This window comes from Aeromonas sp. Y289-2 (genome assembly GCF_027705925.1).
GTDB classification, from domain to species: Bacteria; Pseudomonadota; Gammaproteobacteria; order Enterobacterales; family Aeromonadaceae; genus Aeromonas; species Aeromonas veronii.
In genome coordinates this window covers 171,760-229,430 of sequence record NZ_JAPDCH010000004.1, presented here as the reverse complement: position 1 = coordinate 229,430, position 57,671 = coordinate 171,760, and the positions used below count along the sequence as shown (strand labels likewise).

The window sequence follows — 57,671 nt, the reverse complement described above, 5'->3', positions numbered from 1 at the left end:
CGGCTCTGGCTGCGCAGCCATCCCGAACTGGTGGCCATCAAATCGGGCACCTATGAAATCAAGGAAGGGGCCCCTCTCAAGGAGACCCTCTCTCTGTTCGCATCGGGCAAGGAGTTTCACTTCAGTCTCACCTTCGTCGAAGGTTCCCGTTTCGAGGATTGGCAGAAGCAACTCTCCAGCGCCCCATATCTTGAGCGATTGACCGTCGAGCAATCCGAAGCTGACCTGGCGCAGGAGCTCGGCATCGAGAATGGCAAGCTGGAGGGGTGGTTCCTGCCGGAAACCTACGCCTATACCACCCATGCCAGCGATCTCTCGATCTTGCGTCGCGCTCATCAGGATATGGAGACTTTCCTGCAGCAGAGCTGGGAGAAACGTCAGGCCAACCTGCCTTACAAAACGCCCTATGAGGCGTTGATCATGGCCTCCATCATCGAGAAGGAGACCGGCCAGCCGGACGAGCGGGCGCAGATCGCCTCGGTGTTTGTCAATCGTCTGCGTCTGGGCATGAAGTTGCAAACCGATCCCACCGTTATTTACGGGGTGAAAGATCGCTACGATGGCAACATTCGCCGCAGCGATCTGACCGACAAGAATCCCTACAACACCTATGTGATCGACGGCCTGCCGCCCACGCCTATTGCCATGCCGGGCAAGGCCTCCATCGAAGCAGCGCTCAACCCCAAGTCGACCGACTATCTCTACTTTGTCGCTAAGGGGGGCGGTGCCCACTATTTCTCCAAGACCCTCGATGAACACAATCGGGCGGTTCGTGAATACATATTGAAGAAACCCTAATGTCTAAATTTATTGTGATCGAAGGATTGGAAGGGGCAGGGAAGAGCTCGGCCGTTCGTTATGTGACCGACTATCTGCAGCGCCACGGCATCAACCGGATCGAGTGCACCCGCGAGCCAGGTGGTACGCCGCTGGCCGAGCGGATGCGGGCCATCGTCAAAGAGGTGCACGACGAGCGCCTCACCATCGAGGCGGAATTGCTGCTGATGTATGCCTCCCGGGTACAACTGGTGGAGACCCGCATCAAACCCGCACTGGCCGACGGTGTCTGGGTGGTGGGGGATCGCCACGATCTCTCCTCCCAGGCCTATCAAGGCGGTGGCCGTGGCATCGATGCTGCTCTTATCGGTGCCATCAAGCAGGCGGTGCTCGGCAACTTCAAACCGGATCTCACCCTCTATCTCGATATCGATCCTGCCCTTGGCTTGCAGCGCGCGCGCCATCGCGGCGAGCTGGATCGCATCGAACTGGAGCAACTGAGCTTCTTCGAGCGTACCCGAACTCGTTATCTCGAACTGGCCGCCAAGGATGACTCCATTGTGGTGATCGATGCGGCGCAAACCCCGGAACAGGTCAAAGCTGCCATCGAGTGTGCATTGGATCACTATCTGTCGAACGAGTCGCTATGTATCCCTGGCTGATCTCAGACTGGCATGCCCTGAGCCAGACGGCCCAGTCCGGTCGTCTCGGCCACGCCTGGTTGTTGCTGGGCGATCCCGGTCTTGGCAAGGAGCAACTGGCCGAGCGGCTGGCACGTTTGCACCTTTGCCAGCAACCGGATCGCGGAGAGCCGTGCGGCCACTGCCACTCTTGCCAGCTGTTTGACAAGGGCAACCACCCGGATCTCGGCACCATAACTCGCGACAGCAAGACCATCGGGGTCGAGGCCATTCGCGAGCTCTGCACCCGGCTGCAGAGCTCTGCCCAGCTCGGCCGTGGCAAGGTGGTGATCATTCCAGATGCGGAGCGGATGACCGAATCGGCGGCCAACGCCCTGCTGAAAACCCTGGAAGAGCCGGCCGGCGACAGCTTGCTGTTGCTTATTGCCTCCCAGGTTTCCCGGTTGCTTCCCACCATTCTCAGTCGCTGTCACAAACATGTCTGTCATTTGCCTGCGGAAGGGGAAACTGTACGCTGGTTGGCCGAGCAGGGTCATCAGGCCACTCTGGCTCAGGTGCGGATCTGTCAGGGGGCACCGCTGCGGGTACTCGACTATATCGAGCAGCAACAGGACAGTACTCGCCGTGAACTTCTGGAACAGTTTGTCGCCCTGAGTCAAAGTCCGGTCAAGGCGGCGGCTTTGTGCAGCCAGCTTGGTCAGGAGACGCAGGTCAGGTTGCACTGGTTGCAGCTCTTCTTGTGCGATGCCCTGAAAACCCAGGCAGGATGCGGTCACCATCAGCTGGCCATGCCTGATCTGGCCATCTTGAGTCAACGGTTGGCGGAGCAGCACTCCAGCGAAAAACTGCTGGAGGCAGAACAAGATCTGGTAGCCCTGAAAGCGGCATGCCAGCCGGGCCAGCTCTCCAATCCCACCATCCATCTGATGAACTGGCTCAGTCGCTGGTTATAAGTACCGACAAGCAGAAAGGTTTTATATGTTACTCGTTGATTCCCACTGTCATCTCGATCGCCTCAGCTATGGCAGCAAGCAGACCAGCATGGCTGATGTACTGGCCAAGGCCGCGAAACTGGACGTGGGATATTTTCTCTGTGTCAGTGTGACTCAGGCACAGTTCCCGACCATGCTCGAGGCGATCGCCCCCTATCCCCAAGTGTTTGCCTCTTGCGGGGTACACCCGCTCAATCAGGAACCCGGTGTCGATGCCGAGTTGCTGCTCAAGCAAGCTGCCGATCCACGTGTGGTGGCCATCGGTGAGACCGGTCTCGATTACTTTTACTCGCCCGAAAACAAGGACGTTCAGCAAGCCTCTTTCCGCGAACATATCCGGGTTGCTCGCGCGCTGAACAAGCCGCTGATCATCCATACCCGCGATGCCCAGCAAGATACCTTGCAGATCATGCGTGAAGAGGGCGCTGATCAGGTTGGCGGTGTGCTGCACTGCTTCACCGAATCCCTCGAAATGGCAGAAGCAGCAATGGCGATGGGGTTCTATATCTCCATCTCGGGGATCGCTACCTTCAAAAATGCGTCTGCCCTGCAAGAGGTGGTCAAGACTCTGCCCCTCGACAGATTGCTGGTCGAGACCGACTCGCCCTATCTTGCCCCCGTGCCGCATCGGGGGAGGGAGAACGAACCCGCCTTTGTGCGAGACGTTGCCCAGTTTATTGCCGACCTGCGCCATATTCCGCTTAACGAATTGGCAGAAGCCACTAGCCGAAATTTCTTTGAACTCTTCAAGCTGGCGAAAAAATAACACATAAGCCCCGTTGCTCGGGGCTTTTATATTTCAAATACCAATCTGATTACCCACCTGAATATCAACACCGAACCGTGTTATCTCTCACATTTACCCAGTCTATGTAACCTGTTCATCCATACAAACTGAGACGAATCATATTCCGATGTTTCGTTTATCTAATGTGGCCAAGAGGTATAAAAATATCAGGCTATAAGTATCGATAATATTCATTATCGATACTTGATGTGTGTGAAGGATCCTGTAAGATCCTCTCAAACATCATATGAATCATAGTGTTCCGTGGCATATCCATCCTTGTCCAATCCGACTTATCAGTCACTGCAGACTGTTTTCGATGCACAGCTAAATAGTCGGGCACGCCGCTTTTTGCGCAGTGCAAAAGCGGATTCCACCCTCAATGCCTATCAGGCAGATACCCGTATTTTTGTCTTCTGGTGCCAATTGCACGGACTGGATCCGCTACAAACAACCCATCACGACATCATGAACTTTCTTGCTGATCAGGCTGACGGCGTATTGGCAGACTGGGTATGGCTGGATAAAGAAGAGGGAAAAGGGGAGCTACGCAACGGTGAACCTCGTAAACCGGCAACCCTGGTGAGACGGCTTGCCGGGATCCGTTATGCCTTCAAGCAGAAAGGCATTCATCCCATGCCCACCGAACATCCCGAAATCAAGGAGATGATGCGCGGTATTGTCAGATTGGGGGATAATCGCAAACGCAAAACCGGCGCCCTGACGCTGCAGCCATTGACCCAGGTGCTCGATGGCATCGACACCGGTGATCTGGCTGGCTTGCGTGATCACACCCTGTTGCTGTTGATGTTCAGTGGCGCTTTGCGCCGCTCGGAAGCGGCCCGAATTGAGGTGAGCGATCTCGATTTTGTGGGGCAGGGGATCCGCCTTCGTCTCAAACCGAGCAAGCATCAGCTTCATGAAACCGAGATAGCCCTGATCCCGGGCAAGCACTATTGCCCCGTATCGGCACTGCAAAAGTGGCTACACAAAAGCCGGATCAGCGAGGGGCCGCTATTTCGGCGCATGAACCGCTGGGGTCAACTGATGGCCGAACCACTCGGCCCACAAGGCATCAATCTGATGATCAAGCGGCGAACCGGTCAAGCCATCGACGATCTTTACGTCAGTGGCCACAGCCTGCGGCGCGGATTTATCACCTCTGCCGTGACTGCCGGCAAACCGATGAACAAGATCATCGAGGTGACGCGCCACAAGGATATGCGAACCCTGCAGGAGTACTTCGATGACGCCCACAAATTCTCCGATCATGCCCTTGATGGCTTGCTTTGACAGAACTGCGTCACTTCATTTTTTATGTTAAATGATATCTTGTTGATCTAATGATATATTTGCCGTGCAGCCAGCAGCCCAAGGTGGAAGGGGCATCTTCCAATGGATAATGGCATGTGATGAGAGATAACAAACTCGGAAATGTAATATCGCAAGGACATATGACCCAAGAAATGACAGTGCGTGAAGAGCAAGAGGCGGGGCCCCAAAACAATGCCGAGCGGCAGCGCCAACATGTAAAACGCAAGCAGGAGACCCATACCCGGCTGCAATGCTGGATCAGCAATCGCCACGCCGAACGATTGGCCGCACTGGGTCTTCATCTCGAAGACAGTCAGGCATCACTCATCGAGCAGGCGATCGATCTGCTCTACCAACATGAGCTGGGTAGAGAACCTCCGTTTGAAAACAGAGTCGCCACACAGGTCGAAGAGACCGTTGAATAGACACAAAAGTGAAGTAACAGCGATACGTGAAGAGATAAAAAAAGCCAGGTACGAATTCCTTGTACCTGGCATAGGGGAATTGGCTCCTTGCAGAGCCGTGCGCTAACTGGTGTTCGGATTGCCTTAAGCTTAGACAAGGCTCAAGGCTTTTCAAGATCCGAAGAAAAGTTCAACCAGAGTGTGGGTATTTCAGACTCGTTCAAGTGCTTATGCACCGAGCGGCCCACTACGCATTGAACAGATTGTTGTCACGCACCAGCTCGCGGGGGAGGGCATTCTTGACCCGACTCCCCACCCATTTCCCCATGCCCAGGGTATGCCCCTGATAGCGGACGATAACCTCGCCAGTGCCAGCATCCTGTTCTGGCCAGACATCCCGCCCCATCATGAATTCCCGCGCATTGGCGCTATCCAGCTCGACCACGCCCTTGCTTGCTTTATCGCCATAGGCCAGTGCCCACTCATGAGTGAGGCGATAACCTTTCTTGAAGGTTTCGGCCAACTTGATGCCGATGCGATCGAAACGAAGCTTGCCCTGCACCTGATCAAACCGCTGGGGGAAGAGCCAGATCTCGTCATTGCGGCCAAACAGCTGACCCTGCGGTGCCACCCCAAAGTTGGCTTCGATCTCGCGCAATATGGGTTCCGCCTCTTTGGCAGGAAGTGGCGCAAAAGGGAATTTACCCAGCTTGTCCGGCTTGAACATGGTGTTGGGCACCGAGTGAAGCTTGCGTAGTCTGGCGACGAAAAAGCCTTCACTGTCGAAGATCTGGGGCCAAACGTGCAGATATCCTTCGGATGTACAGGCCTGCTCTGCATGGGGGAACAGGTCAGCCAGCGAGTCAAAACTCAAGGCATCGCCAAACTTATCCAGCAGGGATTGGCAGACTGCCTGATTCTCCTGCTCACTCAAGGTACAAGTGGAGTAGACCAGCACACCGCCCGGTTTCAAGGCATGGAAGGCGCTCTCAAGTAACCCTTGTTGCACCGCTGCAATCTCGTCGATGCTCTCGATACTCCAGTTGCGCAGCGCATCTTCATCTTTTCGCACCGTCCCTTCACCGGAGCAGGGGGCATCGAGCAGGATGGCATCGAAGGTCTCCGGCAACCACTGGCCAAATACCTTGGCATCAAAATGGGTCATGCCCACATTGGTCACGCCGCAGCGCTGGATATTGGCGCTAAGCACTTTCAACCGGCTGCTGGAAAACTCGTTGGCAACCAGCATCCCCTGATTGTTCATCAAGGCGGCTATCTGGGTGGTCTTGGAGCCGGGGGCCGCCGCCGCATCCAGCAACATGCCATCCGCTTTGATCTTGTCGCTGGCAAAGAGTGCCGTCACCGGCAGCATGGAGCTCGCTTCCTGAATGTAGAAGAGCCCGCTCAAGTGCTCGGCGGTGTTGCCAAGTGGGACGGTTTCATCGCTGCGGGTCAGCCAGAAGCCGGTATCACACCAGGGCACAGGGTCGAGCTGCCAACCCAGTGGCTCCATCAGGGCGACGAAATCCGAGACGGCGATCTTCAAGGTATTGACCCGAATGCTGCGGCGCAGCGGACGTCGACAACTGGCCACAAACTCATCCATCGAGAGATGGGCCGGCATGATGGCCGCAATGTGGCGTAAAAAGTAATCGGGAAGGAAGGTGTTGTCGTGCACTGTGCCGTCTCGTTGACCGAAAAAGAGGGGCGATATCCTAACACAAGGCTAAGAATATTCTGAATCTGAACCCTATCAATAGGCACCGGAATATAAAAAAGCCCGGCACCGTGCCGGGCTTGGATGAGATACAAAGGGAAGAGATCAGGGCTGGATACGCGGACTCCACTCCAGCCACTCTTTCTCGGCCTTGCCGTAGAGCGCATAGCTGTGGCCCGCTTTGACGGTTGGACCCATCTCTTTCTCCGGCGTATTGAAGGCGATGCCGCCGGCCAGCAAGCTCTGTACTGTCTCGACCTCTATGGTACCGCCGGTCAGCCCGATATCCGCCTTGACCCCGGAGACATTCCAGAAACGGGAGTTGGCCCGCACCAAATGGGCATACTCCTGATCCACGTTGACATCGATCACCACCTCGCTGCCATCCCGAGCCAGCGCTACCTTGGTGACACTGCCCACAACCATCTTGCGAAACAGTAGCGGACTGCCGACGCTCAGGCCATTGACGGAGGGGCTCTTGAGGGTCAGGGCCAGACCCACCGGGCCGACCTGACTCAAGGGGAAGCGATCTTTGCCAGCGCCTTTACCGGGTTGTGCTTCTACAAACGCCCCCTTGATCAGGGTATCGAGGTGAGCGACACCGCCCAGCCCCAGCTTGGCTTGCACCAGAGTAAAGCGGGCGCCGGACTGCAGGAAACGCTCGGCGTAGTGGCCATCGAGTTCCGCCTTGAAGATCACCTGACCCAGTGACGGCTCCAGCTCGATCTCTTCAATTTTGCCGATATCGACCCCACGATAGCGGATCGGGCTGCCAATCCCGAGCCCCGGATTGCTGTCTGCCACTAGTGACAGCTGGCGCATCTTGGCCTTGGCTTGCTCCCTGGAATCGAACAGTTGATGACTGCTACGGCCATTGGCCAACCGATCGAACTCGATGGCACCGCGCAGCAAGGTACCGAGGTTGCCCACCTTGACCTGCACCCCATCGACCCGCACCTTGGTGTCGATGGCCGGTTTTTTCCAGAACTGGGGTTGTTGGGTGAGGAGGGGAGCATAGACTCCATCAATCTCGAGTTCGATCTCGACCCCCTCTTTGGCGGCGCGCAGCTGTTTGACCTTGCCCGCTTCCAACCCCAGATAGAGCACAGGTGAGCCAATGCCGATGCCATCGGCCTGATCTGCCTTGAGCAACCAGCGCTGGGGCTTGGCATCACGGGTGCCGAGCAGTGCCAGCTCCTGACTCGGGTAGAGACGGTTAATCCGTTCGCCACTGCTGGCTTGTACCAGCTTGATCCCGCCCCCCAACCAGGCACTGGCCGGACTGGTTTCTACTTTGATGCCGCTCAGATCGGCATCGATCTGCAACGGGGCGGCGCGATAGAAACGGGCACGGTTGAGCAGATGGCCATAGTTCGGCGCCATCACCAGCTCGACGCTGGCATTGCCGCGCGCATCCAGGGTGAGCTGGCTGATGCGGCCCACCTGCAATCCCTTGTACCAGACAGGGGCATCCTGATTGAGCCCCGCCAGATCGTCAGCCTGCAGCACCACCTTGGTGCCGCTCTGGGGCGCGCGATCGGTCAGAACCATCTTCTGTGCCGGTTTGCCCGCTACATAGTCGAGGCGAATGGCCGGGCCGGAGAGCAGGCGATCTGCATGCTGCACGCCGGTCGCGGAGAGGGAGACGCTCTCCCACACCAGTTGACTCTTGTCGGTAATGCGATAAGCCTGCTCCGGGTTGATCAGCGCTGTGACCATCCGGCCTTTATCGGTAAGCCGAATGGGGTCGATACGACCGATCTCGATCCCCTCATAGAGGATGGGCATCCCCTCTTTGACCGGGAGATCGCCAGCCGCAATGTCGATACGCGAGCCGCGTGCCGCTTCCGCCAGCCCTTTATAGAGGACGAAGGTCTGTCCTTTCTCCGGCTCTGGTGAATCTTTGGGCGAGTCAAAGGCAATGCCGCCGCTCAGAATGGAGGTGAGGCTGCCGGCCTCCACGCTCACCCCAGCCAGACTGAAGGAGCCCTTGATGCCGCTGATGTTCCAGAAGCGGGTATCGGCTTTGACCAGATGTTCAAAACGCGGCTCGATCACCAGATCCAGAATGACGTTCTGGTTGTCTTGACCCAGGCGGGTATTGATGACGCTGCCCACCTCGATACCGCGGAAATAGAGCTTGGCGCCAATCCCCACAGAACCCAGCGAATCGGCGGTCAGGTGCAGCATGCGCCCCTGAGCCTGATAACCGGGAGGAGGGCCCTCCAGTGCATCGAAGGTCTCCTCCAGCGGATTGCTTTCACGCCCCGGTTGCAGGTTGATGTAGTTGCCGGAGACCAGGGTATCGAGGCCGGATATCTCGGTGAGCGACGCCTTGGGGCTCACCAGCCAGAAGTCGGATCCCTTGCGGATCAGCGGTCTGGCACGGCTGTCAATCTTGGCCATCACCGCAATCTTGCGGCCATCTTCAGCCAGCTCCAGCTCTTGCACCACGCCGATAGCCACCCCCTGATAACGCACCTGGGTTTTACCCGGCAAGATGCCGTTGCCCTGGGCGAAGTTGATCTGGATAAGCTGGCCACGGCTTAATACCTGCTGATAGAGAAAACCACCTGCCAGCAGCAGGGCTATCAGGGGTAACAGCCAGACCGGCGATAACCAGCGGCGCTTTTCGATGACGGGTTCAGCCCCGATCATAGTGACTCCTTATTGGCTGGATTAAACAGCACATCAGACAAAAACAGAGAAATCATCAACGGGCCGCCTTGTCCCACAGTAAACGGGTATCGAGCATGCGGGCCGACATCATGGTCAGCACCACCACACCGGCAAAGGCGGTGGCCCCCGGGCCAGCGCGGACACTCAGCAGTACACCCCGATCGACCAGTGCCACCATCAGCGAAATCACGAACAAGTCCAGCATCGACCAGCGACCGATAAAATCGATCACCCGATACATTACCAGTTGGCGCTTGCGCCGCACCGGTTTGGCCCGCTGCAACTGCCAGCAGATCCAGCCCAGTCCCAATATTTTGCCCACTGGCACCAGTATGCTGGCGGTAAGGACTATGGTGGCAATCCCGCTCATTTTGCTGCGATAGAGCATCATGATACCGCTGAAGATGGTATCTGACTGCAGCAACCCCTTGTTGTAGAAATGGGTTATGGGCAACAGATTGGCAGGCAACAACATGAAGGTGGCGAGTGCCAGCAAGCCCCACGACCAGGCGAGGGAGCGGGGGATGCGCACCTGCAATTTGCTGCTGCAACGGGGGCAGACTGCCCCGGCTTGATAACGCACCAGCAGACCGCAGGTATGGCAGCGGCAGAGCCCCATCTCACGGGCGCTGGTCATGTTCCGGCTCCTTTAACGGGATCCGCGCCCAGTAGGGGGTGGGGTCAAACAGGATCAACAGGGTCATGTTGAGCAGCATCAGAATACCGAGGCTGAGCAAGCCGCCACCAAGGCGCACATCGGCGATGTCAATCAGTTTGAACAGGGCAACCAGCAGGCTGACGATATAGACCTCCAGCATGGCCCAGTGGCGAAACACCTCGACCAGCTTCAAGGTGACGGGAAGAATGTGCCAACGTTTGGCCAGACCCGAAGCCAGCGCAAAGATCCCCGCCAATAATCCCACTGGCGCCAACACGGCGCACCAGAGCACCAGGCTGGCCACCCACCATTCGCCCTCGCCAAACAGCACCAGAATACCGCGCAGCAGGTCGGCGTCGGTATTGACCCCAGCCAGGCGCAGATAGATCAGCGGTTCAAAAAAGGCGGAGGGGAGCAGCAGAAATCCGGTGATGGTCAGGGCCATCAACTGGGAGGGACGAAAGGCATAACGGCCATAGAGATGTTGGTGACAACGCGGGCAGTGGGCATGGCGACGCAGCGGCAGTGCTTTGCGCTGGATCAGCAAGTCGCACGCCGGACAGACAATTACGGAACCGGGCTCCATCATACAATTCAACCTGTTGAAGGAATTGGTGAAATTTACCCTAAAACCGGTTTCCTGTCTTGCCTGCAGCCGGAATGTTACGAAAGTATAATTGACGTTAACGTAAACGTGATATTAGATAGCCAGACTAGACAGGTGAAAGGAGTCATGATGTCCAGTTTGTCCCCCTCGGCAGGCCTGCGCTTTCGCACCGCTCTTGCCAATGAACATCCCCTGCAGATCGTCGGCACCATCAATGCCTACATGGCGCTGATGGCCGAGCGCAGCGGCTTTCAAGCTCTTTATCTCTCCGGTGCCGGAGTAGCCAATGCCTCCTACGGCTTGCCGGATCTCGGCATGACCTCCCTCAACGACGTGCTGATCGATGCCGAACGGATCACCGCCGCAACCCGTGTGCCGCTACTGGTCGATATCGACACCGGCTGGGGCGGGGCATTCAACATCGCCCGCACTATTCGCGCGTTCGAGCGGGCCGGAGTCGCCGCCGTCCATATGGAAGATCAGATGGCCCAGAAGCGCTGCGGTCATCGCCCCAACAAGGCGGTGGTGTCGCTGGAGGAGATGTGTGATCGGATCAAGGCGGCAGTGGATGCTCGCGAGAATGGCGAGTTCGTCATCATGGCCCGCACCGATGCGCTGGCAGTGGAAGGGATTGAGTCGGCTCTTGAGCGCACCGCCGCCTATGTGGCCGCTGGCGCCGACATGATCTTCGCCGAGGCAGTGACCGAGCTTGCCCAGTACGACCAGTTCAAGCTGGCGGCCAAAGTGCCGATCCTCGCCAACATGACCGAGTTCGGCAAAACCGAGCTGTTTGACAAAGAGCAACTGGCCGCCCACGGGGTTGACATGGTGCTCTATCCATTGAGTGCCAATCGGGCCTCCAATCAGGCCGCCCTCAACGTCTATCAACATATTCGCCAGGATGGCCATCAAAGGGCCGTCGTGGAGACCATGCAGACCCGGGAGTCGCTCTACGACTTCCTCGGATATCACCACTACGAGCAGACCCTGGATCGTCTGTTTACAGCCAAGGAATAGGAGGCAGCTTATGGGACAGCAAAAACCGTTGGGCGGGGCCGGTCTGCGCGGCCAAAGCGCAGGGGAGACCAGTATCTGCACCGTGGGCAAGAGTGGCACCGGTCTTACCTATCGCGGCTATGACATCAAGGAGCTGGCCGACAGCGCCCAGTTCGAGGAGGTCGCCTATCTGCTGCTCAAGGGTGAGTTGCCCGGTGAACAGCAGCTTGACGCCTACAAGCGCGAGCTGCGTCGCCTGCGCACCTTGCCCCAGCCGCTGTTGGAGGTACTGGAGCGCATTCCCGCCGATGCTCACCCCATGGATGTGCTGCGCACCGGTTGCTCCATGCTCGGCGATCTGGAGCCGGAAGATGGTTTCGAACATGAGCATGAAGTGGCGGATCGGCTGCTGGCCGCCTTTCCGGGCATTCTGATCTACTGGTACAAGTTCAGTCACGAGGGCGTTCGCATCGCCCTCGACAGCGACGAGGAGTGTATCGGTGGCCACTTTCTGGCGCTGCTGCACCAGAAGGCACCGAGCGAGCTGGAGCGGCGGGTGATGCATGTCTCTCTCATCCTCTACGCCGAGCATGAGTTCAACGCCTCCACCTTTGCGGCGCGGGTCTGCGCCTCAACCCTTTCCGACATGTTTTCCTGCATCACCGCCGCCATCGGTACCCTGCGCGGCCCGCTCCACGGCGGAGCCAACGAGGCGGCCATGGCGATGATTGAAGATTGGCAGGATGAAGCGCAGGCAAGGCGCGAACTGCTGGCCAAGCTGGCGGCCAAGGAGAAAATCATGGGCTTTGGCCACGCCATCTACCGCACCTCGGATCCGCGAAACGTCATCATCAAGGAGTGGTCGGCCAAGCTCGCCGAGGCGGTGGGGGATGATCGTCTCTATCGCGTCTCCTGCGAGGCGGAGAAGGTGATGTGGGAGGAGAAAGAGCTCTTTCCCAACGCCGACTTCTTCCACGCCAGCGCCTATCACTACATGGGGATCCCGACCAAGCTGTTCACCCCCATCTTCGTCTGCTCGCGGGTCACCGGCTGGTGCGCCCACGTGATGGAGCAGCGCGTGCACAACCGGATCATCCGCCCGAGCGCCGATTATGTCGGCCCGGCCCCCCGTCACTTTGTCTCCCTACAACAACGATAAGGAAATCACGATGTCCGCCAACGTCGACGTCAACCACAGACCCGAGCCCGATCAGGTACTGGTCGATATTGCCGATTATGTCTGCAACCACCCCATTACCAGCGAGTCGGCGCTCGACACCGCCCGCTACTGCCTGATGGACACCCTTGGCTGTGGCCTGCTTGCCCTGCGCTTCCCCGAATGTACCAAGCACCTTGGCCCCATAGTCCCCGGTACACTGGTACCCCACGGTGCCCGGGTGCCCGGTACCCAGCTTTGCCTCGATCCGGTCAAGGCGGCCTGGGATATCGGCGCCATCATCCGCTGGCTCGATTACAACGACACCTGGCTGGCCGCCGAGTGGGGTCACCCATCCGACAATCTGGGCGGTATTCTGGCCACCGCCGACTGGCTCTCCCGTACTCGCGTGGCCGAGGGCAAGGCGCCGCTCACCATGGCAGATGTGCTGGTGGCCATGGTCAAAGCCCACGAAATTCAGGGTGTGCTGGCGCTGGAGAACTCCTTCAACCGGGTGGGTCTCGATCACGTGGTGTTGGTCAAGGTCGCCAGCACCGCCGTGGTGACTCATATGCTGGGTGGCACCCGCGATCAGGTGATCGATGCGGTATCCCAGGCCTGGGTCGATGGCCAGAGCCTGCGTACCTACCGTCATGCCCCCAATGCGGGGTCGCGCAAGAGCTGGGCGGCGGGGGATGCCACCTCGCGCGCCGTGCGCCTCGCCCTTATCACCATGAGCGGCGAGATGGGCTATCCCGGCGTACTAAGCGCCCCCAAGTGGGGCTTCTACGACGTGCTGTTCAAGGGCCATCAGTTCTCTCTGCATCAGGGGTACGGCAGCTATGTGATGGAGAACGTGCTGTTCAAGATCTCCTATCCCGCCGAGTTCCACGCCCAGACCGCGGTGGAGTGCGCCATGAAGCTGCATGGGCAGGTGAAGGGACGGCTGGAGGAGATCGACCATATCGAACTCACCACCCATGAGTCGGCCATTCGCATCATCAGCAAGGTCGGCGCCCTCAACAACCCGGCCGATCGGGATCACTGCCTGCAGTACATGGTGGCGGTGCCGCTCATTTTCGGTCGCCTGATCGCCGAGGATTACGAGGACGATGTTGCCGCCGATCCCCGCATCGACGCGCTACGCGGCAAGATGGTGGTGCAGGAGGACAAGCGTTACAGCCGCGAGTATCTGGAGGCAGACAAGCGTTCCATCGCAAACGCCATCCAGATCTTCTTCAAGGACGGCACTCACACCGCCAAGGTGGAAGTGGAGTATCCGGTCGGCCATCGTCGCCGTCGGGAGGAGGGGATCCCGCTGCTGGTGGATAAATTCCAGCACAATCTGGCCACCCGCTTCCCGGCCAAACGGGTCAGCGACATTCTGGCCCTCTGTCAGGATGGGCCGCGCCTTGCCGCCACCCCGGTGCACGCCTTTATGGATCTGCTGGTGATCTGATCGCTCTTGCATTGGCCAACATATCGGCAAACAGTGATAAACGAAAAGCGGGCTCATCGGCCCGCTTTGTTATTCTGGCGGCTTATCCCTCGATAAGCCTTACCCCAGCGCACTGCTATCGCCGTTAAAGAGCGCCGTCATGATGGCCGTCTCACGACTGGCGATGGTTTCGAGAAACTCGTTGGCACGCCGCATCTGATGACACACCTGATAACCACGCTCGACAAAGGAGAAGAGCTCGCCAAGCCCCGCCAGATGGGCGGGCCCTGACACCAGCTTGAGGGTCGCCCCCAGCAGCGGCTTTCTCGCCAGTCTGTCCAGCGTCATCCCAAGCTCGCTCACCAACGCAATCTGATGTTCCCGGCGCGCCTGTTCACCCACGGCACGATAGGCGATGGTGTAATGGTCCGGCGTGATGGGATCAATGCCATCAATGCGCCGCAGCGCCACCACCATCAGGTAGTCCAGCTCTTCGGAGAGGGCATCAAGCTCGATCGCCTGCGCCAGCACCTTGAGGCCGGACTCCGGCAACAGCCGCTCGGCGGTCGGCATCACCCGCATCACGTCCGCATCGCGGCGGGCGCAATCCCCCGGGCCATAGAGATCGGTCAGGAAAAACTCGGCGGCGGGACCGTAGCGGTCACTCTCCAGCAGATCTCGATGGGTCCGCCCCAACCGGTCGGCCTGCCACTGGCGTAGCCGATCCCGATCCTGCTGATCTTCCGGGTGGGCACGCATCTGCTCGCGCAAGGCTGCAACCCGCTTGAGCAGGCGGTATAGCCGACCCAGGGTGCTATCGTCGTCGTGGGCATGTTCTTGATGCGTCATCTACAGCTCTCTGGCCTTGGGCCCATTGATGGGGATTGGGTGATACGAAGATACAAGTGAATGAAAAATAAGCAGCTTTTGCTGACCGTTCCGTAACAAGTGTAGCGCGCACGGGGGAGGGAATAAATGCCATGCCTCGCTGATGGCCTTCATCCCTCTCGACTCTGTTAAGTGAGTCCCATTTATGTGAAGCATCCTTTCATTTGTTGTGAACATGTGTTTAATATCAATAACTAACTTATGACCCAGAGTAACGACCATGTTCTTCAACTCGCTCGCTGGCAGCAGCGCACTCTCTACCATCCAGATCAGCCGTCAGCATCCGCTGGGATTGGCCGCCGCCCGGATCGCGGCCGAAGCCATCGCTGCGGACATGAGCGAGAGCTATCAACTCGATTGCGAATGGGCGGATGAAGAGGAGACCGAGCTACGCTTTCGCGGCTCAGGGGTACATGGCACTCTCACCCTGGACGAAGATACCCTGAAACTGGAAGTGCATCTTGGTTTGATGCTGTTGCCAGTACGCAGCGTGCTGGAGCAAGAGATCCTCGATTATGTCGACAATCGCTTACCTTGCCCCAAACGTGTTTGAAACTCTTCGTTGCACTGGTTTTAAATAAACCAGCTGTAAACGATGGCTGTTTGAAATAAGTTTGCAAGCCATGTGGTTTTTCAGATTTATTATCCAGCGAGGTCTCGATTCTATTTTGTAAGTAATCTTTCATCTTTATTTCATATTTCGAGTCGGCACTCATTAATGTCATTCTGATTGCATCAAGTCTTCATCCGGATATGAGGGAAGGAGCAATTTGCCGCCTCGGTAAATTCGTTTTGTAGGGAAACAACCATGCCACTGAGTGAATTTATCTCCTGCGTCGATACCGCCTGGTTACGCATGGACAGACCCAACAACCTGATGCAGATCATCGGTGTCCTGATGTTTGAAGGAGAGCTTGATGAAGCGCGTCTGCGGGCCGGATTGCGCCACACCATTTCGGTGCAACCCCGCTTCCACCAGCGGGCCGTGCTGGAGGGGGGCTCCTACTACTGGCGCCATGATCCCGATTTCGATCTCGATCAGCACCTCAAGCGAGTGATCCTGCCGGGTGAAGCGGGCAAGCTGGAGCTGGAGAAGCTGGTGGCCGATCTCGCCTCGACGCCGCTCAACCACCAGCGCCCCCTGTGGGATATGCACCTCACCGACACGTCGCTGGGTGGGCAAGCGCTGGTGGTGCGCATTCACCACGCCATGGGCGATGGCTTCTCGCTGGTGCGAGCCATGCTGACCATGATGGATAACACACCGGAAGGGGCGCCGCGACCACCGTCACCGGAGCCACTGGATGACAGCGATGACGAGGATGATGAGGATTGCCACCAGGGCAGCCGTCTGGTGCGAGCCGGTCTCAAGCTGACCGGTAGCCTCTGGTCCAAATATGTCGAAGTGGTCACCCATCCCACCAAGGCGGTGGATTACCTCAAGACCGGGCGGGATGTGGCGAGCGAGCTGTGCAATATCGCCACTCTCGGTGATGACTCTCCCTGCCGCCTGCGGGGCAAGACCACCAGCACCAAGCGGGTAGCCTGGTCGGAGCAAATTGATCTGCCGGATATCAAGGCAGTGGGCAAGGTACTGGGCTGCTCGGTCAACGATCTGCTGATCGCTGCCACCGCAGGGGCGTTTCGCCACTACCTGCAGGAGAAGGGGGATGATGCCAACAAGGTCAAGATCCGCGCCCTGGTGCCGGTCAATATGCGAGCACCGGATGATGAGGGGGCACTTGGCAACCGCTTCGGGCTGGTGGCCCTGGACTTGCCACTGGATGTTGAACACCCGTTGCAGCGGCTCTATACCGTGCGTGACCGGATGCAGGCGCTGCGCACCTCGCTGCAACCCGTGGTGGTGCTCAACCTGTTACATGCCCTTGGCATGGCCCCCAATGCGGTGCAACAGCAGGCCGTCGAGCTGCTCACGGCCAAGGCCAGTGCAGTGATCACCAACGTGCCCGGCCCGCAGCAGACCCTCTATCTGGCTGGAGCAAAATTGCGTCAGCCGCTGTTCTGGGTGCCGCAATCTGGGGATATCGGCGTCGGCGTCTCCATCCTCTCTTACGATCACAAGGTGCAGCTGGGCCTTATCACCGACAAGAAGCTGGTACCGGATCCGGATCGGGTGGTCGAGCGGTTTGCGGTGGAGTTCGAGCAACTGCTGTTACTGGTGCTGATGGAGCCGGAGTTGCTGTTTGACCCCAACGGGCTGGATGCGCTGCTCGGTTGAGCGTGCACTTGAGCGACCGGTGACGGCGTAGCCAACCGGTCAGCTCCCATCATAAAAGAGGCCAACCCGCGGGTTGGCCTTTTGTTTTGTTGTCTATCCGTGGCAAGAGTGGTGGTTAATCCTCCAACTCTTCCCGCGCTGCCTCCACATCGAGGCGCTCCATGGCATCCATGGGTTCGCACTCGGCCGCTTCGGCATAGAGGGCTTCGGCGGCTTTCAGGCGGCTCTTGCCGTGCAGCATCACCTGTGCGTTGGCGTACTCCATGCGGGCGATAGCCGAGTCGGGGATCAGCGCCAGCGCCTTCTTGAAGTGACGCTCGGACTCCTCCTTCTTGGCGCCATAGGTGAGGCCGCCGATCATGGCCCCCAACTTGTCGACGATCTCCGCATGCCAGGCACCAAAGGCGATATGGGCCTCGGCGTGATCTGGCGCCAGCTCCAGCGCCTTCTCAAGGCTTGCCTTGATCTTGTCGCCAATTCCTTGCGAGAGGGCCTTGGAGATGGAAATCACCTGACTGTAGCGACCGAGTGCCAGCGCGTGGAAATACCAAGCGTTGGCGTTCTTGGACTGGCGTTTTTGCAGCTTCTCGGCATGACTGGCCGCCCGCTCGAAGGCGGCGCGCTTGGCATACTTGTCCTCCAGCAGATAGCTGGCGTGGATCACCAGCGCCTTGTTTGCCACATTGAGTCCTGCCTCACCGGCCGCTTCGCCAAGGGCGACGGCCCGGGCAAAATCCCCGGCATGATAGGCCCGCCAGGCATCCTGTACCTGTTCGTCCTCCGGCCAGGGTTCGGCATCCCCCTGATGGAGGCGATCCCAGTTGTCCGCCAGCTTCTGGCCGGCATAGTCATAGGCCGCATCCGCGTAGGGGAAGGTGACAAATTCGAGTTGTGAAGTGGTCATGCTTGTTCTCCCTGTAGCATGTGAATCAAACCTTGTCGGTGTAGTGGTGGGCGAGGGCGCCCAGATGAGCGCGGGCATCGGCCCGCAAATAGGGTGCGACCAGCTGCATCACCTGAAAGACGCCGAGGGCAATATCGGCGTCCGCCTTGGGGTGCAGTGCCCGCTGGTAAGAGATCCAGAATGTGCCAACAAGCGCCACATTGGCCGCCAGCGTGCGCATCTGTTGCGCCGTGCCCTCCATCAGCCCGGCCGTTTGCAGATGGTTGCAAATGGCGATGGCGGTCTGCTCCTTGCGGCGCAGCAGGGCGGAAAAGCGCTGCTCCACCTGATGATAACCACTCATCAGGGTCGCGATATCGTAGTAGAGGAAACGGTACTGCCAGATGGCTTCAAACATCAGGTGGAGAAAGAGCCAGATATCTTCTGGCTCATCGGACGGGGTGCTGACCGCTTCCAGCAGGCGATCCATCTGCTGTTCAAATTCGCAGAACAGGGCGTTGACGATCTCCTCCTTGTTGTGGAAGTGGTAGTAGAGATTGCCCTGGCTGATCTCCATCTCGGCCGCAATGGCCGAGGTGGTGACGCCGGGTTCCCCTTGTCGATTGAAGCAGGCGAGGGCAGTGGTCAGGATCCGCTCCCGGGTACGACGTTTGGGTTTGCGATCCATGCTACTCCTTTGGTGATGAACGGCGCACGCCGTGGCGATAGCGTTTGGCAAGCCAGTGCTGCAACTGCTCCAGCGACTTGTCGAGGGCGGCGACCGAGCCAATGCCGGGGGCCAGCAGGGTGCGATCTTCATCGGCCAGCGCGGCCAGATTGAGCTCGAGGCCATGCTTGGCCAGCACCGGCGCCAGCTCGTCACGACGCAGCCAGAGATCGCGGCGAGTATGCTGGTAAGCGTGCTCGCAGAGGCGACGACGATCCCGGTAACTGAACACATTGGTGAAGAACATCTCGCCATCGGCAGAAGAGGGCTCAAACAGCAGGGCGTCGGCGTCGGGATATTGGTGTTTGTAGCGATCCATCCCCACATGCATGCGGGAGTGGATGATGGCGCGAAAGGTCTGGGCCAGTACCACCGGCAGACCGCTGTCCACCAGATTGGTCGGCGCGCCGGCGGCCATGTCCGCATCATAGGGCACCAGCGGATTGATGCAGAACACCAGATCCGCCCCCTCTTCCAGCGCTACCGAAGCGTGCAGAGTCTTGATCAGCGCCCCGTCCACATAGTAACGACCATTAATCAATGAAGGGGGGAAGAGACCGGGCAGAGCGGCCGACGCCTGTACCGCCGCCGAGATGGGCACGTCATCGAGCCCCGGGCTGCCGAAGGCGACCGGATGGCCGGTATCGAGTTCGGTAGCGACCACAAACAGTCGGCTGCGCAGCTGGCGAAAATCGTTGCTGCGGCCGGGGCGAGAAAAAAACTGGGTCAGGGTGCGGTCCACCCCGCGGTTGTCAAACAGTCCGGTCGGAATGGCCTTGGAGAGCCCCTGCAGCGATTCAAACAGGCTGCGCTTCCAGGGCGCAGCCAGATAGTAGGTCAGGCTCTGCCACGCCAGTGGCGGGATCGAGGTCAGGCGGTCGGCATATTCACGAAAGGCGGGGCGCAGCAAGGTAGCCGGGTCAAACATCTCCCCCGAGTCATCGCTGAGCAGGATCCGCACCAGCTTAGCCGGCGAGATGCCGTTGGCCAGCGCCGATGCCACTACGGCCCCCGAACTGACGCCAACATAGATATCGGCATGGTCAAGGCGCAAGCCGTTGATGCTGTCAGAGAGGGCAGCACAGGCACCGATCTCGTAGATGCCGCCGAGCGGCCCGCCGCCAGCAAGGGCAATTGCGATGGTACTCATAGCGTCGCCTCTCTATCCATGACATTCACCATGACAAGACCGGCCCAGCGCAGGGCATGGGCCGGTATCAATCACCTTCCGTCACCGCGAGGGATCAGGGCAGGACGCTCTCTGCTTTGGCCTTCACCTCTTTCACCGCATCTTCCGCAGCGGAGAGGAGATCGGCGGCCTGCTCAACCACGGCCTCTTTGGCCTTGGCTACTACTGGTGCCTTCTTTACCGGAGGCTTGCGGGCAGCGGGCTTTTTGGCGGCAGCCGGTTTGGCTTCAGCGGCAGGAGCCTCCTCTTCCTGCGCATCCAGCAGTTGCTGGACCACGTCGGTCAGCTCGGCCATGCGCTTGGAGAGCTTGTCGATATCCTTGCGGGTCGGAATGCCGAGGCTGGCCACAGCGCGGGCCACGCGATCTTCAAACACCTGCTCCAGACGGCCCCAGGTATTGGCGGTCTTGTCGGTCACTGCGGCAATCTTCTCATCTGCGCTCTGACGGGTTTTGGCCTGCAATGCTTCCCCTTCCTGCACCAGGGCTTCAAAGATCTTGCCACCCTCTTCCTGCGCCTTGGCATAGGCCCCCAGACCCGCCAACCAGATCTGCTGGGTGGACTCCTTGATGGTGGAGGTGAGTTGGTTGTCGGTCACTGACCCTGCCAGCGCTTTCAATTTCTTAGCCATGATCTTCTCCTTGAATAACGACAGTTAAATGTAATGGCGACAACGAAACTGCAATCGGGTTGTGGCATTACTGATTTTTCAACTTCAGTCTAGGGACAAAAAATAGAGGGTTCTACCTAATAACGGAACAGGCACACCACCGAAATTAGGGTTTGCTCACGAACCGACAATCAAATTGCGGATTCCCATATGAATCGTGATATATCTAACAACCTAGTAACACCCTAATCAGTAGCAGGATTCTCTTTATGAACTATTTCATTACTGGCGGTAGTGGTTTTATCGGGCGTAGATTGATCAAAAAGTTATTCGAACAGCATCCCGACTGTATCGTCTATTTTCTGATGCGCGCCTCTCATCAGGATAAATTGCCGGAGTTATTTGCATTCTGGAATGTGCATGAATCGCGCGCAGTCCCGGTTTTTGGCGACATGACGCAACCGCTGCTGGGGGTATCGGTCGAGATACAGGAGCAGTTGATCGGCAAGATCGACCACTTCTTCCATCTGGCGGCCATCTATGATCTGAACGCCAAGGCCGGGATCCAGCAGCAGGTCAACACCGAAGGGACCCGTCAAGCCGTTCAACTTGCCGAGCGGCTGGGGACGAGGCAGTTCCATCACTGCAGCTCCATCGCTGCAGCGGGCCTGTTCGACGGTCTGTTTCGCGAGGACATGTTCGATGAGGCCGAACACCTCGACATGCCTTACTTCCAGACCAAGCACGAAGCGGAAGGGATTGTGCGCAATGAGTGCACCATTCCGTGGCGAGTCTACCGCCCGGGGATCGTTGTCGGTGATTCCAATACCGGCGAGATGGACAAGATCGACGGCCCTTATTACTTCTTCAAGACCATTCAGAAGCTGCGTCGTCTGCTGCCGCCCTGGATGCCCGCCATCGGGGTTGAGGGCGGGCGCATCAATATCGTGCCGGTCAACTTTGTGGTCGATGCCATGGTGCATATCGCCCATCAAGAGGGAGAGGAGAACAAGACCTTCCACCTGACCGACCCCAACCCGATGCGGGTTGGCGACATGCTGAGCACCTTCTCCCGCGCCGCCCATGCGCCAGAGCCTGCGATCCGCATCAATGCCTCTCTCTTTAATTTCATTCCCCGCCACCTGACCGCCATGCTGATGACCATGGCGCCGGTGCGCCGCATCCGCGATGCCGCCATCGCCGATCTGGGTCTGCCCAAGGATGTGTTCCGCCTTATCAGTTATCCCACCCGTTTCGACAGTCGCGAAACCCAGCGAGTACTGAAAGGGACCGGTATCGAAGTGCCACCACTGCACAGCTACGCCTGGCGGCTGTGGGATTACTGGGAGCGTCACCTCGACCCGGAGCTCTTCATCGATCGCTCCCTGCGTGGTCGGGTAGAAGGCAAGGTGGTGCTGGTGACCGGGGCCACCTCAGGCATTGGCCGTGCAACCGCGCGCAAGCTGGCGGGGGCGGGGGCCAACGTCGTTACCATCGCCCGCGACGAGCAGAAGATTGCCGAGACTAAAGCTGAGTTTGCCGAGCTGGGGCTGACCATCGAGATCTATCAGGGGGATCTCTCCAATCTGGCGCAAGCCGAGGAGGTCACCGCTCGCATCGTGGCCGATCACGGTGGCGTCGATATTCTGGTCAACAATGCCGGCCGCTCCATCCGCCGCTCCATCGAGGATTCCTTCGATCGCTTCCACGATCTGGAGCGCACCATGCAACTCAACTACTTTGGTGCGCTCAAGGTGATCATGGGGGTACTGCCTACCATGATTGAGAAGAAAAAAGGCCACATCATCAACATCTCCTCCATCGGGGTGTTGACCAATGCGCCGCGCTTCTCCGCCTATGTTGCCTCCAAGTCGGCCCTCGATGCCTGGGTGCGTACCGCCGCCTCCGAGTTTGCCGATAAAGGGGTCAGCTTCTCCATCATCAATATGCCGCTGGTGAAAACGCCGATGGTCGCGCCGACCAAGGTCTATGAGCAGGTGCCGATGATGACGCCGGAAGAGGCTGCCGATCTGGTATGCGATACCATCATCAACAAGCACGTTCGTCTGGCCACTCGCCTCGGGGTATTTGGCCAGGTGGTGCATGCCCTGGCGCCGCGCGTCGCCCAGGTGATCATGAACACCAGCTTCCGCACCTTTGCCGATCCCAAGGATGGCGACAAGTCCAAGGCGACCGCCGATCAGGTTGCCGTCTCGACCCTGATCAAGGGGATACACTTCTAACCGAATGATGGGATAAAGAGATCAACAGGGGCCTGAGCAATCAGGCCCCTGTTTTATTTGGAATAACAGTTGAAGGACGAATAAGGAGGGTCAGACTCGGGACAGCAGATCAAGCAACAGACCTGTCGTGCGACGGGAGTAGAGCAGAGAGAGATGGCCAATGGCAGGCAACTCAATATCTTCCATTCCCGCCAATCGTTGCCGCTCCTGCGGCATCACCACATTGTCGTGACTGGTGCGCACCGAGATGCCGGGTACGCAGAGAGGAACCGAGGCGAAACGCTGCAACCAGCCGGAACCGGGCTCCATCTCGCGGGCATTGGCTCCAAGCCCAAGGGCGGCAAGCTGACTGCCCTGATGGGGGGTGGCTAGGGTGATCAGGCGATCTACCTTGTCACCGCCATGGATAGCCAGATAGTCGCGGCAGACCAGCCCCCCCATGCTGTGACCGACCAGCACCAGCTTGTCAGCCCCGGTCTGCGCCAGCACATCGTCAATCCGGATGGCCAGCAGCGGCACCATCTCATCGATATGACCAAATGGTGGCATCAGGGTAATGGTGGCAACCACATGGCCTGCGGCCTCCAGTCGGGTGCGCTGGGTGCGCCAGATACCGCGGCTGCAACCGTAACCATGTACCAGCAATACTGGACGCTGGCATGGACGCAGCCGATCGGGTGCCATCAGCAAAGGCTCGAACGGTAACAACAAGGTGAAGGTGTAGAGGTAGGCCAACATCTCCTGCGCCATCATCTTCACCCTGCGCCAGGGGCCGATAGCCGGGGAGGGGTAGAAGCGGGTAAACAGCCAGCTACCGAGCACCACCAGACAGCGCAACCCAAACAGGGCAAATACCACAAAAAGCAGGGTCAGCAGCCAGGGGAGTCCCACGACCAAGTGGGCGATACTCCCGAGGAGCAGCACCTCTACCATCAGCAGGATAAACAGGTGTCGTACGATCGTCATAAGGCCATGATCCGACCAGTCAGGCGTGGAAGTCAAATGGCACTTTGAGACAGCTTGATCCAGCGCGGCTTTTGTCGCTAAACCCCGGCGAACTCTTTTCCGGTTAGGTTATTTGCAATACTGTATATCCATACATATACTCTATCCATCATCACCAAGAGGAGGCCATCATGGCTGTCGAGATCAAATATGTGGTTGTTCGTGGGGGAGTGGAAAAAATGACCTTTGCCAGCAAAAAAGAGGCCGATGCCTATGACAAGCTGCTGGATACGGCAGACGAGTTGATGACCCTGTTGGCTGGCGCCCCGATCGAGTTGGCGCCAGAGCAGCAAGAGAGTCTGGCATTCTACCTGGCAGAGCAGCGCGATGTGCTGCAAACCCTGCTGCGCGGCGGCAAGGTTCAGGCAGGCACGAAAGAGGAAGAGGCCCCAGCAGCCAAGCGCAAGGAGAAGCCACTAAAGCAGGTGGCCTGATTGCACAGACCTGCTATTTCTCGGGATAAACAGCTCTGCGCATTCACTTTATTTGCATTTAAAACCATTTTTACGGCTATTTACCCCGAGAATTTTTTAACCATGCTGCATATCCCATGCATAACTGAATAGCGTGCACCACTGAGCGACACCAACCAGAACTATGAGGAAATAATGAGCAAACAGTGGAGAGAACGTTATCCAGATCGCTCCCGGTTACCTTAATCAGTAACAACAAGAGGCAGTACCAATCCCAATAGAAGCCGCATTCATCTATCACGAGCCCTTTTCTATCAACTCGGCTCACAGGCTCATATCGATTCATCTCAGCATCAACAAGCAACACCATGACTCAACAACTATTATCCTTGCCGCCAGCTATGCCGCTGTTTGACAGCCTTATCTATCTGGAGGCCGGTAACCCGCAGGTCAATCAGTACCTTGCCAACCTCAGCCTCAACGATGTGCCCGATGCAGGGCTGGTTTACGAGCTGGCGGTCGATTGGCTGCTGGAGCAGCGCAACAGCGAAAACAACTACAAAACTTATCGCAGCGAACTGACCACTTTTTTGCACTGGTGCTTTCGCGAGGCGGCCATCAGCCCGAAAGATCTCACTCGCCGCATCATGATCCGCTATCTCGACTACTGTCAGTCCCCTCCTGACGAGTTGATCGCCTATCGCAACGTGGCGCAGTTTGTCCTCGACAAGGAGTGGGGGGAGCGGTTGCCCAATCCACAATGGCGACCGTTTCTCGGTAAGCGGGAGCTGGGCCGCACCTTGCCCTATCGTCTTAGCGAGCAGGCGATGAAGACCAAACTGGCCATCCTGTCGGCCTTCTTCCAGTTCCTGATCCAGGAGGAGTACATGGACAGGAATCCCGCTCTGCTACTGCAGCGGGTCAAACGGCCGCAACAGCAGGAGGCCGATGATCAGGTGCAGGCCTTCAGCGAGTTGCAGTGGTCATACGTGATGCAAGCTGCCGATACCCTTGCCAACGACCATCCGGAGCAGCATGAGCGCAGCCGTTTTCTCACCATTCTGATGTACGCCTGCTATCTGCGGATCTCTGAGGTTGCTGCCCGGCCGGGCTTTACACCTGTGATGGGGCAGTTCAGGCGGGATCGCAAAACCGGCGTCTGGGGCTACTTTATTCCGCAAAGCAAAGGGGGTAAACGGCGTACCGTGGCGGTATCCCAAGCGCTGTTGGCGGCACTCGAACGCTACCGCCGTTTCCTCGGTCTCTCTCCCTTGCCGACACCGGATGAACAGACGCCACTGTTCGTTCGCCATAAAGCGGCAGCACATGGTCGCGATCAGGGGGAACTCAACGCCAACCTTGGAATTCGCCAGTTACGGGATTTGATCATGGTGATCATCGGTAAAGGCGCAGAATTGGCAGAGCAGGATGGATTTGTCCAGGATGCGGCCGAAATGCGGCAACTCTCTCCCCATGCGATCCGCCATACCGGGATCACCCATGACATCAACCTGCATGGGAGACCGCTTTCCCACGTACAGGCCGATGCAGGACATGACAGCATCGACACCACTTCGAAATACCTGCACACCAGCAACAGTGAACGACATGAGAGCGCCCAGCAAAAGCCGCTGGACCGATTGAACCAACATGTGAGAGATAACATTCATAAGAACTAACGAACAACGTGACATGACCCTGATTTGTATTGACTGCTCTTAGAACACAGAATGGCTTGTTTGGGATGTCATAGAAGTTGGTGCGGCGATTTTGTACTTCTCTGGATCGCAATCGGTTCAGGAAATATTTTTGGCTCACATGGATGATTCAGAACAGGCTCCTTGCCATCTGCGGCATACATATTTATCCCGTAGCAGAGAAGCAAAAAACAAAATTGCTTGTTGAAACACCGAGACCACCCGATGCCGAAAGCTAAGTAACATGCCGGAAGCAATCATATTCGGATTGAACAGCGCCTTGTTATCACACTTGCATATCCAGTCATCATTGGTGATATTGATATCAATATTGACGAGATACCAAGGAGCGGGTATGCAAGTGGCAGTGGTGGAAAAGACCTTTAGGATCGTTGGCAAAGGGTCGCTCATGGCCCAGTTCACCTTTATCTCTTCAGGCACGCTGCATATCTGGTTTCCGGATGTGGGCCTGCAGATGGAGGCCCACTGCAAAGAGTTGCGTATTGAAGATTGCACCATTATCTATACCAATGGCCTCCATCACGGCCAGCCCAGAGCACTCTGGTCCTTAACCCTCCATCTCGATGATATGAACGAGCTCAAACGTATATTGCAGCAGTTTAACAGCAACCTCTACTTGACCTGCCAGCCACCCACATTGGCCATCGCCAAACGTGCCTTGAATATCAATTGACCCGACTTCCAAAAAAGTCGCAATCATGCCAGCCACAACAATAAGCCGTGAGGATTAAGGGGAGGGGAATCTATCGCGATAGTCGGCATTTTTATTGCTGTTTTACAAGAAGGAGTATCAATATTTCCAGAGAGAGACCTCTCAAGTAAGGGACAGATATTTCTAAGAATATTCATTGTAATAACGAAGGTTATAACTGTGAAAATCAAACATAGCGTTCAATAAGTGAGGGGAATTCCGCACAACATATTGATTTAATAGTGGACTCATGTCTCAAAATGGGACATTTGTGGTTTCAGAATATCGACTAAGGGGAGGGGGTATGTCTGATCATTGGGATGACCACTTCAACCAGGAAAAAGAACCGCCTGACTTCCTGGTTGAGCGAGTAGATGTTTTGGGCGAGGGGGCTTTGGCGGATCAGTTGGCCAAGTTGGCCGACCTCTACATTGCCAAACAGCAGGGGAACCGGATAGCAGGTCTTGCTGACTTGGGTGAGGATCTTCTTAAGCTGGCCGAGACTGGCATTTGTGACGGTTCATCGTCATGCGCTGGATAATTGTGCCGCAGAACCGGCTGAATAAAGCCTTGTTATCTCTCACGTGATGCCGATAACCCCATTTATCGGCATAATTTGTAAAGATTATGTGGCTTTTGACCTTCAACATCTGCTTTTTGACCTTCAAAACCTCTTTTTGACCTTCAACATTTCTCACACCAGAGGAGCGAATAATGGGCGAAAAATCACCGTTTCGGGTCGCAACCCGCGACGAACTGCTGGCCAAAGGGTATGTCCTCAGTCTGGCCGAGCTGAACCTGCCAGCATCGCCGGAACTGGACCAGATCATCAGCGTCCTGCAAACCCAGCGCGGTCCTGTGGCGCTAGCGATCTGGTTCCAGTCGGCCAATAGTTGGCTAGGCTGTGCCAGGCCTGTGGATGTGGTGCGACGGGCCAGCCCAGAGGAAATGTCCGATGTGCTGCATGCCGCACGCCGCGAGGTCGCGCCGATTGAACATGGCTAACAGAGCCATCCAACCCGGCGAGCAATTTTTAGGGCTGCACGATGGCGCCATTATTCACCGACAGGCCCAGGAAACGGACTACCCCTTGAAAACCCAGCCCGCAAGGTTGTTATCTCTTTTAGCAACATTTGAACCCTGATAGAGTCAGAATGATTCTAGATAAAGATCAATGGATACAATGGCATGTCTGACGATTGGCATTTGAACGAAACCTACAAGTCGCTCATCACGATTTCCATCGAGGCTTTCAAGTTCTGTGCATTAGCGAATGGAGGGGCAGCAGTTGCCATTTTGGCTTACTTGGGCAATGTAGCTGCAAAAACCGATGTAACCACGCCAATAGGCATACGTTGTGCCATGGGTGCATTCTTGTTCGGATTGGTAACGTGTGGCCTATCGATGGTTTGTGCCTACCTAACGCAATTACAGTTGTTCAATGAAGAGAAACTACAGCGTGTTCCGGAAGAACTTCGTGGTAATAGCATCTCGCACGCTGCATTTCTCCGACCAGCGCTGATCTTCTTGGTGGCGAGCCTTATGGCATTCTGTGAAGGTTCATTGCTTGCTGTATTGTCATTCTGATACTGATTAAGCTAGTTATTAGCGTAACAAGGAGTAGTAATGCAAAGATTCCAATACTTCTATCCAGGCCAAGTTGTGACACTTTCAGGCGGTGGCTATAGGATGACCGTCAAACCGGTGGATGATGAGGAAAGCAATGATACCTGCTGCGTATGGTTCAACCCCGAACTGGGCGGAGAGCCCGTAGAGTGGACCTTCCCAAGTATCCTGCTGAAACTGGAAGAAAATCAGGAACAATATGGCTATGGCCGAACCTTGTTTAAACCTGGTGATGTTGCGCAGCTTCGTAGTGGCGGCCCGTCAATGACCGTTCATAGCAGGCAATCGCTTACCGGCGTAACCCTTGTGTCTTGCATCTGGCACGATAAGGAAAGCCGAGAGCCTTTGATGGCTTCATTCCCATCTGAAATGCTCGTGGCGGTATAGAGCATTAAGATCTGCCGTGATTTTGAATTGGGGGGCTTCCGGCCCCTCTGTTTTGCCCTCAACCAACACTGCGCATAATGTATATTATGTTAAATTAGATATCTTGTTTCCTGTCACCACTAATTGAACTGTGTATAATGGCAACAATTGATCCTATCTTCGACCGGATGTCTTAAGTGGCTGAATTAACATCAGAACAATTAAAACCCGCTTTTGCGATTGAACAGTTCACCAAGCTCAGCGAGCTTGAACCTATCCCCTTTGCTGCGCTGCAACCCAGAGCCATTTCCGGCATCAAACGTCTTGCCAGTTTTGATGGTGACTGTCCGGTCATGCTGCTCAACGGGTTTCCCGGCGCAGATTACGAAGGCGTTTGCCAGACGCTGATTGCCGACTCCAATGGCAAGGATGGTGACCTGTTTGATCTCTGCTACACCGAGAATCTGAACAACCCCTACAAGCCTATCTGGCTGCGCCTGCAACCGGGCACCGGCGTCGAGTTTTGCGAAATGGTTGGCGAGCTGCTCAAGCTGTTGAGCCACCATCTCGATGCCGAACGCATCGTGACCCGCATCATGCGCAAGCAGAACAATGATCCGAAAATCGATGATTTCCTCTCCGATCTGGCGGCTCACGTGGCATTGGGTCTGGAGTTCCAGCACCCCATTCTGATCAATCTGCTGATCCACCACGAAGCGCAGGAAGCGCCGGTAATTTATGGCCGTGACCTCAACTGGGATACCCTGTTTGGCTCCATCAACTACCAGACCGAGCAAGGCTCTGTCTATGCCAACCAGCACCTGTTGGAGCCTGGCTTGCTGCGCGAAGCCAACGGCGGTTACCTCATTTTGCAACTGGACGAGCTGCTGGATCAGCCGCACCTCTGGTTCAAACTGAAAAATGCCATGCAGAAAGGCGAGCTGGACTGGAACGCCTATCAGGAAGGGAAAACCCTGACCCCCTTCTTCGCGCCTGAAGCGACCCCCATCAAGCTCAAGCTGATCCTGGTGGGTGACCGACTCGATGTGGCCGAGTTCCAGATGCTGGATCGCGATATGTCCGAGCGCATCTTCCTGCGCGCGGATCTGGTGTCAGAGGTGAATATTGAAGAGGATCTGCAGGAATTTCTGCAGTACCTGGCTTGGCTGCGCCAGCGCTGGAGCCTGCTGGACTTCACGCCAGCCGCCCTCGCCGCCCTTTGTCGTCATGCCAGCCGCCTCTGTGACCATCAGGAGTGGTTGTCGCTCTCCGAAGTGCAACTCTCCGCCATCATGCGGATGGCTGACAGTCTGGCCCGGGAGCTGGGATCCGATGTGGTCACCGACGAGCATATTCGGGGCGCACTGGAAGAGCAGGATTACCGCCTCAACTATCTGGTTGAGCAGTCCGATCAGGGGGTTATCGACGGCCAGATCCTGCTGCAAACCGACGGCGAAGAGATTGGCCAGATCAACGGCCTGTCGGTCATTCAGGTCTCCGGTCACCCTTATGACTTCGGCGAGCCGGTGCGCCTCACCGCGACCGTACACCTTGGTGATGGCGATGTGGCGGATATCGAGCGCAAAGCGGAGCTGGCCGGTCATATCCACGCCAAGGCGATGATGATTATCCACGGCTATCTCTCCAACAAATTTGGTGCAGAGAACCCCTCCCCCCTGTCGGCCAATCTGGTGTTCGAGCAGTCTTACCACGAAATTGATGGCGACAGCGCCTCCCTGACCGGCTTGTGTGCCCTGCTCTCTGCCCTCGCCCGCCAGCCTATCTATCAGCACTTCGCCGTGACCGGTGCGGTCGATCAGTTTGGCAATGTGCAGGCCGTTGGTGGCGTGAACGAGAAGATTGAAGGCTTCTTCCGGGTGTGCAAAATCCACGGCATCACCGGCAAGCAAGGGATCATTTTGCCGGGCACCAACATCCAGCAGCTGAACCTCTCTGACGAGGTGATTGCAGCGGTTGAAGCAGGCCAGTTCCACATCCACCCGGTGGATCATGTGGAAGAGGCCATCGAGTTGCTGACTGGTTGTGTCGCCGGTGAGCCTGATATGCCCGATACCCTGTTTGGCCGTATTCAGGAGCGGTTGGACGAGTTGAACGGTTCCACTGCCAAAGTCGGACTGCTGCAATCCCTGCTGGGGCGCCTGTTTGGCCGCTGATGAAGTGATCGGAGTTGTTTAGCGAACAACTGTAAGCTAAATTGGCCCGGCTTTGACCCATTTGAAGGAAATACCGCGTGACCGTAGACAATACCACCATGGAAGCCCGCCTTTCCCTGTGCGAACAGGGCAAGAACTCTTTTACCCGTGAAGAGCTGCTGGCTTGCAGCCGTGGCGAACTGTTTGGTGAGGGTAACAGTCAGCTGCCTGCCCCCAACATGTTGATGATGGACCGCATCGTCAAGATCAATGACAACGGCGGCGAACACGGCAAGGGCGAGATCCTGGCTGAGCTCGACATTACTCCGGATCTCTGGTTCTTCGATTGCCACTTCCCAGGTGATCCTGTGATGCCTGGCTGTCTCGGTCTGGACGCCATGTGGCAGCTGGTTGGCTTCTTCCTGGGCTGGAAAGGTGGCCCCGGCAAGGGTCGTGCTCTGGGCGTAGGTGAAGTGAAATTCACCGGCCAGATCCTGCCGACTGCCAAGAAAGTGACCTACAAGATCACCTTCAAGCGCGTCATCAACCGCAAGCTGGTGATGGGAATTGCTGATGGTGTGGTCGAAGTCGACGGCCGTCCGATCTACAGCGCCACCGACCTGAAAGTGGGCCTGTTTAAAGATACCACCGCATTCTGATCTCTCTGATTGGTGGTAAAACAGCACTAACGCAAAGGGGCCACAACGGCCCCTTTCCTTTTGTAATGAGTGATGAAGTACCTGCTACTTCATGAAGAGGCCTGAGCCCCGCCCTTCCATGGCGTCACGCCAACCACCAAGCCAATGCCCTCGGGCATCCAGGCATTGATACGGACACGCTTCTTTCTGTTTGCCGACCACGCCAGCCTGATAACCACGAGCACGAGCTCTTTCCAGACGGTCCCGCTTCTGTCTCTTCATCATCTACGACCCTCTTCGTGGAACAAAAAAAGCGACCAATTCTGCATCGGTCGCTTTCATCTTTACTCCTGCGAGCGCACTCGGTCAAACAAAAACTTCCACCCTAACCGGGCTATGTGACACAAGGCACTGAACTGGATTAAGTTTTAATTACAGGGAACTTACTCCTGATTTTTGAGTCCTTCCAGCTCTTCCCAGCGAGCAAATGCCTGTTCCAGCGCGGCTTCAGCGGCATTGAGCGCATCCAGTTTCGGCTGGGTTTTATCTGCCGGCAGCGAGAAGAACCCAGGCTGGTTGATCTCGCTTTGCAGCGCATCCAGCTCGGCTTCCAGCTGTTCGAGACGAGCGGGCAACCCTTCCAGTTCAAGCTGCAGCTTGTAGGAGAGCTTCTTGCTTTTCTTCGGCGCTTCTGGCGCGGCGGCAACGACCGGCTCGGGCGCCTTGACCGGTGCACTCTTGGCCTGTTGTTGAGCGTTCTGCTGTTCGCGGGTCGCCATCATGTCGGCGTAACCGCCTACGTAATCGCTGATGCGGCCATCCCCTTCAAACAGCCAGCAGCCGGTCACTGTGTTATCGATGAAGCGACGATCGTGACTGACCAGCAGCAGGGTGCCGGGGTAGTCTGAAAGCAGCTCTTCCAGCAGCTCCAGGGTTTCCACATCCAGATCGTTGGTCGGCTCATCGAGGATCAGCAGGTTGCTGGGCTTGAGGAACAGCTTGGCCAGCAGCAGCCGGTTCTTCTCGCCACCGGAGAGCGCCTTGACCGGGGTACGGGCCCGCTTGGGCTCGAACAGGAAGTCCTGCAGGTAACCAAGAATGTGACGGGAGCGGCCACGCACCATCACCTCCTGCTTGCCCTCCCCCACGTTGTCCACCACGGTCTGCTCGGGATCGAGCTGCTCGCGGTACTGATCGAAGTAGGCCACCTCCAGATTGGTGCCCCCCTTGACGGTGCCACGGGTCGGCTCAAGCTGACCCAACAACAGCTTGATCAGGGTCGATTTGCCGCAGCCATTGGGGCCGACCAGCGCAATCTTGTCGCCACGCAGCACTTGCAGATCGAGCCCTTTGAACAGGGTTCGGTCGCCAAAGTCCAGCCCCAGCCCTTCGGTCTCGAACACCAGCTTGCCGGAGCGATTGACCTCGTCCAGTTGCAGCTTGGCCTTGCCCTGCAACTCGCGGCGCTGGCTGCGCTCCATCCGCATTGCCTCAAGGGCGCGCACCCGACCTTCGTTACGGGTACGGCGAGCCTTGATACCCTGACGCACCCATACCTCTTCCTGGGCCAGTTTGCGGTCGAACTCGGCATTTTTCAGCTCTTCGACCCGCAACCACTCCTCTTTCCCCTGCAGGTACTCGTCATAATTGCCCGGCCAGGAGGTGATGGCGCCACGATCGAGATCGATGATCCGGGTCGCCAGCTTGTGGATGAACTCCCGATCGTGAGAGATAAAGACGATGGCGCCGCGAAAATCCTTGAGGAAATCTTCCAGCCAGTTGATGGCTTCGATATCCAGGTGGTTGGTCGGCTCATCGAGCAGCAGCAAGTCGGGATCGCAAGCCAGCGCGCGAGCCAGCGCCACTTTGCGCAGCCAGCCACCGGAGAGGCTGTCGAGGGTCACATCGGGATCCAGCCCCAGCAGGGTCAACACCTGACTGATACGGGTCTCGAACTGCCAGCCGTTCTGATAATCGAGCTGCTCTTGCAACTCGCTCATCTTGCGAATGTTGGCGTCTGACGGATCGCTCGCCAGCTCCATGGAGATGTGGTGGTACTGCTTGAGCAGTTCCCCCACCCCTGCCAGCCCTTCGGCGGCATAGTCAAACACCGTCAGCTCGCTGGAAGCAGGCGGATCCTGCTCAAGGCGGGTCACTTTCAAATCTTGTTGCAACACCAGACGCCCGTCGTCCAGCGGCAATTCGCTGGCGATCACCTTCATCAGGGTGGACTTGCCCGCCCCGTTGCGGCCAACCAGACAGAGGCGCTCGCCCCGCTCGATGGTCAATTCGGCATTGTCGAGCAGCGGGAAATCACTGAACGACAGACATGCGCCGTGCAATGTTAAAAGAGCCATGTATGTTCCTTATTTCATATGAAAAAAACGGGCAGCAGACTGGGTCTGCCCCCGTTTTATCGTCAAATCACTCTCACCCCTGACAGGCGGCCCAGCTTTTGAGCTCGGCCAGCGTGAAGGGCCAACCGAGCTCGCGGCCAGCTTCGTCACGCAGCACCGGAATGCGCACCCGATAGGCGGCAAGCCACTGCTCATCATCCATGATGTCGCACTGGCGGGTGGCGGTGGCAAGACCTGCCTCCTTCACCAGCGCCCAGGCCTGCTCGCACAGGTGGCAACCGTCGGTATGAAACAGGGTCAGCATCACGCCTCACCTTGCTCCGGCGCATGGGTGATGATCCAGCAGTTGTGGATATGCTGGTTACGTTCGAAATCCTTCGGTCGCGTCTTTTGGGTGATGTTCTGGGCCTTGAGACCGGTGGCCTCGAGACCGGCCAGATCCATCTTGAAGTGACGCTTGTTGTTGGAGAAGACCAGAGTGCCGTCCGCCGCCAGCAGGCGCTTCAGGTGCTGCATCAGCAGCAGGTGATCGCGCTGTACGTCGAAGCTCTCGTCCATCCGCTTGGAGTTGGAGAAGGTGGGCGGATCGATGAAGATGAGGTCGTACTGCTCATCGGCTTCAGACAACCACTTCAGGCAATCTGCCTGGACAAACTTGTGCTGACGGCCCACCAGCGAGTTAAGACGCATGTTGTCCTGCGCCCAGTTCAGATAGGTGTGGGACATGTCCACCGTGGTGGTCTCGCTGGCACCGCCAAGACCTGCGTGCACGGTGGCACTGCCGGTATAGGCAAACAGGTTCAGGAAGCGCTTTCCCTTGGCCATCTGACCCAGCATGCGTCGAGTCTGACGATGGTCAAGGAACAGGCCGGTATCCAGATAGTCGTAGAGGTTGACCCACAGCCTGGCACCGTACTCCTGCACTTCCATCCGGTGCTGCTCTTCAGAGAGTTTCTGATACTGCTGTTTGCCTTCCTGACGCTCGCGCACCTTCAGGATCACCTTCTCGCCGTCCATCCCGGTCACCTTGATGGCGGCCTGAACCATGTCGAGCAGACGCTGACGGGTCTTCTGGGCGGGAATGTCTTTGGGCGCGGCATACTCCTGCACCACCAGATAGTCCTGATAGCGGTCGATGGCGGCGTTGTATTCCGGCAAGTCGGCATCATAGAGGCGATAGCAATCGATGCCCTCTTTGTTGGCCCACTTCTCGAGGGTTTTCAGATTCTTGCGCAGACGGTTGGCAAAGTCCTGCGCGACCTCTTTTTGGGAAGCCACGGAGTCCAGTGCGATCTGGTAGTTACGCAGCTGACACTCGAGGGCGCCGTTGAACAGGCGATATTGCTTGTCAGCGCGCAGGCGCAGACAGCTAAGCAGCTCGGGCGATGCGGAAAGAATGGAGACTTTCCAACCCTGGAAGCTGCGACGCAGGGCATCGCCGAGGGCCTGGTGCACTTCCAGCAGCGCCGGGAATTCGCCAAGACGCTCGCCATAAGGTGGGTTGGAGATCAGCATACCAACTTGGCGAGCCTCCCCTTGACCTTCTTCCCCTTCAACAGGGGCAGGCATCGGCAGCGGGTTTTCCAGCTTGGTGACGTCGGCCTGCTTGAAGGTGATGAGGTGGGCCACACCGGCCGCTTTGGCGTTGTCACGGGCTTTGAGCAGCACACGCTGGTCGGCATCACAACCAAACAGTTTTACTTCGCAACGCTGCATGCCACGTTTGGCGCGCACTTGCGCTTCCATCATCAGGCTTTGCCACAGTTCGCTATCGTGCTGCAGCCAGCGATCGAAACCGAAGCGCTCGCGGCGCAGCGCCGGTGCCATGTCGGCGGCGATAAAGGCAGCTTCAATCAGCAAGGTACCGGAACCGCACATAGGGTCCATCATGGGCTCACCGGCCCAGCCACTACGGGCAATCATGGCGCAGGCCAGGTTCTCTTTGAGGGGTGCTTCACCGGTGCCTTGACGATAGAAACGCTGGTGCAACGCCGGGCCTGACAAGTCCAGCGTGATATTGGCCTTGCCCTTGCCCAGGTGCGCCATGATACGGATATCAGGCGACTTTTTGTCCACGTCCGGACGCACGTGACCGCGCTTGGTGAAGCGGTCGACGATGGCATCCTTGATCTTCAGCGCGCCATATTGGGTATTGCGAATGGCAGGGTTGGTACCGGTAAAGTCGACCGCGATGGTAGAGGTACCGGAGAAGTGCTCTTCCCAGGGAATGGTGTGGGCGCCCAGATAGAGATCCAGATCGTCGTTCATCTGGAATTCGGAGAGCACCAGCACGATGCGGGAAGCAAAACGGCTCCACAGGCAGGCCTTGTAGCCAATCGCCAGTTCGCCTTTGAAGTGGACGCCAGCCACGGTCTCACGGACCTGCTCTGCGCCAAGATTGGTCAGCTCATCGGCCAACAGGTTTTCCAGCCCCTTGGGGCAGGTTGCAAAAAATTCTTTCATCACGCTCACGGGGAACCCATAAAAATAGTGCCGCATTATACCTCATCAGGCGGGCTGGAGCATGCAAAAGTCGGCGCAAACAGCAGGATGGAAACAGATTGATAGGTGGCGAAAAGGTAAAAGGCCCCATGACTATCCGATGGCGAGATCATGGGGCCAGACATCATTTAGCGGATCACTTCATACGAGCCTTGAAACGGGGATTGCTTTTGCAAATCACGAACAATTTGCCGCGGCGGCGCACCAATTGACAATCGGGATGGCGCGCCCTTGCGGATTTGAGTGAACAGACGACCTGCATTCAGGACTCCTTCTTGCTTGAAAATGCGCCAAAGCGCTTGTTGAAACGGGCCACACTCCCCTCGCTCGATACCTGCTTCTGCTTGCCGGTATAGAACGAGTGCGACTGGCTGGAAACATCGAGCGATACATAGGGATACTCCTTCCCGTCTTGCCACGTATAGCGGCGATCGCTCTTGATGGTTGAACCGACCAGGAAAAAGGCATCTGCCGCCGTGTCATGGAACAGCACCAAACGATAATCCGGGTGAATATGAGGCTTCATGGTAACTCCATTTTGTTATGTTATAACAAAATGTAAGTGAGAATAGCTCTCGTTTCAAGCATAAAATGTCGTATGAAGCAAATCGCTTCAGTGAGTGATGTGTTGATACTGAGGTGGAGGCACTACGCAAGCAGAACGAAACAAGAATGAGACGCCATGCTTGCAGCACGGAAAGCCAAGATACTGCGTGGGTCAGAACACAAAGTGCAAGTGAGTGTAATAAGCCTCAAGATAGGCTGGATCACAACCATGAAGAACAATGAGAATGGGCAAGATGTTCGCGGATCAATGAAGTATCAGAAACGAGGCGCTATTGAGATGACCACAGTAAAAACAGGCAACGGTGTAATCACAGAGATAAAACAATTGATGAAAATATATCAACTGACCTGACGATATTGCTCGGTCACGGTAATACGCGGTTTCATCCGGTTATTCATCACCTTGATCACCCCGAAACGTGGCAGAGTTTTACTGGTGGTCAATACCAGATCGGCTGTGAGGTTCAAACAGACGCTGGCCTGCTCCCCTGCCTCAATGACCATAAATTCGCCGTTGCCATGAGGTGTACTCATCAGGACCAGATCACCGTTTTGCGGGATCACTTGCGGATGCTGTTCACTAAAAAACCAGCTTTGCGGCATCAGGGGTTTATAAAAGCGACTGACCGCGATGGCATTAAGCACCAACTGAACCTGATGGGGAATACTCCACTCAAGTTCAGCTGCTTTATCCATCAACTGATAATAGAGGGCGGCATCATCGACACAAAAAGGTTGGGTCGTAAACGAGCTGGGCACCAATTGTCGCCCTTTATACTCGGTAGCAAATAACATGTTATCAGACAGGTCCAACATCAGACGGTCACTCTGGGCATCATAGTGCCATTGCCAGCTATCGGTCGGTTGGATAAACATGTTGGAGCCCTTACTTGATAATTACCAGTTGACTTTATTCCATATGCAGGAAATCAGCAACGTCAAATAAAGGGCTCCGCCATCTATTTCTTAAATATTGGTCACAATCTCTTTGACCAGCCCCGGCCCTTTATAAATAAAGCCGCTATAAATTTGTACCAGACTGGCACCGGCGGCCAATTTTTCACGGGCGGCCATGGCACTATCAATACCACCCACCCCGATAATTGGCAGAGCACCATTGAGCGCCTTGGCCAGATGGCGGATCACCTCGGTACTCTTGTGTTGCAGCGGACGACCGCTCAAGCCACCCGCTTCACCGGCATGAGGCATGTCATAAATCATCTCGCGCTCGAGGGTGGTATTGGTGGCGATAACCCCATCAATGCCATTACGCACCAGCGAAGCAGCCACCTGATCTATTTCCTCAAGGCTTAAGTCAGGGGCAATTTTAACCGCCAGCGGCACATACTTTTTATATTGGGCGGCAAGCTCTTGCTGGCGCACCTTGAGAGCTGCCAGCAATTCATCCAGCGCCTCGCCATATTGCAGCGAACGCAAACCCGGGGTGTTGGGGGAAGAGATATTGACGGCAATATAACCGGCGTGATCATAAACCTTGTCCATGCAGATCAGATAATCATCCTTGCCCTGTTCGATGGGAGTATCTTTGTTCTTGCCGATATTAATGCCGATGACCCCCTGATATTTGGCCTCTTTTACCTTGGCCACCAGATGATCAACCCCCTTGTTGTTGAATCCCATCCGGTTGATGATCCCCTCTGCCGGAATAACCCGGAACAGGCGCGGCTTGTCATTGCCGCTCTGGGGTCTGGGGGTGACGGTACCGACTTCGATAAAACCAAATCCCATGGCGCCCAGCGCGTCAATGCACTCACCATCTTTATCCAGACCGGCCGCCAATCCCACCGGATTGGCAAAAGAAAGCCCCATGACAGTGACGGGGCGTTTCGGCAAATTCTGGCGGAAGAAACAATCGAGTGGCGTACCGAGAAGGCGGGGCAAATATTTCATGGAGAGATCGTGAGCCTGTTCCGGATTGAGTTTGAACAGGAAATGCCTGGCGATGGGGTACAACATCTTTGCTCCTTAAAGAAAGCCCCGGCAACTGGCCGGGGCTTTGGGTGTAATGTCGGTGTCATGCCTTAATCTGGCAATTAAAGTGCCCGACAATTCAACTGGAGCAGGTTCAACTCTCGCAAGGCCACCGAGAACTTGGCGAACTCGTGAGTGCTGGTGGTCTTGAAGTCGGCCAACATGTGGGTCCAACGGGACAAGAGTTGTTCATGCTCCGAAATCCAGTCGGCCAGTATGGTAGCGCATTCTCCCTGATCTTTGCACCCTTCCAGTACCACAGAAGTGAGACTGCGCTGCTGCCAGTCCAGATCTTCGCGGAAGGAGGCTCGCGCCATCGCCTGCCAGTGGTTGCCGACCGGCTGATGGTTGATCTGGTCGAGGAACCAGTGCAGATCCAACTTGGCTCCGAGGCGATAGTAGACATTGGCTGCGCGCAGGATATCGGTCTTGTGCTCCGCGGCAATTTGCGACAGATCCAGGCTGGAGAAGAGGCTGCTCATATGGGCGACCTGACGGGCAATGGCCTCAGGCACCTGTTTCTCCATCCACTTGGCAACAGCCTGACGATGCTCGGCCACTTCGCTCTCATCCATCACCTCGTAAAGGTGCTTCCCTAAGGTCTCGAACGCCGGACGGAAGAAGGCGATGTTCTCGCTGATGCTCCAGCTGCGATTGCGGGCGCGCAGGAACCAGCGGGTGGCACGACGCACGATGCGGCGGCTGTAGAACATCAGCTCGAGCTGAGTCTGGGCATCCACCAGGTTGTCGCACCCTTCGATATCGCGCCACAGCTGGTTCATGCCAAACACTTCGCGGGCCATGGCAAAGCAGCAAGCCACTTCGGCGACCGAGGCACCGGTCTCGTCCTTCATCCGGCTGGCGAAGTTGAGCCCCATGTCGTTAACCAGCATGTTGGCCACCCGGGTAGCGATGATCTCGCCGCGTAGCGGGTGATCGGCCAGCTGGGCACCAAACTGCTGCTGCACCTTGGCCGGGAAGCTGGTGACCAACATGTTGGCGAGGAAGGGCTCGTCGGTCACTTCCGGGCAGTTGAGCTGCTCTTTCAGCACCATCTTGCCGTAAGCCACCAGCACCGCCAGTTCGGGGCGGGTCAGCCCCTGCCCTGCTGCCATCCGCTCGGAAAGCTCCTCATCGGATGGCAGGAACTCCAGCGCACGGTCGAGCTTGCCTTCCCGCTCCAGCCCCTGAATAAAGCGCTGTTGCTCTTTCAGTTGTTCAGAGCCGCGGAAGCTGGTGACCGAGATGGACTGGGACTGGCGATAGGCGTTGGTGATCACGATCTGCGCCACATCGTCGGTCATCTCGTAGAGCATCTGGTTGCGTTGCTTGAGGGTCAGATCCCCTGCCGCCACCAACTGGTTCAGCAGGATCTTGATGTTCACCTCGTTATCGGAGCAATCCACCCCGCCGACGTTGTCGGTAAAATCGGTATTGATGCGACCGCCCTGACTGGCGTACTCCACCCGACCGAGCTGGGTAAAGCCGAGGTTGCCTCCCTCGCCCACGATACGGGCCCGCAGATCGCGACCATTGACTCGCAGTGCGTCGTTGCTGCGATCGCCCACTTCCCCATCGCTCTCGCGAGCGCTCTTCACATAGGTGCCGATGCCGCCGTTCCACAGCAGGTCGACATTGAGGCAAAGCAGTGCCTTGATCAGCTCGTTCGGCGCCATGCTGGCCTTGTCGGTGCCGAGCAGGGTCTGCATCTCGAGGCTCAGCTTGATGGACTTGGCCGAGCGCAAGAAGATGCCGCCCCCTTGTGATATCAGCTCGCGGTTGTAGTCATCCCAGCTGGAACCCGGCAGATCGAACAGGCGCTGGCGTTCGACAAAACTCTTGGCAGCATCCGGAGTGGGGTCGACGAAGATGTGCATGTGGTTGAACGCGCCCACCAGCCGGGTGTGCTCGGAGAGCAGCATGCCGTTGCCGAACACGTCCCCCGCCATGTCGCCGATCCCGACGCAGGTAAAATCGGTGGTCTGGCAGTTGACGCCAATTTCACGAAAATGCCGTTTGACCGACTCCCAGGCGCCGCGGGCGGTGATACCCATCTTCTTGTGGTCGTAACCGACCGAGCCGCCGGAGGCGAACGCATCGCCGAGCCAGTGGCCGTATTCGAGGCTTATTTCGTTGGCGATGTCGGAGAAGGTCGCCGTGCCCTTGTCGGCGGCGACCACCAGGTAGTAGTCATCCTCATCGTGGCGCACCACGGATTTGGGCGGGATCACCTCGCCGCCGATGATGTTGTCGGTCACATCGAGCAGGCCACGAATAAACAGGCGATAACAGGCCTTACCCTCCTCCTGGATGACGGCACGGGGCGCCCCCACCGGCATCTGTTTGCAGTAGAAACCGCCCTTGGCCCCCACCGGCACGATGACGGTGTTCTTCACCTGCTGGGCTTTCACCAGACCCAGCACTTCGGTGCGGAAGTCCTCTTTGCGATCGGACCAGCGCAGGCCGCCACGGGCAACCTTGCCCCAGCGCAGATGCACCCCTTCCACTCGTGGTGAATAGACGAAGATCTCGAACTTGGGCAGCGGCAGCGGCATATCGGTGATGCTGGACGGCGCCAGTTTGAAGGAGATGTAGGGCTTGATGTTGCCCGCCTTGTCCAGCTGGTAGTAGTTGGTGCGCAGGGTAGCGTCGATCATCTCCACATAGCGGCGAATGATGCGATCGTCATCCAGGTTGGCCACCTGATCCAGCTTGGCGGCAAGCTCCTCGTGCAGCTTGGCCTGTACCTTGGCGTCCTGCTTGCCGGCAGGATCCAGACGATGTTCGAACAGAGCAAACAGCAACTGGGCGATGTCGGGGTAGCGGGTCAGGGTCTCTTCGATATAGGACTGGCTGAAGGAGACGCCAGTCTGGCGCATGTATTTGGCATAGGCGCGCAGCACCGACACCTGACGGCCGGTGAGACCCGCCCCCAGCACCAGCCGGTTGAAGCCGTCATCTTCCAGCTGCTTGTTCCAGATGGCAGCAAAAGCCTGCTGGAAGCGCTGTTGGCTCTGGGCCAGATCAAAGGGCTGCTCGCCGTGCAGCAGCATGGAGAAGTCGAGGATCCAGAACAGATCGCCCCCTGGAGTGCGAACCTGATACGGTGTTTCGCCGATCACCCGCAGCCCCATGTTCTCCAGCATCGGCAGCACGTCTGAGAGGTGAATGGGCTCGGTGCGATGGAACAGCTTGAGCCGTACCCGACGGTCGTTCTCCTCCTCCTGCGCGCGGTAGAACAGCATGCCGAGTGGCTCGGCTTCGCTCAGGTTATCGAGCGCCATGATGTCGGCCACGGCAGAGCCAGGCAGCACATCTTCCTTGTAAGCGCGGGGGAAGGCGGTACTGAAACGGCGGCGCAGCTCATTACCACGGGCCTCGCCATAATGGGAAAGCAGCACGGAGTCGAGTCTGTCGTCCCAGCTACGGGCCGCTTCAATCAGGTTGTTCTGTACTTCGTTCACATCCACATCCACGTTGTTGTTGTTGACCCGCACTATGTAGTGGGTCCGCGCCAGCACGCCTTCGGTGAAGTAGACGTTGAACTCCACCTCTTCGTTGCTGCCAAAATACTTCTGCAAAATTTGCTGGGTCTTGATCCGCAGCGCCGTGTTGTAGCGCTCCTTGGTGACATAGACCATGCAGGAGAAGAAGCGACCATAGACATCGCGGCGCACGAACAGCCGCAGCATGTCCCGCTCCTGCATCTCCAGCACCCCAAGACCGGTGGCCAACAGCTCCTCTTCGCGGGCCTGGATCAGCTCATCGCGCGGGTAGGTTTCCAATACGTTCAGCAGCGCCTTGTAGGCGTGGGATCCCTTCTCGTGACCGGAGGCAGCCATGATGCGTTCGAGACGATGGCTGATGAGCGGGATCTGGGTCGCGCTGGTGTTGTAGATGGAAGAGGCATAGAGACCGATGAAGCGATCTTCCCCGATCACCTTGCCATGCTCGTCGAAGCGCTTGATGCCGATGTAATCCACATAAGCCGGACGGTGCACCCGGGACTTGCTGTTGGATTTGGTGAGGATCAGCAGGTCAGAACTCAGGGCGGCGTGACGGGCGCTGGCTGGCATGTTGCCAAGGCGCTGACCCACCTCCTTGATGGAGTTTTTCATCAACCCCAGGCTGGAGCTCGCCTGCGGCAGGATCTCGTGATCCCCCTCCACCGCCTTGACGTCGTAACGGCGATACCCCATCAGGGTGAAGTTGTGGGCAGCCACCCATTTAAGGAAAGCAACGCAGGAGGCCACCTCCTCCTTGCTGACCGGGTGCTTGCGCTTGGGCAGTTCGTCGATGATCTCATTGAGCTTGGCCAGCATGGGCTGCCAGTCGCCGACTGCCAGCGCCACTTCACCGGCCACGGAGTTGAGCTCGGTAGCCAGCGCGGCCATCTGCTCCTCGCTGGTGAGGTGATCGATCTCGATAAGGAATGCCGTTTCAACCGAGGTCTGCCCGTCGGTGTTGTCGAGTTCCAGAATGGCGTCAATCTTGCCATCCGCACTACGAATGAGGTGCAGCGGTTGGTGCAGCATCATGTGGGCGGTGATATTGAGTCGCTTGAGCGCCATCCGGATGGAGTCCACCAGGAAGGGGGAGTCCTGCAGGATCACCTCGACGATGGTATGGGGCGATTGCCAGCCGTGACGGGTCAGCTCGGGATTGTAGACCCGGATGTAGGGATCGGTACCGCTGCGCTGATTGAGGGCATTCCACAGGCTCAGGGCCGCGCCATAGAGATCGCTGTCATTGCGATCGTGCAGGTCGGAGCTCGCCATGTTGCCGTAAAACTTGGCAACGAAGCGCTCGACCAGAGAGGCACTGTTTTTGGGCAACTTCTGATGGATCAGGCTGAGAACGTTTTCGAGCAGAACTGAGGTAGGGGCGTCTTTCAATGCCATTTTTATATTCCTTATCGGACGACATTAACCACCGACGCAGAGGCAACCACCCTGGTTACCCGCTGGTGCAGAGTTGTTGCGAAGTGTAATGGCTTGGCTAAGGGAAGGCGAGGAAAGGTGCTAACGAGATGTTAAAAACAAGGTGCAGATCACGGCTTAAACTGTGAGAAATTTTGCAAATAACCAAAAATACAGAAATTCCCACTACCTTTGTGCCAATTTACCGGATAGATAGTGACGCAAAGCAGATAAACAGTCGGTAATCTGTTCGATTTTTGTTAATTTATGCGTTCTAGGCTGATAAAGCGGTAATCGTCCTGGGTTTTCAGCCGAAAATAGCCATGCACACCATTGATGGCGACAAAGGGGCGTATTTTTTCTATGCCAAGCTCCAGGGTCAATCCCTGTTCGCTGCGCACCACCAGCCGTCTGGCATGGCCCTGATACATCAGCATCACCTCGTCACTGCTCAATGAGAGCCGAAAAGTAAACTGCTTCACGCTTGCTCCTGATCACACGACAAATCACACGATAGGGGCAGGCGCATTAACGCCCCTGCCCCGTCGACACTTACTGCTGCAGCGCCTTGCTTACCTTCTCGAACAGATCCCGTGCCAGCCCCTCAAGGTTGGCAAGACGGGTCAGCTCGGCGCGGATCAGCGCCTTGCGCGCCTCATCCAATCGCTTGAACTGGATAAGCGGAGTGATAAGGCGGGAGGCCACCTGCGGATTGACCTCATTGAGCTCGATCAGCAGATCGGTCAGGAAGCGGTAACCGCTGCCATCCACCGCATGGAACTGCACCTGATTGCTCATGGCGAAGCTGCCGATCAGCGCTCGCAGCCGATTCGGATTGCGAATGCTGAAAGTGGGGTGACTCATCGCCTGTTTCACTTCACTCAGCACATCGGCAGCCGGTTTGCTGCCAATCAGCCGCAGCCAGTTGTCCAGCACCAGTCCATCCTTGGCCCACTTGCCCTCGAAATCGGCCAGCAGCGCGGCGCGGCATGGCAACAGATAGCCGTTGGCCACCTGCAGTGCCGCCAGGGTGTCGGTCATGTTGTCGGCAGTTGCATACTGCTCGCGCACCAGCGCATCGGCATGCTCCGCATCAAGCGCCGCCAGATAGCCGAGCACTACCCCTTTGAGGGCCCGTTTGGCCATGTCGGCGTGCACCACCTGATAACCATTCAGACGCAGGCTCTGATAGGTTGCCGCCAAGCGCGCACCAAAGGCCTCGGCAAGACGGGTATGGATCGCGTCGCGCACCTGATGGATGGCATCGATATCGGCCACCTCGAACAGCTCGGCCAGGGTCGCCTCACCGGGCAGCGCCAGGATCTCCGCCTTGAGGGCCAAGTCCAGATCGTTGTCGTCCAGAATGGCGACGAAGGCGGCCAACAGGGTTTGGGAGAGCTCAACCCCCTGCCCGTGCTGGACCCGTGCCACCCCGTCGATGACCGCTTTGTTGATCAGCATCTGGGCCGCATCCCAGCGGGCAAACTCGTTGCGGGCAAAGCGCATCAGGAAGGCGAGCGCTTCATCGCTGTAGTCATAGTGCAGCTTGACCGGCGCAGAGAAGTCCCGCAGCAGGGAGGGAACCGGTTTGACGGGCACTTGATCGAATTCGAAGGTCTGCTCCGCTTCCAGCACGTCGAGCACGTTGCCGATGGCCTTGCCCTGATACTGCAACGAGATGACGGCACCCTGCTCGTCATAAAGCTCGATATCGAGAGGGATATGCAGCGGCAGCTTTTGCGGTTGATCCTGAGTCGGCGGGGTATGCTGGCTCACATGAAGGCGATAGATACCGCTGGCGGCATCATACTCGTCGGTCACGGTCAGCTCGGGGGTGCCGGACTGACTGTACCAGCGGCGGAAACGGCCAAGATCGACACCGGACGCATCCTCCATCGCCTGCACGAAATCATCGCAAGTAGCGGCCGAGCCGTCGTGACGCTCGAAGTAGAGACGCATACCAGCCTGGAAGGCATCTTCCCCCAGCAGGGTGTGCATCATGCGGATCACTTCCGAGCCCTTCTCGTAGACGGTCAGGGTGTAGAAGTTGTTCATCTCGATCACCACATCCGGGCGGATCGGGTGCGCCATGGGGCCGGCATCTTCGGCAAACTGCGGGCCGCGGACGGTACGCACGTTGTTGATGCGGTTGACGCCACGGGAGCCCAGGTCGGAGGAGAACTCCTGATCCCGGAACACGGTCAGCCCCTCTTTCAGGCTGAGCTGGAACCAGTCTCGACAGGTAACGCGATTGCCGGTCCAGTTGTGGAAATATTCGTGACCGATCACCCGTTCGATACCGTGGTAGTCGCTGTCAGTGGCGGTGGCCGGATTGGCCAGCACGAACTTGGAATTGAAGATGTTAAGCCCCTTGTTCTCCATGGCGCCCATGTTGAAGAAGTCCACCGCGACGATCATGTAGATGTCGAGATCATACTCGAGACCGAAACGCTGTTCGTCCCAACGCATGGAGTTGATGAGGCTCTCCATGGCAAAACCGGCGCGATCGAGGTTGCCCTTGTCGACGAAGATCTCGAGGGCCACTTTGCGGCCACTTTGGGTGGTGTAGTGGCTGCGCTCCACATCGAAATCACCGGCAACCAGCGCAAACAGGTAGCTCGGTTTGGGGAAAGGATCCTGCCACTGCACGAAGTGACGGCCGCCATCCAGATCACCGCAGTCGACCTTGTTGCCATTGGAGAGCAGGAAGGGGAACTGGGCTTTGTCGGCGGTAATGCGGGTGCTGTAGCGCGCCAGAATATCGGGGCGATCCAGATAATAGGTAATGCGGCGAAAGCCCTCCGCTTCGCACTGGGTGCAGTAGGCATCGCCCGACTTGTAAAGCCCTTCCAGCGCGGTGTTGGCAGCCGGATCCAGTAGGGTGACGATGGTCAGCACACATTCGGCCGGCAGGTTAAACAGGGTCAGACTGCTCTCGCCTTGCTCGTAGTGGTCACAGGGAATGCCATCAATGGCAACGCTTTTGAGGGTCAGCTGTTCACCATCAAGGACGAGCGGCGCATTGTGCTCGCCGTTGCGGCGAATGCGAGTGATGGCGGTGACCTGGGTCAGCGGCTCCTGCAGTTGGAAATCGAGGTCGATGGTGTCGATCCAGTAGAGCGGCGCCTGATAATCCTGGCGATATTTGGCCGTCATGGCCTGGGAGTGATCGGTCATTATTGTCTGCTTCCACGCTTGTTAAAGGCGAGAAAGAGGCTGTCACAACCAACTGGTGGGGTCAAACAATTTGCATTACGTCAAATACGTCAGACAAAAAGAAAGGGCGACCGCAGTCGCCCTTGTGCATTGGAGGTCGCCTTGTCAGCTGGGTTTGCTGACCTTGGCCAGATCCGCAGTGATATTGGCCGCTTCGATGAGATACTCATCGGGTGCTTCAAAATCAGCGGGCAGTTCATCCAGACTCTTCACCGCCGGCTTCCCAAGACGTGCCAGACGCTCGTTGGTACGTTTGAGCGCTTTCTCATCCTGTTTCGCCTGCTCTGCAACACGCTCCGCCTCGTTGAGGGAGACCGACTTCTTGTCTTTCTCCTCCTTGTAGTCGGCGATGTCCTGCATCACATAGGCAAACTCGGGATCCTTGGCGATCCGGGCATCGTGCGCCGCCTGCAACTTGGGCAGTACGCTGGCGAAGTTGCCGAGTTTCTCGTAGTTGGCGGAGGCAATCTTGTCCCACGGCAACGCATTGAACTCACGGCTTTCGCCCGTCTCTTCCGGAGCAACCGGTGTCGGGAAGCTGATATCCGGCGCAACGCCCTTGTTCTGGGTGCTGCCACCGTCGATCCGGTAGAACTTGGCGATGGTGTACTGCACGTGACCGAGCGGCTGCTCGTAGAAGTCATAGACCTTGGCGAGACTGCGATGCTGCTGCACCGTCCCCTTGCCGAACGAGTTTTCACCCAGAATCAACGCGCGGCCATAATCCTGCATGGCGGCAGCGAAGATCTCGGAGGCCGAGGCACTGTAGCGGTCGATCATCACCGACATCGGGCCGCCGTAGTAGACGTTGCCATCGTCATCGCCATTGACCGTGATACGGCCCATGTGATCACGAATTTGCACCACGGGCCCGCTGGCAAAGAAGAGACCGCTCAGGGCGGAAGCTTCAGTCAGGGCGCCACCGCCGTTACCGCGCAGATCGATGATCAAGCCATCGATCTTCTTCTTGTTCAGGCTGGAGAGCTCCTTGATCACGTCGTCATGCAGATTGACGTAGAAACTCGGGATCTCGATGACGCCAATTTTCTTGCCTTCGGCGTTAATCACCTTGGACTTGGCAGCCCGGTCTTCAAGGCGCACCTTGTCGCGAGTCAGCTCGATCTGCTCGGTCTTGGCGGTTGCGCCCTTGCCGCGCTGGATCTCCAGCTTGACCTTGCTCCCTTTGGGCCCCTTGATGAGCTCGACCACGTCATCAAGACGCCAGCCGATCACATCGACAATCTTGCCATCTTCCTGCCCTACCCCGGTGATCTTGTCATCGGGTTTGAGGTGATTGGATTTGGCAGCCGGGCCACCGGGCACCAGAGAACGGATGACGGTAAAGTCATCTTCAGCCTGCAACACGGCACCAATCCCCTCCAGCGAGAGGTTCATCTCGGTGTTGAAACGATCGGCACTGCGCGGTGAGAGGTAACTGGTGTGCGGTTCGATGGCGCGAGCGAAGGAGTTCATGAAGAGCTGGAAGACATCCTCGCTCTCGGTCTGGGACATCCGCTTGATGGCGTTGTTGTAACGCTTGCCAAGCAGCTCCTTGATCTCGGGCCACTCCTTGCCACTGAGCTTGAGACTCAGGGCATCGAACTTGACCCGCTGACGCCACAGCTCGTTGAGCTCTGCTTCATCTTTGGGCCAAGCCGCCCCTTCCCGATCAAACACATAGTTGTCGGTCTGGGTAAAATCGAAAGGAGTATCAAGCAGTTTGAGGGCGTATTCGAACCGCTCATAACGCCGCTGCTGACTCAGGTTGAACATCTCGTAGGCGGGTGCCAGACGGCCTCTTTCGAGGTCGGTGTCAAAACCGTTACGGTACTTTTCAAAACGGCTGATATCAGAGGCCAAAAACAGGTTGCGGCTATAGTCCAGATTCTCCAGATATTTATCGAAAATCACGGAGGAAAAGGCATCGTCCAGCTTGAACTGTTTGTAGTGCGAGCGGGTAAACAGATTGGTAATTCGCTTGCTGGCCGTAGCATGTTGGCTCTCTTGAGCCAACACAGGCAAATCACTCTCCTTGAGCACCGGCTCGATGGCCTGTGCAAGCCCGGCAAGCGCCAGGCTACAGGCAACGAGGGAAAAACGAATTACGCCATGCTTCAACATTTGTCTCCTTAGAGAACCAAGTGCTCTGATTTGACCCGCACCATCATGCCGGTCTGCAGTTGGACCTGTACATCGTCCTTGGTTACTTCCTTGATGGTTGCCGGAACCGGGAATTTACCCATAACGACGCGCACATCCTGGCCCACTTTCAGCGTAGCGGCATCCACTTTAACCAGCGGAGCGTCAGCGACCGGTGCCTTGGCGGCAGCTTTCGGCTTGGCAGCTACATCAGCTTTCTCGGTTTTGCGCACAGCAGGACGACGGGGCTTCTTGGCCTTCTCATCCTTCTCTTTGGTATTGGTACGACGGCTGGCGAATACGCGCTCTTTGCTCTCTTTCAGAGCTTGCTTGGCGTGCTCGATGTGCTCTTCGGTCAGCAGCTCGCCCGGGTTGCCATCCAGATCAACGCGAGCCTGGCCAGCTTTGAGACCGTGCAGGTAGCGCCAGCTGGAGGTGTATTGACGCAGTGCGGAACGCAGCATGGTCTTGGAGACTCTGGCATCGTCAGCAAGACGCTCGGCCAAATCCTGGAAGATGCCAATCTTGAGCGGCTTGGCCTCTCCTTCAGCAACGAAGCAGGCCGGGAATTTCTCGACCAGGTAGGCAACGATCTCTTTACTGTTCTTCAGCTTCTCAGTGTTTTCCATGTATAACCTTGGCTTTCATATAAACGCACGGGCACGTCCCGAGCACAACAAAGGCCCCATTATAGAGAGCTTGGGGCCTTTTGCGAACCATCTAGCAATGACTTAGAGCATGCTTTCCAAAATTTGCACCGTTTCTTCGAGGCCAATCCGGTCTTGCTGGTCGAAACGGTTAAAAATCGGACTGTCGATATCGAGCACCCCGATGATCTCGCCACCACGGCGTACCGGGATCACGATTTCCGAGTTGCTCGCGCCATCGCAAGCGATGTGACCGTCGAACTGGTGGACATCGTCAATGAGCTGGGTTCTCCCCTCTGCCACTGCCGTACCACACACCCCGCGGCCGACCGGGATCCGTACGCAAGCCGGTTTGCCCTGAAATGGCCCCAATACCAGGGTCTCGCCCTGCAACAGATAAAAACCGACCCAGTTGATCTCCGCCAGCTCCTGATTAAGTAGTGCGGAGAGGTTGGCCAGATTGGCAATAAGATCGGTTTCCCCCTCCAGCAGCGCCTTGGCCTGCTGGTTGAGGGTGCGATAAAACGGTTGTTTTTCAATCATGATTAAATGAACTTCACTCCCTGATGGTTTGGGGAAGGTAACGCCTGGCCGGGAAATTTCAAATATTTTTTCCACTCCCCGCTCCTTGCGCCGTTATTCCCCGGCAACGGAAAGCGCCAATTGCTGGCGTTGACCATTACTCCACTCGATATTTAACAACCAGATCATGACGGGTGATGTACAACTCCCCACCTGGGTTACCCCCTGCCACTGTCCGTCTATTTGTTCAAAGTTCACCGGAATGGTGCCCATAAACATATCTTTGCCTTCGAGTGTCGCTTTCACCGGTTTGATGGCCGGATCGCCGCCGGTAATAGCGATGGCAAAGTCATGTTCGGCGCGCAGCGGTAATTCCTTGATGGCGATCGTCAGTGGCTTGTCACCAATCAGCGCGCTGCAAGGGGTGTGGGAAAGATCACAAATCTGATCTTTTTTCTGGTCAGCAGAGACGCTGTTATCGGCCGAAAACCAGGTGCGATAGGCCATCAGCGCCAATAACAGCGCCAATACCAGTACGAGGTGCAAAACTTTACGTGCGGTAAGTCTCTCTTTCATCAAAAACAGCCCGATTAAGATGCAATTAAAATAGTTTTTTGTGATCTCGAACAAGGTAAAAAACTGCCATATCGAGACCGGACGGAGCCAAATATATCACTGTTTATACTGTTATTTTACCTGTCACTTCAGTATCATTCCCATGCAGTTTTCATTTAGCCATCTTTTGCTTTTCCTTTCGTTAACAGATGTTAACAACTGGTCGGCGGTGGCTGATGAAGCCAGTCCGGTCCTCCGGATACAAAACCAAACAACAGCAGCATCGGAAGCGGAATATAACGATGAGCCATACAACTAACCATCCTGAGTACAACTACACCGTTGTTCGCCAGTTTACCGTCATGACGATTGTCTGGGGAATTGTCGGCATGTCGGTTGGCGTACTGATCGCAGCCCAGTTGATCTGGCCTGCCCTCAACTTCGAGACCCCGTGGCTGACTTACAGTCGTCTGCGGCCCCTCCATACCAACGCAGTGATCTTCGCCTTCGGCGTCAGTGCACTGATGGCCACCTCCTTCTACGTGGTTCAGCGCACCTGTCAAACCAGACTGTTTGGTGGCCCGCTGGCAACCTTCGTCTTCTGGGGCTGGCAAGCGATCATCCTCTCTGCCGCCATCTCTCTGCCGCTGGGTTACACCTCCGCCAAGGAGTATGCCGAGCTGGAGTGGCCGATTGATATCGCCATCACTGTGGTATGGGTCGCCTATGCCATCGTCTTCTTCGGCACCCTGATGAAGCGCACCACCTCCCACATCTATGTGGCGAACTGGTTCTTCGGCGCCTTCATTATCACCGTTGCGGTGCTGCACATCGTCAACAACATGGAAGTGCCGCTCTCCGGCATGAAGTCCTACTCCATGTACTCCGGCGCCATGGACGCCATGGTGCAGTGGTGGTATGGCCACAACGCGGTAGGCTTCCTGCTGACCGCCGGCTTCCTGGGGATGATGTACTACTTCGTGCCCAAGCAGGCCGGTCGTCCGGTTTACTCCTATCGCCTCTCCATCGTCCACTTCTGGGCGCTGATCTCCCTCTATATCTGGGCCGGTCCGCACCACCTGCACTACACCGCACTGCCTGACTGGGCCCAGTCACTGGGCATGGTGATGTCCCTGATCCTGTTCGTACCCTCCTGGGGCGGTATGATCAACGGCATCATGACTCTCTCCGGTGCCTGGCACAAACTGCGTTATGACCCCATCCTGCGCTTCCTGATCGTCTCCCTCTCTTTCTACGGCATGTCGACCTTCGAAGGCCCGATGATGGCGATCAAAACCGTCAACGCCCTCTCCCACTACACCGACTGGACCGTTGGTCACGTGCACTCCGGTGCGCTGGGCTGGGTTGCCATGGTCTCCATCGGTGCGGTCTATCACCTGATCCCGAACCTGTTCGGTCAGGGCCGGATGTACAGCGTCAAGCTGATCAACGTTCACTTCTGGCTGGCGACCGTGGGCACCGTGCTCTACATCGTTGCCATGTGGATTTCCGGCGTGATGCAGGGCCTGATGTGGCGTGCAGTCAACGAAGACGGCACCCTGACCTACAGCTTTGTTGAAGCGCTGCAGGCATCCTATCCCTTCTATTTCGTGCGCTTCCTGGGTGGCTGCTTCTTCGTCACCGGCATGTTGCTGATGGCTTACAACGCCTATCGCACCATCACTGCGCCCAAAGGTTCTCTGGAACCTGTCGCCCAGCCAGCATGATTGAAGAGGTCAACCCATGAGCAACAATAACCGTCACGAAATATTTGAAAAAAGCGTTCCCATGCTGGTGGTCGGCATCATCTTCGCCATCAGTCTGGGGGGCCTGGTTGAAATCACTCCGCTGTTCTTCCAAAAGCAAACCACCGAGCCGGTGGAAGGCCTCAAGCCCTACACCGCTCTGCAGATGGAAGGACGCGACATCTTCATTCGCGAAGGCTGCACCAACTGCCACAGCCAGATGATCCGTCCGTTCCGTGCCGAAACCGAGCGTTACGGCCACTACTCGGTCGCTGGCGAGAGCGTCTGGGAGCACCCCTTCCTGTGGGGCTCCAAGCGAACTGGTCCGGATCTGGCCCGTGTTGGTGGCCGCTACTCCGACGAGTGGCACAAGGTTCACCTGATCAACCCGCGCGATGTGGTACCGGAATCCAACATGCCCGCCTACCCCTGGCTTGATACCAATGTGCTGACCGGTGAGATGACCGCCAAGAAGCTGGCGCTGTTCCGCGATCACTTCGGTGTGCCCTATACCGACGCCGATATTCAGGGTGCTGGCGAAGCCGTGAAGGGCAAAACCGAGCTGGATGCGCTGGTGGCCTATCTGCAATCACTGGGTCATGCCCTGAAATAAGGAGGCGAAAATGGACTACGGCACATTTCGCGGTCTGTATACCCTGCTGTTGATGGCCATCATGATTGGCATCATCGTCTGGGCCTACAGCAAACGCCGCAAGACCTCTTTCGACGAGGCTGCCAATCTGGTTTTTGCCGATGATGAGCAACCCGGTGCTGATAAAAAGAACGCAGGAGCGAAACAATAATGAGCACTCTGTTTAGCATTTTTGTGACTGTCATCAGTCTGGGAACCATCCTCGGCTGCTTCTTGCTGCTGATGTGGTGCCGCAAGGACAAGATGGGTGTTGAAGAAGGCAAATCGATGGGTCACTCCTTCGATGGCATCGAGGAGATCAACAACCCGCTGCCGAAGTGGTGGACTTACATGTTCCTCTTCTTCATCGTCACCGGTCTGGTCTATCTGGTCGCCTTCCCGGGACTTGGCAACTTCAAAGGCCTGCTGGGCTGGCAAAGTTCCAATCAGGACGTGCGCTCACTGGCCGAGTCCAAGGCTGCAACCGAATCGGCCAAGGCCGAAGGTCGCGCAGTGGAGTATGACCGCGAGGTCGCCAAGGCTGACGAGATCTACGGTGCCAAGTTCCGTGAACTCACCTATGAAGCGGATGGCAAAACCTATCGTGCCATCACCGAGATCGCCAAGGATCCGGAAGCCCTGAAAGTGGGTCAGCGTCTGTTCCTGCAGAACTGCTCCCAGTGCCACGGCTCCGATGCCCGTGGTGGCCGCGGCTTCCCGAACCTGACCGACAGCGAATGGCAATGGGGCGGCCAGCCTGATCAAATCAAAACCACCATCATGGGCGGTCGTCAGGGGATCATGGCTGCCTGGGGTGAAATCCTCGGCAAAGATGGCGTTCAGGAAGTGGCCTCCTATGTGCTGAGCCTCTCCGGTCGCAAGGTTGACCTGGTGGAAGCGAAGAAAGGTGAAGCACGCTTTGCCATCTGCGCAGCCTGCCACGGGGCCGATGCCAAGGGCGGTATCGCCGTCGGTGCGCCAGATCTGACCAACAACACCTGGCTCTACGGTGGCTCCCGCGAAGTGGTGGTGCAAACCATCACCCACGGTCGTCACGGCGTGATGCCAGCCTGGAAAGACATTCTGGGTGAGGACAAGGTTCACCTGCTGGCCTCCTACGTTTACAGCCTGTCTCATCAACAGTCTGCCAAATAAGGTTCGCCCGTAACGTTGTAACATGTGATAAACACGTGATTACACAGCAAAAAGCCTCGACTCCTCGAGGCTTTTTGTTATCTTGTGTTGCGTAAAAACCATCTTCCACGTTAATCATTCGTTTCATGGCAGTAGCAATCATGACCCAACCTCTATCCAAACCGTGGTATCGCCAATTCTGGCCCTGGTTTATCATCGCCCTCCCCACTGCCGCCGTTGTTGGCAGCATCGCCACCGCCATCATCGCCAGCAAGGATGGGGTCAATCTGGTTGCCGAGGACTATTACAAACAAGGGAAAGAGATCAATCAGGACTTGAGCAAGTTTGACCGCTCCGAAGCGCTCAATATCCGCTTTGGGCTGGAGGTTGACGGCAACGAGCTGACCCTCAAACCCATCAGCGGTGACATTCCTGCCGGGCAAGCTCTCTATCTCTCATTGTTCCACCCGACCTTGGCCGGTCAGGACAGCGAACACATGATCACCGCCGATGCGAGCGGCACCTATCGCCTCCATTTCGACAAGCCGCTGGTCGGCAAGTGGCACATTCGGGTCGATGCATTTGACCACGAGTGGCGATTGCAAGAGACCGTCCAGCTGCCGACCCTGGCCCCTGTCGAACTCGACCCGAAAGGACGCTAAGCCATGACCGGCTGTTCTCACTGTGGCGAGCCGGTTCTCGCCAGCGCCCCTGCTGCTTGCATTCTGCATTCAGGGGGACATAACGCATGACCCCCTGTTTTCACTGTGGCGAGCCGGTACCCGCTAATAGTGGCTATTCCCTCGAGATAAAGGGGATTGTTCACCCCATGTGCTGCCCCGGTTGTCAGGCGGTGGCGGAAACCATCATGGAGTGCGGCCTTGCCAGTTACTACGATCACCGCACCGCCCCCGGTACCAAGGGGGATCTGGTGCCCGAGGAGCTGGCCGCCCTCACCCACTACGATCTGGCAGAAGTGCAACAGGAGTTTGTCACCGACAGCGGTACCCTTCGCGAAATCCAGCTGACAGTTGAAGGGCTCACCTGCGCCGCCTGTGCCTGGCTTATCGAACGCCACCTGATGACCCTTGGCGGCCTGCGCTACATCAACGTCAACACCACCACCCACCGGGCCCGCATCAAGTGGGATCCGGACCAGCTCTCCCTGAGTGACATCCTCAAGGGATTTGCCCAGATCGGCTATCGCGCCTATCCGTTCCAGACCCATCAACAGGAGGCGCTCTACGCCAAAGAGGTGCGCAGCTATATGTTCCGGCTGGCACTGGCGGGGCTGGGCTCGATGCAGGTGATGATGTGCGCCGTGGCCCTCTACATGGATCTCTTCACCAGCGTTGAAGATGAGTTCATGGTCTACTTCAAGTGGATAAGCCTGCTGCTCTCCACCCCCATCATGATCTACTCGGCCCAGCCCTTTTACGTGGGTGCCTGGCGCAGCCTGAGACAGGGTCACCTGTCGATGGATGTGTCGGTGTCGCTGGCGCTGATCGGGGCTTTTATCGCCTCCATGTGGGCCACCGTGTTCAATACCGGTGAGGTCTATTACGACTCCATCACCATGTTCGTATTCTTCCTGCTGCTGGGGCGCTTTCTCGAGTTGCGGGCCCGACGCAAGGCGTCGGAATCGAGCTCCAACCTGGCGCGACTGGTGCCCATCATGGCGACCCGCATCGATGATGAAGGGGAGCATGAGGTAGCGGCCAAGACCTTGCAGGTCGGCGATCGGGTGCGGGTGCTGGCCGGAGCAACCTTGCCAGCTGACGGCATCATTGTCGAAGGGCAAGCCAGCCTCAACGAATCCATGCTGACCGGTGAACAGCTGCCCCTGCTCAAACAGCGCGGTGATCAGGTCTATGCAGGTACCATCAACACGGATGCCCCGCTGCAGATCCGGGTCAGCCACCGTATTGAAGAGTCGCGGATCGCCCAGATCATGCGGCTGCAGGATCATGCTCTCGATGATAAACCGGCCATCGCCCAGATGGCGGATCAACTGTCGCGCCACTTTATTCTGGTGCTGCTGATCATTGCCGCCGCGGTCTGGACCTTCTGGCACTTCCATCAACCAGATCAGGCGTTCTGGGTCACTCTCGCCGTGCTGGTTGCCACCTGCCCCTGTGCCCTGTCGCTGGCCACCCCGACGGCGCTGACCTCGGCCACCGCCAATCTGACCCGCAACGGCATTCTGCTGCGCCGTGGTCATGTGCTGGACGTGCTGACCAAGGCCAACCGGATCGTGATGGACAAGACTGGCACACTGACCACAGGGGAGATCAGTCTGACCGGCACCACCACCTTGGCAGACGTGGAGGAGGCGCACTGCCTCGCCATCGCCCGGGCCATGGAGGCGCAATCCGAACACCCCATAGCTCGCGCCTTCCGGCTACCTGTCGACAGTATCAGTGTGCTGCCATCCACCCGCGAGATCACCCCGGTCATCGGTCACGGCATCACAGCTCTGGTGGATGGCGTACGCTACCGCATCGGCAGTGCCCGCTGGCTTGGGCTGGATCCGGCGCAAGAGCGCGGCCGCGGTCTGGCTATCTATCTGGCCGACGAGCAGCAGGTCTTGGCCCGCTTCAATCTGGAAGATACCCTGCGCCCCGATGCCAGGGCGCTAATCGCGGCATTCAAGGCAGCAGGTCTGCAAACTACCGTGCTGACTGGCGACAGCTCTCTGCAAGCAGACGAGATTGCCCGCGAGCTGGGTGTGGATGAGCTGGTCAAGGGGGTCTCACCCGATGGCAAGCTGGCCTACCTCAAGACCCGGGAAGCCCAAGGGGATATCAGCATCATGGTGGGCGATGGCATCAACGACGCGCCGGTACTGGCTGGCGCTCACGCCTCGTTTGCCATGGCTGGTGGCACCGATCTGGCGAAAAACAGCGCCGATGCCATCCTGCTGGCCGATGACCTGAGCCGACTGCTCGAGGCCAGAGTGCTGGCAATGCGTACCCGCAAGATCATCATCGAGAACTTCGCCTGGTCCATCGGTTACAACCTGCTGGTGCTGCCGCTGGCAGCCTGCGGCTGGCTGCCCCCCTATCTGGCAGCGGCGGGCATGTCGCTCAGTTCACTCATCGTGGTAACCAACTCCATGCGCCTCAACCGATGAGACCGGTGGCGGAAAATAGCTGAAAATGTGGCCTACCTCCGATGCAGGCCACATTTC

General features: G+C 57.2%; 53 protein-coding genes (1 of these 53 running past the window's edge). 28 read left to right on the top strand and 25 right to left on the bottom strand.

Annotation, left to right across the window (positions count from 1 at the left end; translation table 11 throughout):
• From mltG to OKC43_RS08995, 6 genes are all read left to right on the top strand, one after another.
• Positions 1–798, top strand: the 3' portion of a protein-coding gene (mltG, locus tag OKC43_RS09020) for an endolytic transglycosylase MltG (RefSeq protein WP_042083043.1). The gene continues 204 nt to the left of window position 1, outside the view; 798 of the gene's 1,002 nt are visible here — the last part of the coding sequence; its start codon lies beyond the left edge, outside the window; the stop codon is at positions 796–798.
• A complete protein-coding gene (gene tmk, locus OKC43_RS09015) occupies positions 798–1,439 on the top strand; it encodes a dTMP kinase (RefSeq protein WP_106843693.1) in 642 nt (213 codons plus the stop codon). Before mltG ends, tmk begins: the two co-directional genes overlap by 1 nt.
• Positions 1,424–2,371 carry a DNA polymerase III subunit delta' gene (holB, locus tag OKC43_RS09010; protein WP_236271468.1) on the top strand — a complete coding sequence of 316 codons (948 nt, stop codon included), beginning with the start codon at positions 1,424–1,426 and terminating at the stop codon, positions 2,369–2,371. The genes tmk and holB overlap by 16 nt, the downstream gene beginning before the upstream one ends.
• 25 nt (positions 2,372–2,396) lie before the next feature.
• Positions 2,397–3,176 (top strand): TatD family hydrolase, encoded by a 780-nt coding sequence (locus OKC43_RS09005; protein ID WP_236271467.1) that lies wholly within the window; start codon positions 2,397–2,399, stop codon positions 3,174–3,176.
• 372 nt (positions 3,177–3,548) lie between these two features.
• Positions 3,549–4,490, top strand: a complete 942-nt coding sequence (locus tag OKC43_RS09000) for a site-specific integrase (RefSeq protein ID WP_265344088.1) — start codon at positions 3,549–3,551, stop codon at positions 4,488–4,490.
• A 161-nt stretch (positions 4,491–4,651) separates the two neighbouring features.
• On the top strand, positions 4,652–4,936 hold the full coding sequence (locus OKC43_RS08995) for a RepB family protein (RefSeq protein ID WP_236271465.1): 285 nt from the start codon (positions 4,652–4,654) through the stop codon (positions 4,934–4,936).
• A gap of 226 nt (positions 4,937–5,162) precedes the next feature.
• On the opposite strand, the gene rsmF is transcribed toward OKC43_RS08995, so the two are convergent.
• The 4 genes from rsmF to OKC43_RS08975 all read right to left on the bottom strand — a co-directional run bounded on the left by rsmF (position 5,163) and on the right by OKC43_RS08975 (position 10,558).
• Entirely contained in the window at positions 5,163–6,593 is a 1,431-nt protein-coding gene (gene rsmF, locus OKC43_RS08990) for a 16S rRNA (cytosine(1407)-C(5))-methyltransferase RsmF (RefSeq protein ID WP_236271464.1), read from the bottom strand.
• 144 nt (positions 6,594–6,737) lie between these two features.
• Entirely contained in the window at positions 6,738–9,290 is a 2,553-nt protein-coding gene (locus OKC43_RS08985) for an MlaD family protein (protein WP_236271463.1), read from the bottom strand.
• A 55-nt stretch (positions 9,291–9,345) separates the two neighbouring features.
• Positions 9,346–9,948, bottom strand: a complete 603-nt coding sequence (locus OKC43_RS08980; RefSeq protein WP_005333132.1) for a paraquat-inducible protein A — start codon at positions 9,946–9,948, stop codon at positions 9,346–9,348.
• Positions 9,932–10,558, bottom strand: coding sequence for a paraquat-inducible protein A (locus tag OKC43_RS08975; protein WP_236271462.1), 627 nt, complete (start codon positions 10,556–10,558; stop codon positions 9,932–9,934). Before OKC43_RS08975 ends, OKC43_RS08980 begins: the two co-directional genes overlap by 17 nt.
• A 147-nt stretch (positions 10,559–10,705) precedes the next feature.
• On the opposite strand from OKC43_RS08975, the gene prpB reads away from it, so the two are divergent.
• From prpB to OKC43_RS08960, 3 genes are read left to right on the top strand one after another with little or no spacing between them, the layout of a single operon-like run.
• Positions 10,706–11,593 (top strand): methylisocitrate lyase, encoded by an 888-nt coding sequence (gene prpB / locus OKC43_RS08970; RefSeq protein WP_236271509.1) that lies wholly within the window; start codon positions 10,706–10,708, stop codon positions 11,591–11,593.
• Between the two features lie 10 nt (positions 11,594–11,603).
• A complete protein-coding gene (prpC, locus tag OKC43_RS08965) occupies positions 11,604–12,731 on the top strand; it encodes a bifunctional 2-methylcitrate synthase/citrate synthase (protein ID WP_236271461.1) in 1,128 nt (375 codons plus the stop codon).
• 10 nt (positions 12,732–12,741) lie between these two features.
• Complete coding sequence (locus tag OKC43_RS08960) at positions 12,742–14,187, top strand: bifunctional 2-methylcitrate dehydratase/aconitate hydratase (RefSeq protein ID WP_160881750.1); 1,446 nt, start codon at positions 12,742–12,744, stop codon at positions 14,185–14,187.
• A 99-nt stretch (positions 14,188–14,286) separates the two neighbouring features.
• On the opposite strand, the gene OKC43_RS08955 is transcribed toward OKC43_RS08960, so the two are convergent.
• Positions 14,287–15,015 (bottom strand): FFLEELY motif protein, encoded by a 729-nt coding sequence (locus OKC43_RS08955; protein ID WP_236271460.1) that lies wholly within the window; start codon positions 15,013–15,015, stop codon positions 14,287–14,289.
• A gap of 259 nt (positions 15,016–15,274) precedes the next feature.
• Here OKC43_RS08955 and OKC43_RS08950 point away from each other — a divergent pair, with 259 nt between their 5' ends.
• Together OKC43_RS08950 and OKC43_RS08945 are read left to right on the top strand one after the other, a co-directional pair.
• A complete protein-coding gene (locus tag OKC43_RS08950; RefSeq protein ID WP_058058145.1) occupies positions 15,275–15,607 on the top strand; it encodes a polyhydroxyalkanoic acid system family protein in 333 nt (110 codons plus the stop codon).
• A 255-nt stretch (positions 15,608–15,862) separates the two neighbouring features.
• On the top strand, positions 15,863–17,293 hold the full coding sequence (locus OKC43_RS08945; protein ID WP_005360484.1) for a wax ester/triacylglycerol synthase family O-acyltransferase: 1,431 nt from the start codon (positions 15,863–15,865) through the stop codon (positions 17,291–17,293).
• A gap of 115 nt (positions 17,294–17,408) precedes the next feature.
• Here the strand turns inward: OKC43_RS08945 and OKC43_RS08940 are convergent, their stop codons facing one another.
• From OKC43_RS08940 to OKC43_RS08925, 4 genes are all read right to left on the bottom strand, one after another.
• Positions 17,409–18,197, bottom strand: a complete 789-nt coding sequence (locus OKC43_RS08940) for a hypothetical protein (RefSeq protein WP_236271459.1) — start codon at positions 18,195–18,197, stop codon at positions 17,409–17,411.
• A 25-nt stretch (positions 18,198–18,222) separates the two neighbouring features.
• Complete coding sequence (locus tag OKC43_RS08935; protein WP_139741233.1) at positions 18,223–18,864, bottom strand: TetR/AcrR family transcriptional regulator; 642 nt, start codon at positions 18,862–18,864, stop codon at positions 18,223–18,225.
• Between the two features lies 1 nt (position 18,865).
• Positions 18,866–20,053, bottom strand: a complete 1,188-nt coding sequence (locus tag OKC43_RS08930; RefSeq protein ID WP_100645869.1) for a patatin-like phospholipase family protein — start codon at positions 20,051–20,053, stop codon at positions 18,866–18,868.
• 94 nt (positions 20,054–20,147) lie between these two features.
• Positions 20,148–20,723: a phasin family protein gene (locus tag OKC43_RS08925; RefSeq protein WP_064336077.1), complete on the bottom strand. Its 576-nt coding sequence runs from the start codon at positions 20,721–20,723 to the stop codon at positions 20,148–20,150.
• A 248-nt stretch (positions 20,724–20,971) separates the two neighbouring features.
• On the opposite strand from OKC43_RS08925, the gene OKC43_RS08920 reads away from it, so the two are divergent.
• Positions 20,972–22,945 (top strand): SDR family oxidoreductase, encoded by a 1,974-nt coding sequence (locus tag OKC43_RS08920; protein ID WP_236271458.1) that lies wholly within the window; start codon positions 20,972–20,974, stop codon positions 22,943–22,945.
• Between the two features lie 90 nt (positions 22,946–23,035).
• Here the strand turns inward: OKC43_RS08920 and OKC43_RS08915 are convergent, their stop codons facing one another.
• A complete protein-coding gene (locus OKC43_RS08915; protein WP_236271457.1) occupies positions 23,036–23,911 on the bottom strand; it encodes an esterase/lipase family protein in 876 nt (291 codons plus the stop codon).
• Between the two features lie 170 nt (positions 23,912–24,081).
• On the opposite strand from OKC43_RS08915, the gene OKC43_RS08910 reads away from it, so the two are divergent.
• The 9 genes from OKC43_RS08910 (at position 24,082) to fabA (ending at position 31,576) form a co-directional block, all read left to right on the top strand.
• Positions 24,082–24,384 (top strand): YebG family protein, encoded by a 303-nt coding sequence (locus tag OKC43_RS08910; protein WP_005333111.1) that lies wholly within the window; start codon positions 24,082–24,084, stop codon positions 24,382–24,384.
• Between the two features lie 347 nt (positions 24,385–24,731).
• Positions 24,732–26,042 (top strand): tyrosine-type recombinase/integrase, encoded by a 1,311-nt coding sequence (locus tag OKC43_RS08905; protein WP_371155407.1) that lies wholly within the window; start codon positions 24,732–24,734, stop codon positions 26,040–26,042.
• A gap of 373 nt (positions 26,043–26,415) precedes the next feature.
• Positions 26,416–26,754, top strand: coding sequence for a hypothetical protein (locus tag OKC43_RS08900; RefSeq protein WP_270804010.1), 339 nt, complete (start codon positions 26,416–26,418; stop codon positions 26,752–26,754).
• Positions 26,755–27,076: 322 nt separating this feature from the next.
• Complete coding sequence (locus OKC43_RS08895; protein WP_236271454.1) at positions 27,077–27,313, top strand: hypothetical protein; 237 nt, start codon at positions 27,077–27,079, stop codon at positions 27,311–27,313.
• A gap of 173 nt (positions 27,314–27,486) precedes the next feature.
• Positions 27,487–27,777: a hypothetical protein gene (locus tag OKC43_RS08890; RefSeq protein WP_236271453.1), complete on the top strand. Its 291-nt coding sequence runs from the start codon at positions 27,487–27,489 to the stop codon at positions 27,775–27,777.
• Between the two features lie 183 nt (positions 27,778–27,960).
• Positions 27,961–28,359: a hypothetical protein gene (locus OKC43_RS08885; protein ID WP_236271452.1), complete on the top strand. Its 399-nt coding sequence runs from the start codon at positions 27,961–27,963 to the stop codon at positions 28,357–28,359.
• A 39-nt stretch (positions 28,360–28,398) separates the two neighbouring features.
• Positions 28,399–28,785: a DUF2158 domain-containing protein gene (locus tag OKC43_RS08880; RefSeq protein ID WP_236271451.1), complete on the top strand. Its 387-nt coding sequence runs from the start codon at positions 28,399–28,401 to the stop codon at positions 28,783–28,785.
• A gap of 176 nt (positions 28,786–28,961) precedes the next feature.
• Positions 28,962–30,938, top strand: coding sequence for a Lon protease family protein (locus OKC43_RS08875; protein WP_236271450.1), 1,977 nt, complete (start codon positions 28,962–28,964; stop codon positions 30,936–30,938).
• A gap of 77 nt (positions 30,939–31,015) precedes the next feature.
• Positions 31,016–31,576: a 3-hydroxyacyl-[acyl-carrier-protein] dehydratase FabA gene (gene fabA / locus OKC43_RS08870; protein ID WP_005336586.1), complete on the top strand. Its 561-nt coding sequence runs from the start codon at positions 31,016–31,018 to the stop codon at positions 31,574–31,576.
• A gap of 84 nt (positions 31,577–31,660) precedes the next feature.
• On the opposite strand, the gene rmf is transcribed toward fabA, so the two are convergent.
• The 6 genes from rmf to OKC43_RS08840 all read right to left on the bottom strand — a co-directional run bounded on the left by rmf (position 31,661) and on the right by OKC43_RS08840 (position 36,940).
• A complete protein-coding gene (gene rmf / locus OKC43_RS08865) occupies positions 31,661–31,840 on the bottom strand; it encodes a ribosome modulation factor (RefSeq protein ID WP_005315693.1) in 180 nt (59 codons plus the stop codon).
• Between the two features lie 158 nt (positions 31,841–31,998).
• The gene (gene uup, locus OKC43_RS08860; protein ID WP_101530563.1) at positions 31,999–33,912 is read right to left on the bottom strand and encodes an ATP-binding cassette ATPase Uup; all 1,914 of its coding nucleotides are present in this window, start codon (positions 33,910–33,912) and stop codon (positions 31,999–32,001) included.
• 73 nt (positions 33,913–33,985) lie between these two features.
• Positions 33,986–34,216 carry a glutaredoxin family protein gene (locus tag OKC43_RS08855; RefSeq protein WP_236271449.1) on the bottom strand — a complete coding sequence of 77 codons (231 nt, stop codon included), beginning with the start codon at positions 34,214–34,216 and terminating at the stop codon, positions 33,986–33,988.
• Complete coding sequence (gene rlmKL / locus OKC43_RS08850) at positions 34,216–36,411, bottom strand: bifunctional 23S rRNA (guanine(2069)-N(7))-methyltransferase RlmK/23S rRNA (guanine(2445)-N(2))-methyltransferase RlmL (protein WP_236271448.1); 2,196 nt, start codon at positions 36,409–36,411, stop codon at positions 34,216–34,218. The genes OKC43_RS08855 and rlmKL overlap by 1 nt, the downstream gene beginning before the upstream one ends.
• A gap of 139 nt (positions 36,412–36,550) precedes the next feature.
• Positions 36,551–36,676 carry a type B 50S ribosomal protein L36 gene (gene ykgO, locus OKC43_RS08845; RefSeq protein WP_005336596.1) on the bottom strand — a complete coding sequence of 42 codons (126 nt, stop codon included), beginning with the start codon at positions 36,674–36,676 and terminating at the stop codon, positions 36,551–36,553.
• Complete coding sequence (locus tag OKC43_RS08840; RefSeq protein ID WP_005336598.1) at positions 36,677–36,940, bottom strand: type B 50S ribosomal protein L31; 264 nt, start codon at positions 36,938–36,940, stop codon at positions 36,677–36,679.
• Between the two features lie 249 nt (positions 36,941–37,189).
• Between OKC43_RS08840 and OKC43_RS08835 the strand changes: the two genes are divergently transcribed.
• Positions 37,190–37,333: a hypothetical protein gene (locus OKC43_RS08835; RefSeq protein ID WP_236271447.1), complete on the top strand. Its 144-nt coding sequence runs from the start codon at positions 37,190–37,192 to the stop codon at positions 37,331–37,333.
• Here OKC43_RS08835 and OKC43_RS08830 read toward each other — a convergent pair.
• The 9 genes from OKC43_RS08830 to OKC43_RS08790 all read right to left on the bottom strand — a co-directional run bounded on the left by OKC43_RS08830 (position 37,321) and on the right by OKC43_RS08790 (position 50,992).
• Positions 37,321–37,857: a cell division protein ZapC gene (locus OKC43_RS08830; RefSeq protein WP_236271446.1), complete on the bottom strand. Its 537-nt coding sequence runs from the start codon at positions 37,855–37,857 to the stop codon at positions 37,321–37,323. The genes OKC43_RS08835 and OKC43_RS08830 overlap by 13 nt on opposite strands.
• Before the next feature lie 90 nt (positions 37,858–37,947).
• Positions 37,948–38,958, bottom strand: coding sequence for a quinone-dependent dihydroorotate dehydrogenase (gene pyrD / locus OKC43_RS08825; protein WP_005336601.1), 1,011 nt, complete (start codon positions 38,956–38,958; stop codon positions 37,948–37,950).
• 77 nt (positions 38,959–39,035) lie between these two features.
• Positions 39,036–43,874, bottom strand: a complete 4,839-nt coding sequence (locus tag OKC43_RS08820; RefSeq protein ID WP_236271445.1) for an NAD-glutamate dehydrogenase — start codon at positions 43,872–43,874, stop codon at positions 39,036–39,038.
• A gap of 278 nt (positions 43,875–44,152) precedes the next feature.
• Positions 44,153–44,374 (bottom strand): DUF2835 domain-containing protein, encoded by a 222-nt coding sequence (locus OKC43_RS08815; RefSeq protein WP_033136823.1) that lies wholly within the window; start codon positions 44,372–44,374, stop codon positions 44,153–44,155.
• A 70-nt stretch (positions 44,375–44,444) separates the two neighbouring features.
• Positions 44,445–47,069, bottom strand: coding sequence for an aminopeptidase N (pepN, locus tag OKC43_RS08810; RefSeq protein WP_236271444.1), 2,625 nt, complete (start codon positions 47,067–47,069; stop codon positions 44,445–44,447).
• Between the two features lie 144 nt (positions 47,070–47,213).
• Positions 47,214–49,229: a carboxy terminal-processing peptidase gene (gene prc, locus OKC43_RS08805; protein ID WP_236271443.1), complete on the bottom strand. Its 2,016-nt coding sequence runs from the start codon at positions 49,227–49,229 to the stop codon at positions 47,214–47,216.
• An 8-nt stretch (positions 49,230–49,237) separates the two neighbouring features.
• Positions 49,238–49,876 (bottom strand): RNA chaperone ProQ, encoded by a 639-nt coding sequence (proQ, locus tag OKC43_RS08800; RefSeq protein ID WP_005351923.1) that lies wholly within the window; start codon positions 49,874–49,876, stop codon positions 49,238–49,240.
• Between the two features lie 102 nt (positions 49,877–49,978).
• Positions 49,979–50,437, bottom strand: coding sequence for a GAF domain-containing protein (locus OKC43_RS08795; RefSeq protein ID WP_005360536.1), 459 nt, complete (start codon positions 50,435–50,437; stop codon positions 49,979–49,981).
• A gap of 93 nt (positions 50,438–50,530) precedes the next feature.
• A complete protein-coding gene (locus OKC43_RS08790) occupies positions 50,531–50,992 on the bottom strand; it encodes a hypothetical protein (RefSeq protein ID WP_236271442.1) in 462 nt (153 codons plus the stop codon).
• A gap of 281 nt (positions 50,993–51,273) precedes the next feature.
• Here OKC43_RS08790 and ccoN point away from each other — a divergent pair, with 281 nt between their 5' ends.
• The 6 genes from ccoN to OKC43_RS08760 all read left to right on the top strand — a co-directional run bounded on the left by ccoN (position 51,274) and on the right by OKC43_RS08760 (position 57,614).
• Positions 51,274–52,698 carry a cytochrome-c oxidase, cbb3-type subunit I gene (ccoN, locus tag OKC43_RS08785; protein ID WP_005336616.1) on the top strand — a complete coding sequence of 475 codons (1,425 nt, stop codon included), beginning with the start codon at positions 51,274–51,276 and terminating at the stop codon, positions 52,696–52,698.
• A 16-nt stretch (positions 52,699–52,714) separates the two neighbouring features.
• Complete coding sequence (gene ccoO / locus OKC43_RS08780; RefSeq protein WP_005336618.1) at positions 52,715–53,329, top strand: cytochrome-c oxidase, cbb3-type subunit II; 615 nt, start codon at positions 52,715–52,717, stop codon at positions 53,327–53,329.
• Positions 53,330–53,339: 10 nt separating this feature from the next.
• Positions 53,340–53,519: a CcoQ/FixQ family Cbb3-type cytochrome c oxidase assembly chaperone gene (locus OKC43_RS08775; RefSeq protein WP_005336620.1), complete on the top strand. Its 180-nt coding sequence runs from the start codon at positions 53,340–53,342 to the stop codon at positions 53,517–53,519.
• Positions 53,519–54,502, top strand: a complete 984-nt coding sequence (gene ccoP, locus OKC43_RS08770) for a cytochrome-c oxidase, cbb3-type subunit III (protein ID WP_005336622.1) — start codon at positions 53,519–53,521, stop codon at positions 54,500–54,502. Before OKC43_RS08775 ends, ccoP begins: the two co-directional genes overlap by 1 nt.
• Before the next feature lie 140 nt (positions 54,503–54,642).
• Positions 54,643–55,143 carry a FixH family protein gene (locus OKC43_RS08765; protein WP_043820362.1) on the top strand — a complete coding sequence of 167 codons (501 nt, stop codon included), beginning with the start codon at positions 54,643–54,645 and terminating at the stop codon, positions 55,141–55,143.
• Positions 55,144–55,229: 86 nt separating this feature from the next.
• On the top strand, positions 55,230–57,614 hold the full coding sequence (locus tag OKC43_RS08760) for a heavy metal translocating P-type ATPase (RefSeq protein WP_270658580.1): 2,385 nt from the start codon (positions 55,230–55,232) through the stop codon (positions 57,612–57,614).
• The last annotated feature ends 57 nt before the right edge of the window (positions 57,615–57,671 follow it).

Bases quoted from the DNA above. Each gene is read 5' to 3' on its own strand.
- tmk (WP_106843693.1), top strand. From the start codon at position 798: ATGTCTAAATTTATTGTGATCGAAGGATTGGAAGGGGCAGGGAAGAGC.
- holB (WP_236271468.1), top strand. From the start codon at position 1,424: ATGTATCCCTGGCTGATCTCAGACTGGCATGCCCTGAGCCAGACGGCC.
- OKC43_RS09005 (WP_236271467.1), top strand. From the start codon at position 2,397: ATGTTACTCGTTGATTCCCACTGTCATCTCGATCGCCTCAGCTATGGC.
- OKC43_RS08995 (WP_236271465.1), top strand. From the start codon at position 4,652: ATGACCCAAGAAATGACAGTGCGTGAAGAGCAAGAGGCGGGGCCCCAA.
- OKC43_RS08985 (WP_236271463.1), bottom strand. From the start codon at position 9,290: ATGATCGGGGCTGAACCCGTCATCGAAAAGCGCCGCTGGTTATCGCCG.
- OKC43_RS08980 (WP_005333132.1), bottom strand. From the start codon at position 9,948: ATGACCAGCGCCCGTGAGATGGGGCTCTGCCGCTGCCATACCTGCGGT.
- OKC43_RS08975 (WP_236271462.1), bottom strand. From the start codon at position 10,558: ATGATGGAGCCCGGTTCCGTAATTGTCTGTCCGGCGTGCGACTTGCTG.
- prpB (WP_236271509.1), top strand. From the start codon at position 10,706: ATGTCCAGTTTGTCCCCCTCGGCAGGCCTGCGCTTTCGCACCGCTCTT.
- prpC (WP_236271461.1), top strand. From the start codon at position 11,604: ATGGGACAGCAAAAACCGTTGGGCGGGGCCGGTCTGCGCGGCCAAAGC.
- OKC43_RS08960 (WP_160881750.1), top strand. From the start codon at position 12,742: ATGTCCGCCAACGTCGACGTCAACCACAGACCCGAGCCCGATCAGGTA.
- OKC43_RS08955 (WP_236271460.1), bottom strand. From the start codon at position 15,015: ATGACGCATCAAGAACATGCCCACGACGACGATAGCACCCTGGGTCGG.
- OKC43_RS08950 (WP_058058145.1), top strand. From the start codon at position 15,275: ATGTTCTTCAACTCGCTCGCTGGCAGCAGCGCACTCTCTACCATCCAG.
- OKC43_RS08945 (WP_005360484.1), top strand. From the start codon at position 15,863: ATGCCACTGAGTGAATTTATCTCCTGCGTCGATACCGCCTGGTTACGC.
- OKC43_RS08940 (WP_236271459.1), bottom strand. From the start codon at position 18,197: ATGACCACTTCACAACTCGAATTTGTCACCTTCCCCTACGCGGATGCG.
- OKC43_RS08935 (WP_139741233.1), bottom strand. From the start codon at position 18,864: ATGGATCGCAAACCCAAACGTCGTACCCGGGAGCGGATCCTGACCACT.
- OKC43_RS08930 (WP_100645869.1), bottom strand. From the start codon at position 20,053: ATGAGTACCATCGCAATTGCCCTTGCTGGCGGCGGGCCGCTCGGCGGC.
- OKC43_RS08925 (WP_064336077.1), bottom strand. From the start codon at position 20,723: ATGGCTAAGAAATTGAAAGCGCTGGCAGGGTCAGTGACCGACAACCAA.
- OKC43_RS08920 (WP_236271458.1), top strand. From the start codon at position 20,972: ATGAACTATTTCATTACTGGCGGTAGTGGTTTTATCGGGCGTAGATTG.
- OKC43_RS08915 (WP_236271457.1), bottom strand. From the start codon at position 23,911: ATGACGATCGTACGACACCTGTTTATCCTGCTGATGGTAGAGGTGCTG.
- OKC43_RS08910 (WP_005333111.1), top strand. From the start codon at position 24,082: ATGGCTGTCGAGATCAAATATGTGGTTGTTCGTGGGGGAGTGGAAAAA.
- OKC43_RS08905 (WP_371155407.1), top strand. From the start codon at position 24,732: ATGACTCAACAACTATTATCCTTGCCGCCAGCTATGCCGCTGTTTGAC.
- OKC43_RS08900 (WP_270804010.1), top strand. From the start codon at position 26,416: ATGCAAGTGGCAGTGGTGGAAAAGACCTTTAGGATCGTTGGCAAAGGG.
- OKC43_RS08895 (WP_236271454.1), top strand. From the start codon at position 27,077: ATGTCTGATCATTGGGATGACCACTTCAACCAGGAAAAAGAACCGCCT.
- OKC43_RS08890 (WP_236271453.1), top strand. From the start codon at position 27,487: ATGGGCGAAAAATCACCGTTTCGGGTCGCAACCCGCGACGAACTGCTG.
- OKC43_RS08885 (WP_236271452.1), top strand. From the start codon at position 27,961: ATGTCTGACGATTGGCATTTGAACGAAACCTACAAGTCGCTCATCACG.
- OKC43_RS08880 (WP_236271451.1), top strand. From the start codon at position 28,399: ATGCAAAGATTCCAATACTTCTATCCAGGCCAAGTTGTGACACTTTCA.
- rmf (WP_005315693.1), bottom strand. From the start codon at position 31,840: ATGATGAAGAGACAGAAGCGGGACCGTCTGGAAAGAGCTCGTGCTCGT.
- uup (WP_101530563.1), bottom strand. From the start codon at position 33,912: ATGGCTCTTTTAACATTGCACGGCGCATGTCTGTCGTTCAGTGATTTC.
- OKC43_RS08855 (WP_236271449.1), bottom strand. From the start codon at position 34,216: ATGCTGACCCTGTTTCATACCGACGGTTGCCACCTGTGCGAGCAGGCC.
- rlmKL (WP_236271448.1), bottom strand. From the start codon at position 36,411: ATGCGGCACTATTTTTATGGGTTCCCCGTGAGCGTGATGAAAGAATTT.
- ykgO (WP_005336596.1), bottom strand. From the start codon at position 36,676: ATGCAGGTCGTCTGTTCACTCAAATCCGCAAGGGCGCGCCATCCCGAT.
- OKC43_RS08840 (WP_005336598.1), bottom strand. From the start codon at position 36,940: ATGAAGCCTCATATTCACCCGGATTATCGTTTGGTGCTGTTCCATGAC.
- OKC43_RS08835 (WP_236271447.1), top strand. From the start codon at position 37,190: ATGAAGAACAATGAGAATGGGCAAGATGTTCGCGGATCAATGAAGTAT.
- OKC43_RS08830 (WP_236271446.1), bottom strand. From the start codon at position 37,857: ATGTTTATCCAACCGACCGATAGCTGGCAATGGCACTATGATGCCCAG.
- pyrD (WP_005336601.1), bottom strand. From the start codon at position 38,958: ATGTTGTACCCCATCGCCAGGCATTTCCTGTTCAAACTCAATCCGGAA.
- OKC43_RS08820 (WP_236271445.1), bottom strand. From the start codon at position 43,874: ATGGCATTGAAAGACGCCCCTACCTCAGTTCTGCTCGAAAACGTTCTC.
- pepN (WP_236271444.1), bottom strand. From the start codon at position 47,069: ATGACCGATCACTCCCAGGCCATGACGGCCAAATATCGCCAGGATTAT.
- prc (WP_236271443.1), bottom strand. From the start codon at position 49,229: ATGTTGAAGCATGGCGTAATTCGTTTTTCCCTCGTTGCCTGTAGCCTG.
- proQ (WP_005351923.1), bottom strand. From the start codon at position 49,876: ATGGAAAACACTGAGAAGCTGAAGAACAGTAAAGAGATCGTTGCCTAC.
- OKC43_RS08795 (WP_005360536.1), bottom strand. From the start codon at position 50,437: ATGATTGAAAAACAACCGTTTTATCGCACCCTCAACCAGCAGGCCAAG.
- OKC43_RS08790 (WP_236271442.1), bottom strand. From the start codon at position 50,992: ATGAAAGAGAGACTTACCGCACGTAAAGTTTTGCACCTCGTACTGGTA.
- ccoN (WP_005336616.1), top strand. From the start codon at position 51,274: ATGAGCCATACAACTAACCATCCTGAGTACAACTACACCGTTGTTCGC.
- ccoO (WP_005336618.1), top strand. From the start codon at position 52,715: ATGAGCAACAATAACCGTCACGAAATATTTGAAAAAAGCGTTCCCATG.
- OKC43_RS08775 (WP_005336620.1), top strand. From the start codon at position 53,340: ATGGACTACGGCACATTTCGCGGTCTGTATACCCTGCTGTTGATGGCC.
- ccoP (WP_005336622.1), top strand. From the start codon at position 53,519: ATGAGCACTCTGTTTAGCATTTTTGTGACTGTCATCAGTCTGGGAACC.
- OKC43_RS08765 (WP_043820362.1), top strand. From the start codon at position 54,643: ATGACCCAACCTCTATCCAAACCGTGGTATCGCCAATTCTGGCCCTGG.
- OKC43_RS08760 (WP_270658580.1), top strand. From the start codon at position 55,230: ATGACCCCCTGTTTTCACTGTGGCGAGCCGGTACCCGCTAATAGTGGC.